This is a genomic window from Cupriavidus sp. 05L411, assembly GCF_056398045.1.
Genome location: NZ_JBFTOQ010000013.1, coordinates 172,805 through 228,836, shown reverse-complemented (window position 1 = coordinate 228,836; position 56,032 = coordinate 172,805). Strand labels below are relative to the sequence as shown.

The 56,032-nt window shown below is 66.9% G+C and carries 52 protein-coding genes (2 of these 52 cut by a window edge); 36 read left to right on the top strand and 16 right to left on the bottom strand.

Annotation, left to right across the window (positions count from 1 at the left end):
* The 6 genes from AC1DQR_RS18095 to AC1DQR_RS18070 form a co-directional block, all read left to right on the top strand.
* Positions 1-690, top strand: partial view of an ABC transporter permease gene (locus tag AC1DQR_RS18095; RefSeq protein ID WP_416050547.1) — the 3' portion only. 267 nt of this gene lie to the left of the window's left edge; 690 of the gene's 957 nt are visible here — the last part of the coding sequence; the start codon falls outside the window, past its left edge; its stop codon occupies positions 688-690.
* Positions 687-1,655, top strand: coding sequence for an ABC transporter permease (locus AC1DQR_RS18090; RefSeq protein ID WP_416050546.1), 969 nt, complete (start codon positions 687-689; stop codon positions 1,653-1,655). The genes AC1DQR_RS18095 and AC1DQR_RS18090 overlap by 4 nt, the downstream gene beginning before the upstream one ends.
* A 79-nt stretch (positions 1,656-1,734) precedes the next feature.
* A complete protein-coding gene (locus AC1DQR_RS18085) occupies positions 1,735-2,700 on the top strand; it encodes a sugar ABC transporter substrate-binding protein (protein ID WP_193692242.1) in 966 nt (321 codons plus the stop codon).
* A 64-nt stretch (positions 2,701-2,764) separates the two neighbouring features.
* On the top strand, positions 2,765-3,652 hold the full coding sequence (locus tag AC1DQR_RS18080; protein WP_416050544.1) for an intradiol ring-cleavage dioxygenase: 888 nt from the start codon (positions 2,765-2,767) through the stop codon (positions 3,650-3,652).
* A gap of 5 nt (positions 3,653-3,657) precedes the next feature.
* A complete protein-coding gene (locus AC1DQR_RS18075; protein WP_416050543.1) occupies positions 3,658-3,960 on the top strand; it encodes a YciI family protein in 303 nt (100 codons plus the stop codon).
* Between the two features lie 76 nt (positions 3,961-4,036).
* Positions 4,037-4,348, top strand: a complete 312-nt coding sequence (locus AC1DQR_RS18070; protein ID WP_416053292.1) for a Dabb family protein — start codon at positions 4,037-4,039, stop codon at positions 4,346-4,348.
* 54 nt (positions 4,349-4,402) lie between these two features.
* On the opposite strand, the gene AC1DQR_RS18065 is transcribed toward AC1DQR_RS18070, so the two are convergent.
* Positions 4,403-4,627, bottom strand: a complete 225-nt coding sequence (locus tag AC1DQR_RS18065; RefSeq protein WP_416050542.1) for a hypothetical protein — start codon at positions 4,625-4,627, stop codon at positions 4,403-4,405.
* A gap of 242 nt (positions 4,628-4,869) precedes the next feature.
* Positions 4,870-5,295, bottom strand: a complete 426-nt coding sequence (locus AC1DQR_RS18060; protein ID WP_416050541.1) for an ElaB/YgaM/YqjD family protein — start codon at positions 5,293-5,295, stop codon at positions 4,870-4,872.
* Positions 5,296-5,543: 248 nt separating this feature from the next.
* Between AC1DQR_RS18060 and AC1DQR_RS18055 the strand changes: the two genes are divergently transcribed.
* Entirely contained in the window at positions 5,544-5,987 is a 444-nt protein-coding gene (locus tag AC1DQR_RS18055) for a PRC-barrel domain-containing protein (RefSeq protein ID WP_416050540.1), read from the top strand.
* Positions 5,988-6,240: 253 nt separating this feature from the next.
* Complete coding sequence (locus tag AC1DQR_RS18050; protein ID WP_416050539.1) at positions 6,241-7,803, top strand: class I adenylate-forming enzyme family protein; 1,563 nt, start codon at positions 6,241-6,243, stop codon at positions 7,801-7,803.
* Positions 7,804-7,875: 72 nt separating this feature from the next.
* Here the strand turns inward: AC1DQR_RS18050 and AC1DQR_RS18045 are convergent, their stop codons facing one another.
* A complete protein-coding gene (locus AC1DQR_RS18045) occupies positions 7,876-8,823 on the bottom strand; it encodes a LysR family transcriptional regulator (protein WP_416050538.1) in 948 nt (315 codons plus the stop codon).
* 155 nt (positions 8,824-8,978) lie between these two features.
* Here AC1DQR_RS18045 and AC1DQR_RS18040 point away from each other — a divergent pair, with 155 nt between their 5' ends.
* A complete protein-coding gene (locus AC1DQR_RS18040; RefSeq protein ID WP_416050537.1) occupies positions 8,979-9,977 on the top strand; it encodes a tripartite tricarboxylate transporter substrate binding protein in 999 nt (332 codons plus the stop codon).
* Positions 9,978-10,019: 42 nt separating this feature from the next.
* A complete protein-coding gene (locus AC1DQR_RS18035) occupies positions 10,020-10,907 on the top strand; it encodes an isocitrate lyase/PEP mutase family protein (RefSeq protein ID WP_416050536.1) in 888 nt (295 codons plus the stop codon).
* Between the two features lie 54 nt (positions 10,908-10,961).
* Here AC1DQR_RS18035 and AC1DQR_RS18030 read toward each other — a convergent pair whose 3' ends face one another.
* Positions 10,962-12,212: a serine hydrolase domain-containing protein gene (locus AC1DQR_RS18030; RefSeq protein WP_416050535.1), complete on the bottom strand. Its 1,251-nt coding sequence runs from the start codon at positions 12,210-12,212 to the stop codon at positions 10,962-10,964.
* A 188-nt stretch (positions 12,213-12,400) separates the two neighbouring features.
* On the opposite strand from AC1DQR_RS18030, the gene imuA reads away from it, so the two are divergent.
* Genes imuA through AC1DQR_RS18015 form a run of 3 tightly spaced genes read left to right on the top strand, consistent with a single transcriptional unit; the run spans position 12,401 to position 18,311 of the window.
* Positions 12,401-13,309 carry a translesion DNA synthesis-associated protein ImuA gene (gene imuA / locus AC1DQR_RS18025; RefSeq protein ID WP_477133469.1) on the top strand — a complete coding sequence of 303 codons (909 nt, stop codon included), beginning with the start codon at positions 12,401-12,403 and terminating at the stop codon, positions 13,307-13,309.
* A complete protein-coding gene (locus tag AC1DQR_RS18020) occupies positions 13,242-14,807 on the top strand; it encodes a Y-family DNA polymerase (RefSeq protein WP_416050533.1) in 1,566 nt (521 codons plus the stop codon). Before imuA ends, AC1DQR_RS18020 begins: the two co-directional genes overlap by 68 nt.
* 21 nt (positions 14,808-14,828) lie before the next feature.
* The gene (locus AC1DQR_RS18015; RefSeq protein WP_477133468.1) at positions 14,829-18,311 is read left to right on the top strand and encodes an error-prone DNA polymerase; all 3,483 of its coding nucleotides are present in this window, start codon (positions 14,829-14,831) and stop codon (positions 18,309-18,311) included.
* Between the two features lie 50 nt (positions 18,312-18,361).
* On the opposite strand, the gene AC1DQR_RS18010 is transcribed toward AC1DQR_RS18015, so the two are convergent.
* On the bottom strand, positions 18,362-18,613 hold the full coding sequence (locus AC1DQR_RS18010; protein WP_416050531.1) for a hypothetical protein: 252 nt from the start codon (positions 18,611-18,613) through the stop codon (positions 18,362-18,364).
* Between the two features lie 356 nt (positions 18,614-18,969).
* Here AC1DQR_RS18010 and AC1DQR_RS18005 point away from each other — a divergent pair, with 356 nt between their 5' ends.
* On the top strand, positions 18,970-20,925 hold the full coding sequence (locus AC1DQR_RS18005) for a methyl-accepting chemotaxis protein (RefSeq protein ID WP_477133467.1): 1,956 nt from the start codon (positions 18,970-18,972) through the stop codon (positions 20,923-20,925).
* A gap of 19 nt (positions 20,926-20,944) precedes the next feature.
* Here AC1DQR_RS18005 and AC1DQR_RS18000 read toward each other — a convergent pair whose 3' ends face one another.
* Positions 20,945-21,853: a DMT family transporter gene (locus AC1DQR_RS18000; protein WP_174423969.1), complete on the bottom strand. Its 909-nt coding sequence runs from the start codon at positions 21,851-21,853 to the stop codon at positions 20,945-20,947.
* Positions 21,854-22,120: 267 nt separating this feature from the next.
* Here AC1DQR_RS18000 and AC1DQR_RS17995 point away from each other — a divergent pair, with 267 nt between their 5' ends.
* The 3 genes from AC1DQR_RS17995 (at position 22,121) to AC1DQR_RS17985 (ending at position 23,199) form a co-directional block, all read left to right on the top strand.
* Complete coding sequence (locus AC1DQR_RS17995) at positions 22,121-22,303, top strand: hypothetical protein (RefSeq protein ID WP_150993302.1); 183 nt, start codon at positions 22,121-22,123, stop codon at positions 22,301-22,303.
* A 60-nt stretch (positions 22,304-22,363) separates the two neighbouring features.
* On the top strand, positions 22,364-22,612 hold the full coding sequence (locus AC1DQR_RS17990) for a GlsB/YeaQ/YmgE family stress response membrane protein (RefSeq protein ID WP_017230370.1): 249 nt from the start codon (positions 22,364-22,366) through the stop codon (positions 22,610-22,612).
* Positions 22,613-22,704: 92 nt separating this feature from the next.
* The gene (locus AC1DQR_RS17985; protein ID WP_174423971.1) at positions 22,705-23,199 is read left to right on the top strand and encodes a hypothetical protein; all 495 of its coding nucleotides are present in this window, start codon (positions 22,705-22,707) and stop codon (positions 23,197-23,199) included.
* Positions 23,200-23,267: 68 nt separating this feature from the next.
* On the opposite strand, the gene AC1DQR_RS17980 is transcribed toward AC1DQR_RS17985, so the two are convergent.
* From AC1DQR_RS17980 to AC1DQR_RS17965, 4 genes are all read right to left on the bottom strand, one after another.
* On the bottom strand, positions 23,268-24,410 hold the full coding sequence (locus tag AC1DQR_RS17980; RefSeq protein WP_416050529.1) for a tetratricopeptide repeat protein: 1,143 nt from the start codon (positions 24,408-24,410) through the stop codon (positions 23,268-23,270).
* Between the two features lie 49 nt (positions 24,411-24,459).
* A complete protein-coding gene (locus AC1DQR_RS17975) occupies positions 24,460-25,194 on the bottom strand; it encodes a site-2 protease family protein (RefSeq protein WP_416050528.1) in 735 nt (244 codons plus the stop codon).
* 37 nt (positions 25,195-25,231) lie between these two features.
* Entirely contained in the window at positions 25,232-26,101 is an 870-nt protein-coding gene (locus AC1DQR_RS17970) for a DUF2167 domain-containing protein (RefSeq protein WP_416050527.1), read from the bottom strand.
* A 1,159-nt stretch (positions 26,102-27,260) separates the two neighbouring features.
* A complete protein-coding gene (locus AC1DQR_RS17965) occupies positions 27,261-28,046 on the bottom strand; it encodes an IclR family transcriptional regulator (protein WP_416050526.1) in 786 nt (261 codons plus the stop codon).
* A gap of 116 nt (positions 28,047-28,162) precedes the next feature.
* Between AC1DQR_RS17965 and AC1DQR_RS17960 the strand changes: the two genes are divergently transcribed.
* The 6 genes from AC1DQR_RS17960 to AC1DQR_RS17935 all read left to right on the top strand — a co-directional run bounded on the left by AC1DQR_RS17960 (position 28,163) and on the right by AC1DQR_RS17935 (position 36,876).
* On the top strand, positions 28,163-29,782 hold the full coding sequence (locus tag AC1DQR_RS17960; RefSeq protein WP_477133466.1) for an acyl-CoA carboxylase subunit beta: 1,620 nt from the start codon (positions 28,163-28,165) through the stop codon (positions 29,780-29,782).
* 46 nt (positions 29,783-29,828) lie between these two features.
* Positions 29,829-30,989 (top strand): acyl-CoA dehydrogenase family protein, encoded by a 1,161-nt coding sequence (locus AC1DQR_RS17955; RefSeq protein WP_477133465.1) that lies wholly within the window; start codon positions 29,829-29,831, stop codon positions 30,987-30,989.
* 46 nt (positions 30,990-31,035) lie between these two features.
* Entirely contained in the window at positions 31,036-31,929 is an 894-nt protein-coding gene (locus AC1DQR_RS17950; RefSeq protein ID WP_477133464.1) for an enoyl-CoA hydratase/isomerase family protein, read from the top strand.
* Positions 31,930-31,973: 44 nt separating this feature from the next.
* On the top strand, positions 31,974-33,992 hold the full coding sequence (locus AC1DQR_RS17945; RefSeq protein WP_477133463.1) for an acetyl/propionyl/methylcrotonyl-CoA carboxylase subunit alpha: 2,019 nt from the start codon (positions 31,974-31,976) through the stop codon (positions 33,990-33,992).
* Positions 33,989-35,791 carry an acyclic terpene utilization AtuA family protein gene (locus AC1DQR_RS17940; RefSeq protein ID WP_416050521.1) on the top strand — a complete coding sequence of 601 codons (1,803 nt, stop codon included), beginning with the start codon at positions 33,989-33,991 and terminating at the stop codon, positions 35,789-35,791. The genes AC1DQR_RS17945 and AC1DQR_RS17940 overlap by 4 nt, the downstream gene beginning before the upstream one ends.
* 80 nt (positions 35,792-35,871) lie before the next feature.
* Positions 35,872-36,876 (top strand): tripartite tricarboxylate transporter substrate binding protein, encoded by a 1,005-nt coding sequence (locus AC1DQR_RS17935; protein ID WP_416050520.1) that lies wholly within the window; start codon positions 35,872-35,874, stop codon positions 36,874-36,876.
* 44 nt (positions 36,877-36,920) lie between these two features.
* On the opposite strand, the gene AC1DQR_RS17930 is transcribed toward AC1DQR_RS17935, so the two are convergent.
* The 3 genes from AC1DQR_RS17930 to AC1DQR_RS17920 all read right to left on the bottom strand — a co-directional run bounded on the left by AC1DQR_RS17930 (position 36,921) and on the right by AC1DQR_RS17920 (position 40,283).
* Entirely contained in the window at positions 36,921-38,309 is a 1,389-nt protein-coding gene (locus tag AC1DQR_RS17930) for a tripartite tricarboxylate transporter permease (RefSeq protein WP_477133462.1), read from the bottom strand.
* Between the two features lie 39 nt (positions 38,310-38,348).
* A complete protein-coding gene (locus tag AC1DQR_RS17925) occupies positions 38,349-38,858 on the bottom strand; it encodes a hypothetical protein (protein ID WP_416050519.1) in 510 nt (169 codons plus the stop codon).
* 138 nt (positions 38,859-38,996) lie between these two features.
* Positions 38,997-40,283, bottom strand: a complete 1,287-nt coding sequence (locus AC1DQR_RS17920; RefSeq protein WP_416050518.1) for a hydroxymethylglutaryl-CoA reductase, degradative — start codon at positions 40,281-40,283, stop codon at positions 38,997-38,999.
* 111 nt (positions 40,284-40,394) lie between these two features.
* On the opposite strand from AC1DQR_RS17920, the gene AC1DQR_RS17915 reads away from it, so the two are divergent.
* The gene (locus AC1DQR_RS17915) at positions 40,395-41,786 is read left to right on the top strand and encodes an aminotransferase-like domain-containing protein (RefSeq protein WP_309403879.1); all 1,392 of its coding nucleotides are present in this window, start codon (positions 40,395-40,397) and stop codon (positions 41,784-41,786) included.
* A gap of 243 nt (positions 41,787-42,029) precedes the next feature.
* Complete coding sequence (locus tag AC1DQR_RS17910) at positions 42,030-42,683, top strand: peroxiredoxin (RefSeq protein WP_006158821.1); 654 nt, start codon at positions 42,030-42,032, stop codon at positions 42,681-42,683.
* 126 nt (positions 42,684-42,809) lie between these two features.
* Here the strand turns inward: AC1DQR_RS17910 and AC1DQR_RS17905 are convergent, their stop codons facing one another.
* From AC1DQR_RS17905 to AC1DQR_RS17895, 3 genes are all read right to left on the bottom strand, one after another.
* A complete protein-coding gene (locus tag AC1DQR_RS17905; RefSeq protein ID WP_416050517.1) occupies positions 42,810-43,094 on the bottom strand; it encodes a hypothetical protein in 285 nt (94 codons plus the stop codon).
* Positions 43,095-43,215: 121 nt separating this feature from the next.
* Positions 43,216-44,433: a CaiB/BaiF CoA transferase family protein gene (locus tag AC1DQR_RS17900; protein ID WP_416050516.1), complete on the bottom strand. Its 1,218-nt coding sequence runs from the start codon at positions 44,431-44,433 to the stop codon at positions 43,216-43,218.
* An 81-nt stretch (positions 44,434-44,514) separates the two neighbouring features.
* Positions 44,515-45,495, bottom strand: a complete 981-nt coding sequence (locus AC1DQR_RS17895; protein ID WP_416050515.1) for a patatin-like phospholipase family protein — start codon at positions 45,493-45,495, stop codon at positions 44,515-44,517.
* 174 nt (positions 45,496-45,669) lie between these two features.
* Here AC1DQR_RS17895 and poxR point away from each other — a divergent pair, with 174 nt between their 5' ends.
* From poxR to dmpE, 11 genes are all read left to right on the top strand, one after another.
* Positions 45,670-47,346, top strand: a complete 1,677-nt coding sequence (gene poxR, locus AC1DQR_RS17890) for a phenol degradation transcriptional regulator PoxR (protein WP_477133461.1) — start codon at positions 45,670-45,672, stop codon at positions 47,344-47,346.
* 1,079 nt (positions 47,347-48,425) lie between these two features.
* Positions 48,426-48,644, top strand: coding sequence for a phenol hydroxylase subunit (locus tag AC1DQR_RS17885; RefSeq protein WP_150987093.1), 219 nt, complete (start codon positions 48,426-48,428; stop codon positions 48,642-48,644).
* A gap of 88 nt (positions 48,645-48,732) precedes the next feature.
* Positions 48,733-49,728, top strand: coding sequence for an aromatic/alkene monooxygenase hydroxylase subunit beta (locus AC1DQR_RS17880; protein WP_309403875.1), 996 nt, complete (start codon positions 48,733-48,735; stop codon positions 49,726-49,728).
* Positions 49,729-49,738: 10 nt separating this feature from the next.
* A complete protein-coding gene (locus AC1DQR_RS17875; protein WP_006158557.1) occupies positions 49,739-50,011 on the top strand; it encodes an MmoB/DmpM family protein in 273 nt (90 codons plus the stop codon).
* Between the two features lie 40 nt (positions 50,012-50,051).
* Positions 50,052-51,566 (top strand): aromatic/alkene/methane monooxygenase hydroxylase/oxygenase subunit alpha, encoded by a 1,515-nt coding sequence (locus AC1DQR_RS17870; protein WP_150987097.1) that lies wholly within the window; start codon positions 50,052-50,054, stop codon positions 51,564-51,566.
* Between the two features lie 32 nt (positions 51,567-51,598).
* Positions 51,599-51,958, top strand: coding sequence for a phenol hydroxylase subunit P4 (locus tag AC1DQR_RS17865; protein ID WP_477133460.1), 360 nt, complete (start codon positions 51,599-51,601; stop codon positions 51,956-51,958).
* A 28-nt stretch (positions 51,959-51,986) separates the two neighbouring features.
* Entirely contained in the window at positions 51,987-53,054 is a 1,068-nt protein-coding gene (locus AC1DQR_RS17860; protein WP_477133459.1) for a 2Fe-2S iron-sulfur cluster-binding protein, read from the top strand.
* 13 nt (positions 53,055-53,067) lie between these two features.
* Positions 53,068-53,415 carry a 2Fe-2S iron-sulfur cluster binding domain-containing protein gene (locus AC1DQR_RS17855; protein ID WP_416053216.1) on the top strand — a complete coding sequence of 116 codons (348 nt, stop codon included), beginning with the start codon at positions 53,068-53,070 and terminating at the stop codon, positions 53,413-53,415.
* Positions 53,416-53,465: 50 nt separating this feature from the next.
* Positions 53,466-54,398 (top strand): catechol 2,3-dioxygenase, encoded by a 933-nt coding sequence (locus tag AC1DQR_RS17850; protein ID WP_174423991.1) that lies wholly within the window; start codon positions 53,466-53,468, stop codon positions 54,396-54,398.
* Between the two features lie 145 nt (positions 54,399-54,543).
* Positions 54,544-55,998, top strand: a complete 1,455-nt coding sequence (locus AC1DQR_RS17845; RefSeq protein WP_477133458.1) for a 2-hydroxymuconic semialdehyde dehydrogenase — start codon at positions 54,544-54,546, stop codon at positions 55,996-55,998.
* 8 nt (positions 55,999-56,006) lie between these two features.
* Positions 56,007-56,032: the start of a 2-oxopent-4-enoate hydratase gene (gene dmpE / locus AC1DQR_RS17840; protein WP_416053214.1), read on the top strand. Its footprint extends 757 nt past the window's final position; 26 of the gene's 783 nt are visible here — the first part of the coding sequence; it begins with the start codon at positions 56,007-56,009; its stop codon lies beyond the right edge, outside the window.

Genomic DNA, 56,032 nt, shown 5'->3' with positions numbered 1-56,032 from the left:
ATGGTGGCCACGGAATCGCTGCCCCTGGCCTTGGGCGCGGCGCTGCTTACCGGGCTGGCGTTCGGGCTGCTCAACGGCGCGCTGGTGTCGTGGCTGGAGATCCCGCCGTTCGTGGCCACGCTCGGCACGCTGGGCGCCGCGCAGGGGCTGGCGCTGGTGGCCACCGATGGCCAGAGCGTGACCGGCATCGGCGAGGCGATTCCGTTGATCTACGCCGGGCAACTGCTGGGCGTGCCGCTCCCGATCTGGATTGCGGTGGTGTTCTACGGCCTGTTCCACTGGCTGCTCTACCACACCCGCTTTGGCGCCTATGTGTTCGCGCTGGGCGGCAACCGCGAGGCGCTCAAGTTCTCCGGCGTGCGCATCAATGTCTATCTGATCGCCGTCTATGCGCTGGGCGGGCTGATGGCCGGCGTGGCCGCGCTGCTGCTCACGGCGCGCATGAATGCCGGGCACCCCACGGCGGCCATCGGGCTGGAGTTCGATGCCATCGCCGCGGTGGCGGTGGGCGGCACCACCTTCGAGCGCGGCAACGGCTGGCTGCCCGGCACGGTGCTGGGGGTGCTGGCGGTGGGCGTGCTGCGCAACGGGCTCAACCTGGTGGGCGTGCAGTCGTCGGTGCAGGTGGCGGCCATCGGGCTGCTGGTGCTGGTGGTGCTGCTGATCGAATCGTTCAAGGGGAAAGCATGAACACGGCGACTCTGTTCCCGCCACTCTCGGCGGATGCCCGCTCGTTTGCCTACCGGCTGTTTGCGCTGGGCCTGCTGTGCCTGCTGCTGGCGGTGGCGTCCGACGCGTTCCTGACGCTGGGCAACATCCTCAACGTGCTGCGCCAGGCCAGCCTGCTGTTCCTGCTGGCGTCGGGCGTGACGCTGGTGATCCTGACCGGCGGGCTGGACTTGTCGGTGGGCGCCAACGTGGCCATGTCGGCCTGCGTGGCGGCCACCGTGATGAAGGCGACCGGCTCCACCCTGCTCGGCGTGGGCGCGGGGCTGGGCACCGGCGCGCTGATCGGGCTGGCCAACGGCCTGCTGGTGGCCATGCTGCGCATCCCGCCATTCATTGCCACCTACGGCATGTTGTGGGTGCTGCACGGCGTCACCTACTGGTTCATGGCGGGCGAGACCATCCACGGCTTCCCGCCGGCGTTTCGGGCGATCGGCAGCGGCTACCTGTGGGGTGTGCCCATTCCGGTCTACCTGATGCTGGCGTTCCTGGTGGCGGGCACCGCCATGTCGCAGAAGACCACCTATGGCCAGGAGATCTACGCCATCGGCGCCAATCCCGTCGCGGCCCGGCTCTCCGGCGTGCCGGTCAAGCGGCGGCTGGTGCTGGTGTACCTGGTGAGCGGCGCCATGGCCGGCATCGCCAGCCTGGTGTTCCTGGCGCGGCTCAACTCGGCCGAAGGCGACATTGGCGAGGCGCTGACGCTGCCCGCCATCGCCGCGGTGCTGATCGGCGGCACCTCGCTGTTCGGCGGGGTGGGCCGGGTCTCCGGCACGCTGGTTGGCGCCATCATCCTCACGCTGGTGCTCAACGGCATGAACCTGCTCACCGTCAGCGCCAACTGGCAGCCGCTGGTGACGGGCGTGATCGTGGTGCTGGCGGTATTCCTGGATACGCTGTCGCGCAAGCGGCTGGGTGTGAAGTCTTAGCTCGACGTCGCCAATCAGGGTCGTCAAACAAGGTCGTCAATTGAGGTGGCAGCTTTTCATTAAAGACAAAGGAGACAACATGAACGTACGTAACCTGAAGCAACTGGCCGGCTTGCTGGCCCTCGGCATCCTGGCCGCGCCGGCCCACGCGGACGGCGAGCGCATCGCGGTGTTCACCAAGAACCAGACCAACCCGTTCTTCCAGGTCGTGCGCCAGGGCGCGGACGCCGCGGCCAAGAGCATGAACGCGCGCGTCACCCACTACATCCCCACCAAGCCGGACAGCATCCCGGAGCAGATGAGCCAGATCGAGGACGTGATCGTCAAGAAGGCCGATGCCATCGTCTTCGTCCCGGTGGACTACAAGGCCATGGGCCCTGGCGTGAAGAAGATCAACGCGGCCAACATCCCGGTGGTCAACGTGACCGACAAGAGTGACGTGGGCAATTTCGTCTCCTTCATCGGCGCCAGCGACTACGACCTGGGGCTGAAGACCGCCACGCACCTGTTCAAGGCCATGGGCGGCAAGGGCAATGTGGTGCTGCTGGAAGGCATCAAGGGCTCGTTGACCAATATCGACCGCGTCAAAGGCATGCACGACGCGCTCAAGGCCTTCCCCGGCATCAAGCTGGTAGCCTCGCAGCCGGCCAACTACCAACGCTTGCAGGCCCTGCAGGTGATGGAGAACCTGATGCAGTCGTACCCGCAGATCGACGGCATCTTTGCCACCAACGACGCCATGGCCATCGGCGCCATCGAGGCGCTGCAGGGCGCCAACCGCAAGGCGCTGGTGTCCGGCATCAACGGCACGCAGGAGGCCATCGACGCGATCAAGGCCGGCACCATGCTTGCCACGGGTGACTACAATGGATTTGCCCAGGGTTGCCTGGGCATGACCGCCGCCATCCGCAAGCTGCGCGGCATGCCGGTCACGCAGAGCATCGTGCTGCCGGCCACGGTGGTGGACAAGACCAACTACCAGTCGATCGACATCCCGGTGAGCAAGCGTGCCTGCCCGCGTTGGGAAGATGCCACCAAGGCTTGATCCTGATGTCCGCAAGACCGCCCGTAAGAACGCCCGCAAGAACAACCACAAGAGACCACGCATCATGCGCAACCTAGACGAAGAGACCATCACGCAGGCCGTGCTGGCGCGGCATGCCGACATGCCCAATGGGCGGATGAAGGAGATCATGACCAGCCTGGTCCAGCATCTCCACGCCTTTGCCCGCGAAGTGCATCTCACGGAGGCCGAATGGGCCGAAGGCATCAAGTTCCTGACCGAAGTCGGCCACACCTGCACCGGCAGCCGGCAGGAGTTCATCCTGTTGTCCGACACGCTTGGCCTGTCCACGCTGGTCACCGCGCAGAACCACAAGAAGCCGCGCGGCTGCACCGAGGCCACGGTGTTCGGGCCGTTCTACGTGGACGACGCGCCAGAGTACGAACTGGGCGCCGACGTAGCCAACGGCATGACCGGCGAGCCGTGCTACGTCAGCGGCAAGGTCAAGAGCGTGACGGGCGAGGTGGTGCCGAACGCGCGGCTGGAAGTCTGGCAGGCGGATTCGGAAGGCTTCTACGATGTGCAGCAGGCGGGGCTCGATGGCCACCAGGGCCGCGGCACGCTGACAGCCGACGAGAGCGGCGGCTTTCACTTCAAGTCGATCGTCGCCGAGTGCTACCCGATTCCGCACGACGGCCCGGTGGGCCGCATGCTCGATGCCATGGGCCGCCATCCGTGGCGTCCCGCGCACCTGCACTTCATGATCTCGGCGCCGGGGTTTGAGACGCTCATCACCCATGTGTTTCGCGAGGGCGGCGAATACCTGGATTCCGACGCGGTCTTCGGCGTGCGCAGCTCACTCATCGGGGACTGGGTGCGGCACGAGGCCGGCCCCGCCCCGGATGGCACGCCATCGGCCACGCCCTTTTACACGCTGGATTTTGATTTCATTCTCAACCCGGTACCGGCAGCGCCGGCGCCGTCCCGGAGGTAGGCCTCATGCTGTTCGTATTCCATCTTCTCGACAAGCCCGGCACCGGTGAACTGCGCACCCGCGTGCGCCCGGCGCACAAGGTCTATCTCGGCGCCAAGGCCGACAGCATCGCCTTTGCGGGCCCGCTGCTGGCCGAGGACGGCACCACCATGGCCGGCAGCCTGCTGGTGATCGATTTTCCGTCGCTTGCCGAGGCCAAGGCGTGGCTGGCCGGCGAGCCCTTCACGCAGGCCGGCGTCTATGGGCAGTCGACTGTGCATGGCTTTAGCAACCTGTGGCCGCAGAAGGTCGGTTTCCCGCCGGCCTGACGTGAAGAACATCAAGAACATCGAGAACATCAGGAAAATCAGCCAAGATCCGCCGGGATCGGCAAAGGGAGAAATCGTGTCCATCGTCAAACACATCGTGATGTGGAACCTGCGCGGAGAAACCGAAGTCGACAAGCAAGACGCCGTGGCGCGGCTCAAGCTTGCGTTCGAAGGGCTTCGCGGCCGGATCCCCGGAATGCGCCATCTGGAAGTCGGCGTGGACTCTAGCAAGGTCAACTACGCCTGCGACGTGGTCCTGTACTCCGAGTTCGAATCGCAGACGGCGCTGGAGGGGTACGCCACCCACCCGGAGCACCTGCGGGTGAAGGAGGAGCTGGGTGACTTGCGCATTGCACGGCACCAGGTGGACTACGAGCCTTCTGTGTGAATGGCATAAAGCGGGACGTAAAGCGGGAAACGGGAAACGGGAAACGGGAGGCGGTCAGGCGCTGCGCGCCGCCGTCCCCTGGTTAGCCGGCGGAAACACGCACCACGAGCCGTCGCCGTGGCGGAAGAAGAACAGCATGTCGGCCTCGCGTTCCACGCCGACATAAGGCACCCGGCCGGTACACATCCTGCCGAAGCGCGCAACGCGCACCGGCCGGCCCTTGGCAGGGCCAATCCATTTGGCCACGATCGCATGCAGGTTGGTGGTGTCTGATTGCATTTCCGCTCTCCCGGTTCCGTTAGCCGTTAGCCGTTAGCCGTTAGCTGCTTTCGGGGCTGGGCCCTTGATTCCATGCTAGGTGGGAGCGGGGCGCGGGGAAGTCGGGAAAGACGGTAAATGCGCATCGGCGGACGAGGAATCCGGCGTCAGCAATTGGCTTACAAACAGGGGCGCGGCGGCGGCACAGGGCTGCCCGGCCCCGCCAGGAAGCCGGTGCGCGCCCTTGTCCGCCTTGGTGTGCTTCAGTCTCGATCTCGGCCAGCGCTGCGTGACATCAGCAGGCCCAGGATGATGCCTACGCCAACCGCCATGCCCATGGACCGCAGCGGCTGCGCCTTGACATAAGCCGCGGTGTCCTCCGCGCGCTGCGTGATCTGCTGGCGCACGTTGTCCGAGATGCCCTTGGCCGCCTCCTTGGTTGTGGCCATCTTGTGCAGGAAGTCCTGTTTGGCCTCTTCCATCGCGGCGGCCGACAGGGAAGGCAGGCGGGCGATCAGCTCGTCCAGCTCCCGCTTGAGGCCGGAAGCTTCGTCCCGTGCGACAGCGCCGATCTGCCGGCCGGCGGATTTGGTGGCATCCAGCACGTTCGAAGTTGCCGTGCCAACCTTGCCGGCGATACGCGAGGCCTCGTCCTGCGCCGACGATTGTCCATTGCCAACGGTTTCCATGTGGGTTCTCCTGAAGTGTGTTTGGGGGGCAGAGTCCAGGCGCAGTTTTCGTGCCATGTGGCAACGGACGCTCGTTGCGGCAACAGTGCGGGTCAGCACGGGTCAGCACGGGCCGGAACGGAAAGAAAGTTACCGGGTTTTGTAATTCTTCCCGTGATGCCGAAGCCCATGCCGCGACGCCGCCTGCCCCAACGGCTTGGCATGTTCGTTGCGGGCTCTCTGGCACCACCCTTTTTCAGGAGACGAACATGGGACAACTCAATCCCGGCATGCCTGCCGGCAGCAGGGGTGCGGCCATTGTCGGCCGCGGTGTGGGCGATGGCCCGGGCCCCGATGTCATGGGCGCATCGACGCTCGACGGCAACAAAGTCTATTCCTCGGACGGCGAACATGTCGGCAAGATCTCCGAGATCATGCTCGATGTGCGCGGTGGCCGCATTGCGTACGCGGTGCTTACCAGCGGAGGCTTCCTCGGCATGGGCGACACGCTGCACGCCATTCCCTGGGGCGCGCTGACCCTGGACACCGACGAAAAGTGCTTCCGCATCGGCGTGACCGCGCAACGCATCAAGGATGCCCCGGGTTTCGACAAGGACAGCTGGCCGGCCATGGCGGATCCTCAATGGGGCACCACGCTGCATGAGTACTATGGCCGGAACCCCTACTGGATCGGGGAAGGCGGGCCGCTTTGAGCCAGGTTGCGGGCTGAAATGACCTGCGTAGTTACCACGTAGTTACCTCGTAGTTACCTGTTAGTGCGGGCTGTCCCACTGGTGTGGGGCAGCCTTGCCGTGTCCATGCGAAAATCTACCCCGGCCTGCGGCAATACCGGCAGGCCCACGGGATGAACGCCGCTGCCCCGGACGTTCAAGACGATAGATTCGCGCGCGAAGGCGGTCCCCCGGACCTGTCGATCGCGACGCCAGATGGAGACAGGACTTTCCTATGGGCATCACAGAACTTCTGACGCAGCCGATTGGCAACCTCGCGGACTGCGTCCGCCTGCACGCCGCAGAGCGGCCCGGGCATGTCGCGGTCGTCGACAGCCGCGGCTCGCTGACCTATGCCGAATTCGACGCGCTGGCCGACCGCGTCGCCGCCGCCTTGCAACGCGACGGCCTGCAGCCGGGCGCCTCGCTCGCCATCTGCGCGGCAGCGTCCATCGAATACGCCGCCATCCTGATCGGCGGCCTGCGCGCCGGCGTTGCCCTGGTGCCGCTCGCCCCGTCCTCCACGCCGGCAAGCCTGGCCGGCATGGTCGAAGACTCCGACGCCCGGGTGTTCTTTGTCGACGCGGACGTCCTGCGCGAGATCGCGCCGGTGAAGGATCGTATCCAGGCCCGCCTTATCGGGCTGGCCGACGCCCCCGCCGGCCTCGCGTTCGAAGCCTGGCTGGCCCCGCACGGCAGCCGCCCGCAGGCGCATGCCATTGCGCCGCAACAGGTGTTCAACATCATCTATTCCTCGGGCACGACCGGCACGCCCAAGGGCATCGTGCACGCCCACGCCCTGCGCTGGAACCAGATCCGCCGTGTCCAGGAATCCGGTGGCTACGGCCCCGACGCCGTCACGCTGATCTCCACGCCGCTGTACTCCAACACCACGCTCGTGAGCTTCATCCCCACGCTGGCGCTCGGCGGCACCGCCGTGCTGATGCCCAAGTTCGACGCGCAGCGCTATCTGCAACTGGCCGCGCAGCACCGCGTCACGCACAGCATGCTGGTGCCGGTGCAATACCAGCGCCTGATGGCGCGCGCGGACTTCGGTGACTACGACCTGTCGTCGTACCGGATGAAGTTCTCCACCAGCGCGCCGCTTTCCGCCGCGCTGAAGGCAGAAATCCTCAAGCGCTGGCCCGGCGGCCTGGTGGAGTACTACGGCATGACCGAAGGCGGCGGCAGCTGCGTGCTGGCCGCGCACGAGTTCCCCAGCAAGCTCCACACCGTGGGCAAGCCCATGGAAGGCCATGACATCCGCCTGATCGACGACAACGGCAATGAAGTGCCCGTGGGCGAGATCGGCGAAGTCGTCGGCCACTCCAACGCCATCATGGCCGGCTACCACAAGCAGCCGGAGAAGACGACCGCGGCCGAATGGCGCGACGCCACCGGCAAGCTCTTTATCCGCACCGGCGACGTTGGCCGCTTCGACGAAGACGGCTTTCTCACGCTGATGGACCGCAAGAAGGACATGATCATCAGCGGCGGATTCAACATCTATCCCAGCGATCTCGAAGGGATCCTGCAGCAGCATCCGGACGTGCTGGATTGCGCGGTGGTTGGCGTGCCCTCGCAGCGATGGGGCGAAACGCCGGTGGCATTCGTGGTTCGGCGCGATGGTGCCACGGTGTCTGATGATGCCTTGATGGCCTGGACCAACGAGCAGGTTGGCAAGACGCAGCGGCTTGCCGTGCTGGAACTGGTGGATGTGCTGCCGCGCAGTGCGATCGGGAAGGTGCTCAAGCGGGAACTGCGGGACGGGTTCCGGCCCGGACGGCCGCTGGACTGAGGCGGGGGCGGGGGCGGGGGCGGGGCGGGGCGCAGGCGCCTGGCTGGCGCGCCCCTGTCGCCAGCGATCGCGCTACTTTTGCCGTGCGCCCGGCCCTTGCTTTCTCGCTTTCCCAGCCTGCGGCCATAACGGCGAGCTCACGGAGAAATCCGCCTCGTCCATCGTGATCGCCTTCAGCGACCGGACCACGGCACGCGTGTCCCCCGTGCGCCACTGGAAATAGTAGGACAGGTTGTGCGGCGCCGGCGTGCTCGTCAGCTCCGCCAGCTTGCCGGCGCGCACAAACGGCTCCACATAGGACTGCGGGAACAAGCTGATCCCCACGCCCGCCATCACCATGGCAATCAGGGCCGACAGGCTGTTGCAAACCAGCGCCCTGGGAATCTCCAGCTTCTGCGCCGCCGCCCATTTCTCGAAGGCCTGCGTCAGGCCCGCTTCCGCGCTGAGCATGATCACCGGATGCTCGGTGAAGTGCCGGGGCGTGAGGACAGTGCCGCCAGCCAGCCGCTGTGGCGCCGCCATCCACTTGTACGCCAGCTCGCCGACCTTCTCCTGCGACAGGTTGGGCGAAGCGCAGGGGCCGGGAATGATCGCGAAATCCAGTTCGCCGCGCTCCAGCTTGCGTTCCAGGTTGAGCGTCAGGTCCACCTGTGGCTCCAGCACCAGGTTCGGGTGCAGCTCGCGCACCCGCGCGACCAGGCTCGGAAACCAGGTGGACGCCACCAGCTCGCTGATGCCGAAGCGGCAGCTCCCGCGCAGCGCGCTTGCCATGTCCAGGTCCGCGCGGATGCGGCTTTCGATGTCGAGGATCTGGGCGGCATGCTCAAGCAGGCGCTCGCCTGCGTCGGTGATCACCGAGCGTTGCCCGGTACGGTCGAACAAGGCTTTTCCCAGATCGTCTTCCAGCTCGGCGATGCGCTTTGACAGCGAAGACTGCGTGACATGCAGCCGCGCGGCGGCGACAGAAAAACTGCCGAGTTTTGCGGCCCAGTAAAACGCTTCCAGCTGCTTGAGTGTCATGGCGATGCCTTGGCCTGGCAATGCGTTTGCTGCCCGGCTCGCGTGCGGTCATTCCAAAATCTCACCGGGGGACGTGAGGATTTGTCGCTTTCTTCCCGCGCGGGAGGTACGTATCGTCTGGCCATTGTCAATATCGGCTGGGAGAGGGAAAGATCATGCGGCACGGGCTCAAGGCATGCAAGGCGCATCACGCAATCCACACGCTGGGCGCGTTGCTTCTGTTCGCAACGGGCGTGGCGGCGACGCCGGCCAGGGCGGAATGGCCCAGCGATCATCCCATCCAGGTCTATGTCGGGTTTGCCGCGGGCGGTGGCACCGATACCATGGCGCGCACGATGGCGCCGTTCATCCAGCGCTACCTTGGCGCAAACGCCAGCCTGGTGGTGCAGAACAAGCCCGGCGCCGCCGGCGAGATCTCCAGCCTCAGCCTGATGCGCGCGGCGCCGGACGGCTACACCATTGGCGTGGTCAACCTGCCGGCCATGGCGTTTTCGCCGCTGTACCGGAAGACCAGCTTCGATCCGGCCGCGCTGCGGCTGGTCGCCCGGGTGCTGAGCGACCCGACCATCCTGGTGACGCGCAAGGATAGCCCGTACAACAACCTGAAGGATGTGGTGGCGGCGTTGAAGAAGAAGCCGGCTTCGCTGTCTTTCGGGCACAACGGGATCGGGACGAACGGGCACCTGGCGCTACTGCAATTGCAGAACGTGGCGGGCGTCAAGGTCACCGACATCCCCTATAACGGGACGGCGCAATCCAAGACGGCTTTGTTTGGCGGGCATATCGATTTTGCGGCGGTCACCACGGGCGAGCTGCAGGATGCGGGCAAGGAGGCCGTGCCGCTGAAGATTATCGCGCAGATGGGGGAGACGCGAGCCGCTTCGCTGCCCGACGTGCCCACGGCCCGGGAGCAAGGCTTTGACGACGTGATGCCGGCCGAGCGGGGGATCGCGGTGCCCGCGGGCGTGCCGCCAGCCATCGTGGAGAAGCTGCGCGCGGCCATCCGGGCGACCCTCAAGGATCCGGAGTACCTGAAGAAGGCCGGCAACGATGCGCCGGTGCTGGCCTACCTGCCGGGAGACGACTGGGCCCGGGAAATCGCCGCGCGCAAGCCCATGATGCGCAAGCTGGCCGACGGCATGCCCAAGGAGTGACCATCCCCATGATTTCCCACCCATCCTCGCGATCCTAAGTCCATGCAACGCATTGCCCCGGTTCAAAAGACCGCATCCCTGCGCACGCTGCTGCAACGGGAATCGTTCGTCGTGGCGCCTGCCGTCCACGATATCTTCAGCCTGCGGCTGGTGGAGCAGGCGGGCTACCAGAGCGCCTGCATCAGCGGCGCCATGCTGTCGTACAGCCTGCTGGGCGTGCCGGACATCGGCCTGCTCACGTTGACGGAATGCGTGGAGCACTGCCGGCGGCTGACCCGCGCCTCATCCATTCCCATCACCGCCGATGCGGACGCCGGCTATGGCAACCCGCGCGGTGTCCACTACGCCGTGGAACTGTTCGAGGAAGCCGGCGCGGCCGGCCTGAACATCGAGGACCAGGTGGTGCCAAGGCGCTGGGGCTCGGCGGCGGCCAAGGACGTGGTGCCGCTTGGCGAGATGCTCGCCAAGATCGACGCCGCGCAGCGCGCCAGGCACGACAGCAACTTCATGATCATTGCCCGCACGGACGCATTTGCCTGCGAGACCACCGAGCAGGTCATCCTCCGGGCAAGGGCCTATCAGGCGGCTGGCGCCGATATGCTGCTGCCCATTGCGCCGCGCACCGAGGACGATATCGCCCGGCTGGTGCGCGCGCTGGATATCCCGGTGACGCTGAGCGCCGGGACCGGGCTGGCGCCAAGCCCGTCGGCCGCGAATGCTTCGCTGGAGCGGCTGCGCGAACTGGGGGTTCGCCGGGTTAGCCTGACCACGTTGTTGCCGGGCGCGGCGGTAGCCGGGATGCGGCGCAGCCTGGATGCCGTGCGGGGGGCAGGCAGCGATGACGGGATGGCGGCAGCGGGGACGGCGAGCCTTGGGACGCTGTTTGATGCGGCGGAGCAGATGGCTTTTGAGGATGCCCTGCTGCATTGACCGGGTCCGCGACGACGGTCGACCCAAGGCGCACACCCGGGGCAATCCACGTTTCTACCAGTCTCCATAGGCCGATACGATGCCACGCAGCAGCGCGTCGCGTTCGGCGCCAAGGTGGGCGCCGCTCGCGTCGCCCGCGGCATCCTTGCCGACCGCGGTATGCACCACCACCAGGTTCAATGCGGGATCTACGAAGATGGCCTGCCCGTAGACACCCAGAAGGGCAAAGCGGCGGTGACTGCCGGGCAGGATCCAGGTCTGCAGGCCATAACCGTAGTAGGTGCTGCCGTGGTACTGCATGTGCCCTGGCCGAAATGCTTCGGGCTGCCGTGTTGCATCCGTCATCGCGAGCAGGTGGTCACGTGATACCACGGCGGTGCCCCTCACCAGCCCATCGGTTGCCATCATCAAGCCCAGGCGGGCGTAGTCGTGCAGCGTGGCGTTGAAGGCGCCTTGCGCGAACACGTCCTGGTCGGCCGGGTTCACCAGCCAGGTCGCCTGCGCCTGGGCGCCGATCGGCTTCCATAGCTTCTCATCGACGTAGTCACAGAGCGTGCGGCGCGTGGCGCCGCGCAACACCAGCCCCAGGATCTGGGTCTGGGCCCCGGCATAGTTGAAGCGCTGCCCTTCGGGATCGCTGCGCGCCGTGATCAGCCGGGCGGCCTGAGCAACCCCAACCCGGCGCACGGCATCGTTGAACCTGGCCCGATCGTCGTGCTCCGAGTAGTCCTCGATAAACCGGGCGCCCGAGGACATGCGCATCAGATTCACGATTCGGGTCTGTCCGTACAGCGTGTCCTTGAGTTGGGGCGCGTAGGTCTCGGCGGTGTCATCCAGCGAGCGGATGAAGCCCTCTTCCTGCGCCTTGACGATCGCCAGCGCGGTAATGGTCTTGGCCATCGAGTTGGAGAGCATCCGCATGTCGGCGCTGCGCATGTAGTTGTAGCGTTCCGCGACAATCTCGCCGTCCTTCACGACCAGAAGTCCGGTGGCACGCTGTCGCTGCATGTAGTCGTCCAGTGTCAGCTTGCGGCCACGAAAGCGGTAACTGAACGGCGTCTCGATGGCGGCCTTCTTCAGCGCAAGCGGATCGTCTGCCGGAGCGAGCGCACAGGACGGATTGAAGCTGTCCATCGCGCTGAACGAACCGACGAGATAGGGCTCCGTGTAGGCTTGCTTCAGGCTGCGAGCCGGTGGATAGCCCTCGGCCCTGCCCAGGGATTCTTCGTCGGGAGCGGCAGCGCTTGCGCTGACGGCGAGCAAGGCAATCAGCGGGAAGCAGAGCAGGCGAGCGATTGTCATCATGGCGGGAAGTCATTGCGATGGCAGCATATTCTCATGCCACCGATACAGCACGGCGCCGCTAACCATGATCAATTTCCATCGCTCGGCGTCCCCATCGCTTCACCCTTGCGCGCATCCGTGGTACTGTATAAATATACAGTATTCGGAAACTTCCTGTCAGTCCCCTCGGACTGAGCCGCACGCATCACATGATCGCCGAACTCTTTCCCCTATCGCCCGATACATCGGGCGATTCGCCTTTGGCGCAGCCGCCCGTGGCCGACCGGCAGGGGGCGCTGGACGCACTGGAGCAACGCTATCCCGGCCTGTGGCGGGCGGGGCAGCTTGGCCATCTGGGCCGGGCGGGCAGCGTGCCGGCCTTGCCGACCGGCCATGACGCGCTCTCGGCCGAGTTGCCCGGCGGTGGCTGGCCGGTGGGCGCGCTCACAGAGCTGCTGCTGGCCGACCCCGGCGTGGGCGAGTTGCGGCTGCTGCGCCCGGCCTTGCTGGCGCTGGCCGCGGCGCAGCGCCGGGTGGCGCTGATCGGGCCGCCGCACCAGCCCAATGCAACGTGCCTGGCCGAATGGGGTTTGCCGGCGCGCCAGTTGTACTGGGTGCGCCCGCCCGCTGGCGCGGGCCGGGCCGCGGCGCAGGCGGATGTGCTGTGGGCGGCGGAGCAGGTGCTGCGCAGCCAGGCCTTTGGCGGGGTGATGGTGTGGCTGCCCACGGCGCGTCCCGAGGCGCTGCGGCGCTTGCAGGTGCTGGCGCAGGCAGGAGGCGCCGTGGTGTGGGCGTGCCGGCCGGCCAGCGTGCTGCGCGAGTCGTCGCCGGCGGTGCTGCGGCTGCTGTTGTCGCCGGCGCCGGGCAATGCCGTGTCGGTCACGTTCCACAAGCGGCGCGGCCCGGTGCGCGATACGCCGCTGGTGCTGCCGCTGGGCGAGATGATGGCGGTGCCGGCCATGGCCACGCCGCCTGCGGCGCCGCAGGCCCCGTCGATGCCGGTCCCCCTGAATGCCCCGGTTTCCCAAGCCGTTGCGGGAGAGCAAGCCCATGTCGTACTGGATCGCGGTGCATCTGCCGCGCCTGTCGCTGGACGCGCTGCAGCCGAACTGGCCTGAGCCCGCCGCGCCCCGCGCCTGCGCCGGCCTGCTGCACCACAGCGTGCCGGTGGCGGTGATGGAGCGCGAGCGGGTGGTGCTGGCCAACGGCCCGGCGGTGGCGCTGGGGGTGCAGGCGGGGATGCGGCGGGGCGGCGTGCAGGCGTTGTCGGCGCAGGTGGTGCAACTGCAGCGCGAGCCGGCGGCCGAGGCGCAGGTGATGACGGCGCTGGCGCTGGCGTTGCTGCATTTCACGCCGCATGTCACGGTGCATCCCGATGCCGGGGTGGCTACCGTGATGATCGATGCCGGGGCCAGCCTGCGGTTGTTTGGCGGCCATCTGGCGTTGTGCCGGGCGGTGTATGCGCGGGTGCGGCGGCTGGGGGTGTTCCTGCAACTGGGCTGTGGGCCGACGGCCTTCGGGGCGGCGTGGCTGGCGGCGCAGCCGCTGCGGCGCGATCGCCGGGGCGGGCTGGTGCGTCCGGCGCGGCGCGCGGTGGGGCCGCAGCGCATGGCGCGGCTGCTGGACCGGCTGCCGGTGGGCATGTTGCAAGGGCTGGCGGACGATGGCTGGCTCGATGGCATCGGCTGCCGGACCGTGGGCGAGGTGCGGGGCCTGCCGCGTGCCGGCCTGCGGCGCCGGCTGGGACCGGACCTGCTGGCGCGGCTGGATCAGGCCTATGGCGAGGTGCCGGTGCGCTTTACGTGGTTCAGCGCGCCCGCCACCTTCTCGCAGCGCATGGAGCTGCCAGGCCGGACCGAATCCGTGCAGGGCGTGATGGCGGGCGCGCAGCGTTTGCTGCTGGCGCTGGCCGGCTGGCTGGCCGTGCAGCAGGCGGGCGTGACGCATCTTGTGCTGCGGCTGGAGCATGAGCGCTACCGGCTGGGCGCCGAGACGCAGGCAACGCCGGTGACGATCAGCCTGGCGCAGCCCAGCCGCGATCCGGCGCATTTGTCCAAGCTGTTGCAGGAGCGGCTGGACAAGGTGCAGTTCCGCGTGCCGGCGGTGAGCCTGCTGCTGGTGGTGGAGTCGGTCCAGGCCTGCGTGCCGCAGAGCGATGCGCTGTTTCCCGAGCCGGGCGGCACGCCGGCGGAACTGGGCCGCGTGCTCGATACGCTGATGGCGCGCCTGGGCCGGGAGAACGTGCTGCAACCGCAGCCGCTGGCCGACCACCGGCCCGAGCGCGCCAACCGCTGGTGCCCGGTGGATGAGATGCCGGCGCGCGCGCCGCGCGAGCCGCAGCGTGCCCCGGCGGGCATGCCGGAGCGTCCGCTGTGGCTGATGGCGCAACCCGTGGCGCTGACTGTGCAGCGCCATCGGCCTTGTCACGGCGGGCCATTGACGTTGCTCTCGCGGCCGGAGCGCATCGAATCCGGCTGGTGGGACGGCGCGCTGGCCACGCGCGATTACTTCGTTGCGCAACGGGCGGACGGGCTGCGCTGCTGGGTCTATCGCCAGCGCCCCGGGCGTGAGGAAAGCGGTGAGTACCGCTGGTTCCTGCATGGCTTGTTTGCCTGAGTCTTTGCCTGAATCTTTGTCATGTCGAGCCAGCCAGCCAACCCTTCATTCTCCGCTTTGCCGCCGGCGCTTTCCGCGCTGCTGCCGGCGTTGCCCGACTATGTGGAGCTGCATTGCATCTCCAATTTCACCTTCCTGGACGGGGCGTCACATCCGGTCGAGCTGATCGAGCGCGCGTTTGCGCTCGGCTACCGCGGCCTGGCGCTGACCGACGAGTGCTCGGTGGCGGGCACGGCCCGCGCGCACCATGCGCTGAAGGACCTGCGCGAACGCACCCGCGATGCGGCCGAGCGCAGCGCGGCGCGGTTGGCCGCCGGGCTGCGGGAGGATGAGGACGAGGCAGCGGAGGAGCCGGAGGAGGGCGGCGACGAAGACGGCGAACATCAAGGGGATGGCGAATGCCCCGCCGCGCCGGACGCCACTGCCACCGGGAGCGCCGATGACGCCTTGCAGGCCCGCCTGCGCCGGCATGATCGCCTGCTTGACCTGGCCCGTGCCGCGCAGGATTTCCGCCTGCTGATCGGCAGCCGCTTCACGCTCACCGACCACGCGGGCCGGCCCGTGCTGCGGCTGGTGCTGCTGGCGCAAAATCGCGAAGGCTTTGGCAACCTGAGCGAGTTGATCACGCTGGGCCGCACGCGCGTGCAAAAGGGCGCCTACGCGCTGCATCCCGACGACATCGCCGCGCCGCAGCCGGACCAGGCCCACCTGCGCGGCATGCCCGATTGCCTGGCGCTGCTGCTGCCTACGTATTGCCCGGACCCCGGCGAGCTGCTGGGGCAAGCCCAATGGATGCGGCAGACGTTTGGCGAGCGCGGCTGGATCGCGCTCGAGCAATTGCAGGGCTATGCCGATGCCACGCACCGGCTGCGTCTGGAGCAAGCCGCCGCGCTGACCGGCGTGCCCCTGGCGGCATCCGGCGCGGTGACCATGCATGTGCGCTCGCGCAAGCCGCTGTCGGACGTGCTGAGCGCGATCCGCGTGGGCCAGCCCCTGGCCGAATGCGGCATGGCGCTGGCGCCCAATGCCGAGCAGCACCTGCGCATGCGCCAGCGCTTGTCGCGCCTGTACCCGCGCGAGGCGCTGGCGCAGACGTTGCGGGTTGCCGCCATGTGCGACTTCTCGCTGGCGTCGCTGCGCTACGAGTACCCGGAGGAACTGGTGCCCCCGGGCGAGACGCCATTCAGCTACCTGCGCCGCGAGACCATGAAAGGCGTGCTGCGGCGCTTCCCCAAAGGGCTCAAGCCCAAATGGCGCAAGCAGCTGAAGGAGGAGCTCGCGCTGATCCGCGAAAAGCAGTACGAGCCGTTCTTCCTCACCGTGCACGACATCGTGCGCTTTGCCCGCGGCCGCGGCATCCTGTGCCAGGGCCGCGGCTCGGCAGCCAATTCGCTGGTCTGCTATTGCCTGTTCATCACCGAGGTCGATCCCAAGGATGCCAACCTGCTGTTCGGCCGTTTTCTCTCGCGCGAGCGCGACGAGCCGCCGGACATCGATGTGGACTTCGAGCACCAGCGGCGCGAAGAAGTCATCCAGTACATCTACGAGAAATACGGCCGCCACCGCGCCGCGCTGGCGGCATCGCTGATCACCTATCGCTCGCGCAGCGCGCTGCGCGACGTGGGCCGGGCGCTGGGCATCGATGCCAGCGTGATCGAGCAGGTGGTCAAGGGGCAGGCATGGTGGGATGGCGGCAAGACCTTCCTGGAGCGCATTTCGCAGTACGGGCTGGACCCGGACGCGCCGGCGGTGCGGCAGTGGGCCAGCCTGACCACGCAACTGCGCGGCTTTCCGCGCCATTTGTCGCAGCACGTGGGCGGCTTTGTGATTGCGCGGCACAAGCTGTCGCGGCTGGTGCCGATAGAGAACGCGGCCATGGAAAACCGCAGCGTGATCCAGTGGGACAAGGACGACCTGGAATCGCTGGGCCTCTTGAAAGTGGACGTGCTGGCGCTTGGCATGCTCTCGGCCATCCGCCGCGCGCTGACGATGATCCCCACGCGCTCGGGCGCGCCGTACCGGATGGAAGACGTGCCCAAGGACGATCCGCAAACCTACGACATGATCTGCGCCGCCGACACCATTGGCGTGTTCCAGGTGGAGTCGCGTGCGCAGCAGTCGATGCTGCCGCGCCTCTTGCCGCGCAAGTATTACGACCTGGTGGTGGAAGTGGCCATCGTGCGGCCCGGCCCGATCCAGGGCGGCATGGTGCATCCCTACCTGAAGCGGCGCGAGCAGGTGCGGCGCACCGGCAAGCCGCCGGCGTACCACAACGACGTCATCGAGAAGGTGCTGGGCCGCACGCTGGGCGTGCCGATCTTCCAGGAGCAGGTGATGCAACTGGCCATCGACGCCGCCGGTTTTACGCCGGGGCAGGCCGACCAGCTGCGCCGCTCCATGGCGGCGTGGCGGCGCAAGGGCGACCTGAAACAGCACCAGGATGCGCTGGTCAGGGCGCTCACCCGCAACAAGTACCCGGAGGCTTTTGCGCTGGCCATCTGCAAGCAGATCGAAGGGTTTGGCGAATACGGCTTTCCGGAAAGCCATGCCGCCAGCTTCGCCAAGCTGGTCTATATCAGCGCGTGGATCAAGTGCCACCATCCGGCGGCCTTCCTGTGCGCGCTGCTCAACAGCCAGCCGATGGGGTTCTACTCGGCGTCGCAACTCGTGCAGGATGCGCACCGGCACCACGTGCGCACGTATCCGGTGGATGTGACGGTGAGCGGCTGGGCAAGCACGCTGGAGCATGCGGCCAGCGGTGCGCCAGCGCGCGCCCACCAGCGCGCTCAGCCGGCGGTGCGGCTTGGCCTGAACCGCGTGAACGGCATGCGCGAGGCGGCGGCCGGGCGGATCGAACTGGCCCGCGCCGAGGCGCCGTTCGCCAGCGTGGAAGACCTGGTGCTGCGCGCGCGGCTGGACCGGCACGACATCGACGCGCTGGCCGCCGCAGATGCGTTGGCCAGCCTCGCCGGGCATCGCCGCCAGGCGCGCTGGCAGGCGCGCGCCGCGGCGCTGCAGGCCGCGCATCACGACCTGCTCTATGAGGCGCCGCCGCCCGAGGGCGAGCTATCGCTCCCCGCGCCGCGCCTGGGCGAGGATGTGGCGGCCGATTACGCCAGCACGGGCCTGTCGCTCAAGTCGCATCCGCTGGCGCTGCTGCGGCCGCGGCTGGCCGCGATGCATTACGCCACGGCGCAGGATTTGTCCCGCTGCGGCAACAACCGGCAGGTGCGTGCCTGCGGCATCGTCACGGTGCGGCAGCGGCCATCCACGGCCGGCGGCACCATCTTTACCTCGATCGAGGACGAAACCGGCGCGATCAACGTGATCCTGTGGCCGGACCTGATCGAGCGCCAGCGCAAGGAAGTGCTGGGCGCGAAGCTGCTGGGGGTGATCGGCATGTGGCAGCGCCAGGGCGAGGTCAGGCATCTGGTGGCGCAGGAACTGGTGGACCTGAGCCCGCTGCTGGGCCGCCTGATGGTGTCCAGCCGCGATTTTCACTAGGGCGTGATTGGGGCGTGATCGGGGCGTAGCCGCATAACCGCATAACCGAGTTACTGCGCGGGCGCCTCGTGCCCACGCGCTTCGCCACGACGTGCCCGGTTCATCTCCCCCTGCCAGCCGACCGCGCGCAGCAGCGCGTAGCCGTGCTCGGTAATGCGTGGGCACCAGCGGTCGGCCGCGCATTCTTCCAGCGACACGAGGCCGCGTTCGAGCAGTGCTTCCAGGTCCACGGGATCGAGTTCCAGTCGATCCTGCACATCGTGGACTAGCAGCAAGGTGGCAAATTCGTGGGGGCTTAACATCGCCATCTCCTGGGGTTGAACATCCTGATCGCGCGGCCCGGCAGGGGCAGAACCGCCTACGGAAAGACAGCGCCAGGCGGCATTGGTTCAGGTGTTTCTTCTGATCTTTGCCCGCCCGCCGCGCTGCGTTCGCGATCCCTTCGTTGTACGTCGGTTTTGCGTCTGTTTTGTGTCAGCCTGATCTCCGTTCCTTGCCTGCGCGTGCTGATTTTTCGCCCGTTTAGCGTGCATTCTGCACCCGCCTTGTGCTTTTTCAGCCCCGCCTTTGTGCATGCGAAAAAAGCCGGGAAAGCGCGCTTCAGTCAGCGTTCAGCTAGCCGATACAAGACGCATGCAAGCGATTTCTTGGGATCTTCGTGGCTACTTTTCTCTCCCCCGCCGTGCGCCTGATGGCGCGCCTCACCATCACCCGCAAGCTGCTGTTGCTGGCCATCCTGTTCCTGATCCCGCTTGGCGGTTCGCTCTATGCGGTGCTGAGCCTGTCAGTGCAGACGATCCGCGCCTCGCAGGACGAACTGAGCGGCCTTGCCATTGTCGACCGCGCGCTCGATTTCATGCGCGAGACGCAGGTCCGTCGCGGCGCGGCCAATGCCGTGCTCGCTGGCAACGCGGCGTTTCGCGCGACGTTTGACGGTGCCGATGCGAAGGCCGCCGCACACCTTGGCGAGCTGGTGAAGCAAGCCGGCGAGGCCGCGCGCTTCGATGTCATGCCTGACGCACGCAAGCTGGAGCAGTCGTGGCAACGCATGCATGAAACGGGCCTGAACGTCACAGCCGGCGCGCTGTTCGACATGCACAGCGCGCTGGTCAAGCAGACGCGGCTGTTTATCGGCGATGTGGCCGACCGCTCTTCGCTCGCGCTCGATCCCGACAGCGGCTCGTACTACCTGGTGACGCTGATGGTGGGACAGATGCCCAAGCTGGCCGAGCTGAGCGCGCTGGCACGCGGCAGGGGCGCGGCCATCATCAGCCAGGGTGGATACTCTGACGCGGCGCAGCAAGCCGAGCTGGCCGCGCTGGGCGAGCAGATCCAGGACGGGCTGGAATCCGTGCGGCGTGACATCGACCGCGTGATGCGCGGCGCCCCGGCGTATCGCCCGCGGGTGGAAGGCGCGCTCGCGCAACTGGCCGCGATGGATACCTTCTACCGCACGCTGAAGGAAAAGATGCTCGGCAGCGGCGGCATCGCCATCGAGGCCAAGCCCTATTTCGACGAGGCGACGGCGGCCATCAACGCGGTCTCCTCGGTCAACAAGGCGTTTTCCGGGATTGCCCGCGACATGCTGGAGCAGCGCATCGCTGCCGATATGCTGCAGCTCGAGGTGCTGGCCGGGGTCGCTCTGCTGGCCGTGGGCGCGGCGTTCTACCTGTTCGCCGGCTTCAGCCACGGCATGCGCGCCGACGTGCAGCAAGTGGCCGGCATGGTGGACCGGATCAACGCCGGCGACCTGGCCATCACGCTGGAGGTGCGTGGCAGCGACGAACTGAGCCACGTCAAGCGGCACCTGCTGTCGCTGGTGGACACCTGGCGCGCGCTGATCGGCGATACCAAGGTCGGCGCGCAGAACGTGCTGGTGGCCGCCGGCGAGATCGCGCAAGGCAACCTGGACCTGTCGCAGCGCACGGAGGAGCAGGCCTCGTCGCTGCAGCAGACGGCCGCCAGCATGGAGCAGCTCACCGCGATCGTGCGGCAGAACGCCAGCAGCGCGGACCAGGCCAGCGCGCTGGCGGGCGAGGCCTGCGACATCGCCGTGGCCGGCGGGACCTCGGTGGGCCGCGTGCTGCGGACCATGGGCGAGATCGAGGACGATTCCAAGCGCATCGTCGACATCATCGCGGTGATCGACGGCATCGCGTTCCAGACCAACATCCTGGCGCTCAACGCCGCGGTGGAAGCGGCGCGCGCCGGCGAGTACGGGCGCGGCTTCGCCGTGGTGGCCACCGAGGTGCGCAGCCTGGCGCAGCGCGCCGGCAGCTCCGCCAAGGAGATCCGCACGCTGATCTCGCAGTCGGTGCAGCGGGTCGAGGCCGGCTCGGCGCTGGCAGGCGATGCCACCGCCACCATGGACAGCATCGTTGCCGCGGTCAAGCGCGTGACCGTCATGATGGACGAGATCAGCCGCGCGTCCCAGGAGCAGAGCAGCGGCATTGCCCAGGTCAACCAGGCCGTGACGCAGATGGATCAGGTCACGCAGCAGAACGCGGCGCTGGTCGAGCAGGCCGCCGCCGCAGCCGATGCGCTCAAGGAGCAAGCGCAGCGCATGGAGCGTTCGGTGGCGGTGTTCCGGCTGGATCCGGCGGTTGCCGCTTAGGAGGAGTGCGGCGGCGCGTTCAGCGCCGGTTGGCGATCCAGATGCCGGCCACGATGGCGCCCAGCCCGGCCGCGTGATACCAGCGCGGCCAGTCGCCCAGCAGCGCGGAAGACATCAGCGCGGCAAAGACAGGTGTGAGCGTGAAGAAGAACACCGGCAGCTGCGCCCCGGCGCGGGCAATGGCACGGTCCCAGGCAAAGTAGGCCAGCAGCGAGGGGATTGTTGCCACATACACCAGGATGCCGAGGGCCTTGCCGTTCCAGTGAATCGGCACGCTTCCCGACAGCAGCTCCCACGCGACGAACGGCACGCAGGCCGCCACGCCCGTCACGATCTGCGCAAACAGCAGCACGGCCAGCGGCAAGTCCGGGCGCTTCTTGCGCAGCAGCCAGGTGTAAGCGCTCCAGGTGATGGTGCCCGCCAGCATGAACAGATCGCCGGCCACGAAATCCAGCTGGGCCAGCCGCCCGGGATCCCCGCGCAGCATCACCACGCCCACGCCGGCCAGGCATAGCAGGGCACCCACCACATGCCAGCCGCGTACCCGCTCGCGGAAGAACAGCGCGCCGATGATCAGCAAGAAGATCGGGGCGGAAGCGCCGATCAGCGTCACGTTGATCGGCGACGACGTGGTCAACGCCAGGTACTGCATGGCGTTGTAGACCGAGACGGAGAGCATGCCCATGGCGGCAATCACCCCGGCATGCTGGCGCAGCGTGGCGGCATGCTCGCGCACGCCTCGCCAGACATAGGGCGCGAGCAGCAGCCCGGCCAGCGCCCACCGGGCAAAGTTCAGCGTGATCGGCGGGATGGCGCCGGCGGCGTAGTGGCCGACGATGGCGTTGCCGGCCCAGCTCAGCGGCGGGAATGTCAGCAGGCCAAGCGTGCCCCAGTCAAGCCGGGCGCGGCCGGCGGCGGAAGTGGTCATCGGAAGGTTGTCGTCCTGTTCGTATTCTTGTTGTTCTTCTTGTTGTTTTGTTTGTCTTGTTTTCTGCCGGCATTATGCCGCAGGCGTGAATTGCAAACGATTGTGACCGGCGTGCTGTTGGCGGATGCGTTGCGCTAGTCTTCCCACCATCCGCACCACCCGGATACGAACTGTTACATAGCGCTGTGTTTTCGCTGTCAACACGCGCTGCCATCGGGCCGTTTTTACAGGCAACGCGCAAGTTGCGCGCCTCACCTGGAGATAGACATGAAGAAGGTACTCGCCATCCTGACCCTCGGACTCTTCGCTGCTGGTGCTTTCGCCCAGGCACCGGCCGCCGACGCCCCCAAGGCGCCTGCCAAGGTCGAAAAGAGCGCGCACAAGAGCAAGACACACAGCAGCACCAAGCATACCAAGGCGGCAACGCCGGCCAAGTCCGCCGCGCAGTAATGCGCGGGTTCAGGGTGCGCTCCGCTGGGGGCGCACCCCTTTTTCTTTTCTCCTGACGCCATGCACCTGATCTGGACCATTCTTATCGGCTTTGTCGCCGGGCTCGTAGCGCGTGCCATTACCCCGGGCAACGGCCCCAGCGGGTTCTTCCTCACGGCCGCGCTTGGCATTGGCGGCGCGTTGGCGGCCACCTTTCTTGGGCAAGCCCTGCACTGGTATCGCCCGGGGCAGTCGGCAGGCTTTATCGGCGCCGTGGTAGGCGCGGTGATCCTGCTGCTGGCCTATCACCTGATCAGCAAGAAGAGCTAGCCCCGAGCCGCTGATGGCGATACGCCAACAGCAAGAACCAAGCACCAAGCACCAAGCAGCAGCACCCGCAACGCAGATCACGGAACCCGATCATGAGCCTGATGGACTTTTTGCAGAACGCAGCCTCCGCCCTGGGCGGCAATCCCGAGCAGCAGGTGGACCACATCGCGCAGAACGCCCCGGAGGGCGCGCTTGGCCAGTTGCTGGCCGGCGCTTTCCATTCGGATCAGACGCCGGCCTTCGGCAATATGGTGGGGGAGTTGTTCGGCCAGTCCAACGGTGCGCAGCAAGCTGGCATGCTTAACCAACTGCTGGCAACGCTCGGGCCGGCGGTGTTGTCCGGGGCGGCAGGCGGCGCACTGGGCAATCTGCTGCAGCCCGGCGCGACCCAGGTCACGCCCGAGCAGGCCAGCCAGCTGAGCCCGGCGCAGGTGCAGGAGATCGCCACTCACGCCGAGCAGGTCCATCCGGGCATCGTCGACCAGATCGCCGGCTTCTACGCGCAGCACCCCACGCTGGTCAAGACGATCGGGAGCGCCGCGCTGGCCATTGCGCTGGCCAAGTTCAAGGAACACCAGCAGGGCTGAGTATCTGGGCTGGCATGGCTTGAAGGCCTGGTCGTGGCGCCCCGCGACCTTAGCGCGGGGCGGTGTGCTTACGGCAGTTCCACCTGCAGGCGCGCCAGCGTGCTCAGCAGCGTTTCGTCATCGGGCGACAGGTGAGTCGCCATCGCAAACGCGGCGCGCGCCTCGTCCTTGCGATTCAGTTGCCACAGCGTTTCGCCCTTGTGCACCAGGCCTTCCACGCGTGCGCCGAGGTTGCTCTCGGTGCCCTCGCCAAAGGCGGCCAGCGATTGCTCCATGTAGCCGAGCGCCTGCTCCGGCTGGCCCAGGCGGAACAGTGCCCAGCCTTTGCTGTCGAGGATAAATGGGTCGTCCGGCGAGTGAACCAGCGCCTCGTCGATCATTGCCATGCCGCGCCCGACCATCCAGTTCGCATCGACCAGCGAATAGCCAACCTCGTTCAGGTTCTCCTTGGCAAGCGGCGCCAGGCCAAGCGCGATATCCAGCTGCCTGTCGTCCCGGCCGGCAATCGCCAGGTCGATCAGCTTGCGCCGCACGCGCACCTGGAAATCCGTACTGATTTCGTCTTTGCCGGCCTCGTAGCTGGCCAGCATCTGCCGGAACACGGCCGCCGGCCCGGCGCTGGCGGGCAGGGCGGCGATGGTCTCGGACTGGCGCTTGCACCAGGCATATTGGGCCGGTTCCATACTGCCAAATTCATAGTCCAGGCTGATCGTCTGGGCCTTGTGGCTTTGCGCATAGTAGGTATAGCCGCGGCTATCCGTCCTGTTGCAGAACAGGAAACCGTCCTTGAGGTCGAGCACATAGGGCAGGCCGCCCATGGGATGGTTGCTGGTCTCGCCGCGCAGCAAAAACGACTCCCCGAAATCCCCTTCGCCGATGATCGGGTTGAGGATCCACTTGCCCTTTGGATAGCGCTTGGGCAGCCGCACCGACACGGTATTGCCCTGCTTGTCGGTGACGCCGAAGATCACACTGTCCTGCTCGTTCGGCTTCGGCGTGACGCCTGCGATCCGATGGCCCGGCAGGAACAAGCGGTAGCGGGCCTCGGGCAGGGGCCGGTCGGTAGCCGGATCGCGCAGCACGAACCGGTGCACCTGCGCGCCTTCGCCGAGCGTGCCCGGCTGGCGGTAGTCACGCGCCAGGGTCATGGCGGGAATGGTTGCCACAGCCAACAGGACTGCGCCCTTCAGGTAAAGTGTTTTGCTTCTCATTGTCTTGGTATTCAAGTTGAATTGGATTCGGGCGATTGGATTCGGGCGCTCAGGCGCCCATGCCGCCGGCGCGCAGGCTGCCCAGCATGCCGTGCAGGTCATGGCTCATGACCGCCAGGAACGCCACCAGCCCGAGGTAGTACAGCGTATAGGTCAGGCGCATTTCCGCGCTGATGGTGTAGTAGGCGCGGTTCTCCGGGGCCTGCGGATCGTAGCGCCAGGCCTTGAGCAGCTGCGGGGCCGCCAGCAGCGCCACCAGGATCAGGATCGGGCTGGGGCGCCACAGGAACATCGCCACCAGCACCGGCACGCCAAGGAACCAGATGCGCGGCGACAGCACCGCGGTGACGCGCCCGCCATCGAACGGCGAGAGCGGGATCAGGTTGAACAGGTTGATAAAGAAGCCCGCATAGGCCAGCGCCAGCATCAGGCCGCTGCCGGTGCCGCGGCCGATGTAATAGCAGGCCAGCGCGCCCAGGGTGCCAACCACCGGCCCCGCCAGCCCGATATAGGCCTCGGTCTCGACGTCGACCGGCTGGTCCTTGAGTTCGACCCAGGCCCCGACGAACGGAATGAAGGTGGGCGCGCCCACGGCCAGCCCGCGGCGGCGCGCGGCCAGGAAATGGCCCATCTCGTGGACAAAGATCAGCAGCACGAAGCCGACGGCATAGCGCCAGCCGAAGATCAGCGCATAAGCGCCGATCGACAGCAGCATGGTGCCGCCCGTGGTCAGCAGCTTGCCCATCTTCAGCCCGCCCATGAGCAGGAGCAGCAGTTTGGTCATGGGTACCACTCCGTCGCCAACGGGCAGGAATGCGGCTTCACTTCGGCTCTGCGGGACCGGACGGCTTGCGCTTGAACCACTTGGTGGCGGAATAGCCGATGCCCGCCACTGCCAGCATGATCACCTTGGCGAACTTGGCGAAGAACGCCGCCAGGATGGCCAGCAGCCCCAGCTTCTTCGCCGCTACCCCGCCGATCAGCGCGGCCAGCCCGTATTCCGCCACCTTGTCGGTGCCGGAATTGAAATCCGCATAGGCCTTGCCCTCGGAGAAGTCGAGGTTGGACAGCAACGTGCGCACCACGGGCTTGTTGGCGTCGACCTGGTCGCGCGCGGTGATCAGGTTCAGGCTGACGTAGCCTTCCCGCCCGAGCGCATAGGTGTTGTAGTTGACGGATTGCGGGGCATCGGCCGGCTGGCCCTTCTCGCGTGCCGACATCGACCAGATCAGCCGATGGCTGGCCGCCTCATAGTGGGGCCGCTCCACCCAGCCGACGATCTCAAGCCCGCTGATGCCGCGCTTCTCCCGCTCCTCGTTGGCGGCTTCCGTGCCTTCCTTGAGCGATTTGAAGAGATCGTCGACATTCCAGTCCTTGGCGTCGTCGTCACGGATGTAGCCCGAGGGCTCGTACTTGGCTACCACCATCCAGTCGTCGTCGCCAGTGGGCAGCACCAGGCCGAGCAGCCGCTCATCGGTGAGATTGCCCATGGCGTGCATGAGCTTGCCGGCGGCCGGCTGGGGGATGAAGACTTCCTTGGCCGGCAGCTTCAGTGTGGCCTGCTCGCCCAGCTTCACCGTGGCCGGACCCGCCTGGGCGCTGGACTGCGCTGCCTGCCAGGCTGCCTCCATCTCCTTTTCCTTGCTCTCGCTGCCTTGCGCCAGCAGGCTGCCGGAAGCAAGGAGGCTCATCCCGCATGCCAGGCCGGCCAGCATGCCACGCAATTCATGACCCATCATTCCCACAATGACTTCTCCCTTCACTTGATTATTTGTTTGTTTTTTGCAGCACTGCCTGGGATGGCTGGGGGAAGGGGGGCTTCCAGTGGCCTCGCATGCAGTGCAATTGCCTGATATTCCGGTGGGTGGTGATTTTAGCGTTTTTTTTATTTGCGGCAGGGAAAGGGGATATTGCTCTGCTGGGTTGGTTGCTTTTTCTTTGTACGGCGATGGTTTTTGCACCCAAGGGCCATACGACATCCCCCTGCGGGGGCTGCCGGTCACTCTTCTTTGCGTCGGCAAAGAAGACTAACGAGAAGAAAGCCGACCCTGCCGGGCGCAGAGCAATCGGGCTTGTGGGCGTAGGTGGTTGCGTCGTACGGCCCGTAGTGTTGGCTGGCCTTTGCCATACCGGCTTGGAGGTCATCACTACGGAATGACCCAATGGTCACGTGGTGGTGCCCCTGATCGCTTTGCGCGGTGCGCGTTCGGGCATCTGCCGTTCGCGGTGCGCAGCGCCACGATCCTGCCTGCCTTGGTGGTTTCGTGGTTTTGTCTCTGACGGCGGGCGCCCGGGTATTTGATGCCCTGCCGTACCGGGACTACCGGCGCCTTACTCTCGGCCCCCCTGGTTTCGTGGTGGGCACCGTGGCCCGTGCGCGAGGGCCGCGCTCGCACCCACGGCGCTCGTCCTCCGAGACAAAACCACGAAACCAGCCACACCCGAAACGGCGCAGCCCCTCGCCCCGCGAACGGCAGATGTGTGAATGGTCACCGCGTACGAGGTCAAGGGCCGCACCACGTAACCCATGGGTCATGCAGAAATGATGCCCTTGGGGCCGGTAGGATTCGCTAGCCAACACTCCGGGCCGCACGACGCAACCACCGAGGCAGGACAGCCTGATTGCTCTGCTCCCGGCAGGGTCGGCTTTCTTCTCGTTAGTCTTCTTTGCCGACGCAAAGAAGAGTGACCGGCAGCCCCCGCAGGGGGATGTCGTATGGCTTTTGGGTGCAAGATGCCACCGCCGACGAAATAAGCCGCAACGCCCCCCGCAGGGGGATGTCGTATGGCACTTGGGTCCAAAAACCAACGCCGCCCAAACAAACAGCGACCAACCCAAAAAACCAAAACTCACCCAAACACTCCCCTAATCATCCCCCCAATCTCATGCCGCCGAGCCACCGGCATCCGCGAAGCCGTAGACACAATACTGATCGCCGCTTCCCCGGCAAAAGGCAAGGCAAACGCATACCCCACCCCCGCCACACCCCCCGCGCCAGCCAGCGCATACCCCAGCTTGCGACTGCGCTCCACACCGCGCTGCAGCTTGAGCAAGCTAAGCCCGCTGCCCTCGTACTCAGCCCGATGCCGTTCATAGTGCGCGACGATCTCCTCATCCTCGAGCTTGGCCAGCAGCGCCATGCTGGCAGTCCCCTGGCCCAGCAGCCGGGTGCTCCCGTTGAGCAGATGGAAATGCTGCACGCGGTGGCTGCCTTCCTCGGCGTGCATGCAGTAGCCATGGTCGCCGATGCGCACGATCAGGAACACCGTATCGCCGGTCTTGCGCGCCAGCGCCTTCATGCGCGTGGCGCAGGCGCTGGCCAGTGGCGAGCGGTTCATGGTGCGCAGGCCCAGCGCCATGGCCGCCATGCCCAGCCGGAAGCGCTTGCCTGGCTCGTCCTGCACGGCGAATCCCGCGTGGGTGAGGTAGCGCAGCATGCGGTGGGCCGTGGTGCGGTCGATGCCGGCTTGTGCCACCAGTTGCGGCAGGGTCAGGCCCGACTCGTGGTGTTCGGCCAGCAGGCAGAGCAGGGTAAACGCGCGGTCCAGGCTCTGGACGCCGGGGATGGCTGGAGACGGCCGGGGCGGCGGTGGCGGCGGGGACGAGGGCGTAGGCAGGGCGGGCACAGGCAGCATCCGGAGGTGCATCAAAGACGAGTTTGTGCACATTATGCACAAATCACCATGTTGCGCTTGTCGTGCCACCGCGGGTGGTTTGGAATCGATGCATTCCTTGTCCAATGCCCAGCGCCATGCTTCCCATCGAGTCCCGGATCGATCCCGCCAGTCCCGCCTTTGCCAGCCAGCGCGCTGGCATGCAAGCCCTGATCGAGCGGCTGCGCGCGCTGGAGCAGCGCGCCGTTGCTGCTTCCGAACGTGCCCGCCCGTCCTTCGCCAGGCGCGGTGCGTTGCTGCCGCGCGAGCGCCTGGCGCGCTTGCTGGATCCCGCTACCGCCTTCTTGCCGATCGCCAACCTGGCGGGCTACGGCATGGATGATCCCGATCACGACACCTCCATCCCCGGCGGCTCGCTGGTGGCCGGCATCGGCTTTGTCCACGGCGTGCGCGCGATGGTGGTAGCGACCGATTCCGGCATCGATGCCGGCGCCATGACCGAGGGCGGCAACCTCAAGCTGATGCGCTGCCAGGAGATCGCCCTGGAAAACCGCCTGCCGTTCATCCACCTGGTGGAGTCGGCCGGCGCCAACCTGCGCAAGTACCGCGTGGACAAGTTCGTGCGCGGCGGCGGCATCTTCTACAACCTGGCGCGCTTGTCCGCTGCTGGGCTGCCGGTGATCACAGTGGTGCACGGCTCGTCCACCGCAGGTGGGGCTTATATGCCGGGCTTGTCCGACTACGTGGTGATGGTGCGCGGCCGCGCCCGTGCCTTCCTGGCCGGGCCGCCGCTGCTCAAGGCCGCCACCGGTGAGATCGCCACCGATGAGGAGCTTGGCGGTGCCGACCTGCACGCCACCGTCAGCGGCCTGGCGGAATTCCTGGCCGAGGACGACGAGCATGCCATCGCGCTGGCGCGCGACGTGGTGGCCAGCCTGGACTGGCCGGTCGTGGCGCCGCGGCTGCCCCAGCCGGCGCAGCCGCCGCGGCTGGACGCGGGCGAGCTCGATGGCGTGATGACGCTGGATGTGAAGAAGCCCGTGGACATGCTGGAGATCATCGGCCGCCTCACCGACGATTCCGCGTGGCTTGCGTTCAAGCCGGACTATGGCACGGCCACCGTCTGCGGCCGTGGCCGCATCGAGGGCCATGCCGTGGGCTTTATCAGCAATAACGGCCCGATCGACCCGTCGGGCGCGACCAAGGCCGCGCAGTTTATCCAGGCCTGCAACCAGAGCGGCACGCCCATCGTGTTCCTGCAGAACACCACCGGCTTTATCGTTGGCCGCGCTTCGGAAGAAGCCGGCATGATCAAGCATGGCGCCAAGATGATCCAGGCACTGTCGAACTCCACGGTGCCGCAGGTGACGATCTACTGCGGCGCATCGTTTGGCGCGGGCAACTTTGGCATGTGCGGCCGGGGCTTTCGCCCGCGCTTTTGCTTCTCGTGGCCCAACGCGCGCACCGCGGTGATGGGCGGCGAGCAGGCCGCCATGACGCTGGAGATCGTGGCGCGCCAGCAGGCTGAGCGCAAGGGCGTGGCGGTGGACGAAGCGCGCCTGGCGCAGCAGACCGGCGAGATCGTCGCCAACTTCGAGCGCCAGGCCAGCGCCTTCGTCACCAGCGGGCTGTTGCTGGACGACGGCGTGATCGACCCGCGCGACACCCGCGCCGTGCTGGCCTTCGTGCTGGCTACCGCCCGCGAGGCCGAAGCGCGCACGCCGCGCGCCATGCAATTTGGCGTGGCGCGGTTCTGATCGCCGCGCCGCGAACACACGGACAAGAAAACCGGAGACCCCCCACATGCTATACACCGAAGACCATCGCAACATCATGGACAGCATCCGCCGCTTTGTGTCGGCCGAGATCGATCCGCATGTCGACGAGTGGGAAGCCGCGGAGATCTTCCCCGCGCACGCGTTGTTCAAGCAGATGGGCGAGCTCGGCTTCCTTGGCATCACCAAGCCGGTGGAGTACGGCGGCCTTGGCCTCGACTTCTCCTACGCGGTGGCGGCTGCCGAGGCCCTGGGCTATGTGCATGCGCAAGGCATCGGCATGGCGGTGGGCGTGCAGACCGACATGGCTACGCCGGCGCTGACGGCCTTCGGCTCCGATGCGCTCAAGCGCGAGTTCCTGGCGCCGGCCATCGCCGGCGAGGCGGTGGCGGCGATCGGCGTGTCGGAGGCCGGTGCCGGCTCCGATGTGGCATCGCTCAAGACCCGCGCGCGCCGCGATGGCGACGACTACGTGATCAGCGGCTCCAAGATGTGGATCACCAACGGCACCCAGGCCGACTGGATCTGCCTGTTGTGCAATACCTCCGATGGCCCGGTGCACAAGAACAAGTCGCTGATCATCGTGCCGCTCAAGCAAGGCGGCAAGCGTACCCCCGGCGTCGAGGTGCAGAAGATCAAGAAGTTCGGCATGTGGTGCTCGGACACCGCGCAGATCTTCTTTGACGAAGTGCGGGTGCCGGCGCGCAACCGCATCGGCGAAGAGGGCATGGGCTTTATCTACCAGATGAAGCAGTTCCAGGAAGAACGCCTGAACGGCGCGGCGCGCCGGCTTGCCTGCAACGCGCTGATCGAGGAAACCGCCGACTACCTGCGCCAGCGCATCGCCTTTGGCAAGCCCTTGCTGGACAACCAGTTCATCCAGTTCAAGCTGGCCGAACTCAAGACCGAGATGGAAGCCCTGCGCGCGCTGGTCTACATGGCGACCAGGACCTACATCGACGGCGGCGACGTGGTGGAGCTGGCGTCCATGGCCAAGCTCAAGGCCGGGCGGCTGTCGCGCGAGGTGGCCGACTGGTGCATGCAGTTCCAGGGCGGCATGGGCTACACGTGGGACAACCATGCCTCGCGCGCGTACCGCGATTTCCGGCTCGGCTCCATCGGCGGCGGCGCCGACGAGGTGATGCTGACCGTGATCGCCAAGCAGATGGGGCTGATGGCAAAAGGCTGACCGCCCGCCATCGCCTGCTGTTCCAAGTCTTCTCATCTCTCCAGCCATGACCAACGCAGCCTATACCGATGCCGGCAATTTCGCCAATCGCGCCAATTTCGCCAATGACGCCCACGCCGTGATCGTGCGTGACGCCCAGGGCGTGCTGTTCGTCACCCTCAACGTGCCCGCCACGCGCAACGCGCTCGCGCCTGAAATGGTCGCCGCGCTGGCGCGCGCCGTGGCGCGCGCCGAGACCGACACCACGGTGCGCGCGCTGGTGTTGCGCGGCGCCGGCGGCGTCTTCTGCGCGGGCGGCAACGTCGGTAATTTCAAGGCGAGGCTGGACGCGGGCGATGCGCCGCAGGATCCGGTGGCGAGCCGCAACCGCGAGTTCGGCTACTTCATGCAGCGCCTGGCCGCGCTCCCCGTGCCCGTGGTGGCGGCGGTGGAGGGCGCGGCCATGGGCGGCGGCATGGGACTGAGCTGCGCCGCCGATATCGTGCTGGCCACGCGCGACGCGCGCTTTGCCTTGTCGGAAACATCGCTGGGCATCATTGCCGCGCAGATCGCGCCCTTCGTGGTGGCGCGCATTGGCGCGGCGGCCACGCGGCGACTCGGCTTGTCTGGCGAGCGCGTCAACGGCGACACGGCGGTGGCGCTGGGGCTGGCCGATGCGCTGGCCGAGGACAGCGCCGCCCTCGATGCATTGCTGGCCGAGTGGCTCACGCGCATCTGCCGCTGCGGGCCGCAAGCCAACCGCGCCTTCAAGCCGCTGGTGGCGCGCACCGGACAGGTTGCGCAGGGCGCCTTGCTGGACGAAGCCTCGCACCTGTTCGCCCAATGCATGCGCAGCGAAGGCGCCGAGGGCATCCAGGCTTTCCGCGACAAGCGCGATGCCGCGTGGGTGGTGCGCTTTGACGCCGCCGCCGTGCGCGCGGCGCAGGCCACGCAGGGCTGAACGCACCCAAACCAATCCAGATACTCCGCATCCCGAGGCGCCTCATGTCCGCTACCAGCCGACCCTTTCACACCTTGCTCGTCGCCAATCGCGGCGAGATCGCCATGCGCATCATGCGCACGGCGCGCCGCCTTGGCCTTGCCACCGTGGCGGTCTACTCCGAGGCCGATCGCCATGGCCCGCACGTGGCGTACGCCGACCGGGCGGTGCGCATCGGCGACGCCGCGCCGCGCGCGTCCTACCTGAACATCGCCGCCATCATCGAGGCGGCGCGCCGCAGCGGCGCGGATGCGGTGCATCCCGGCTACGGCTTCCTGGCGGAGAACGCGGAGTTCGCCGACGCGGTGGCGCAGGCGGGCCTGGTCTTCGTCGGCCCGCCCGCCACCGCCATCCGCGCCATGGGCAACAAGGCCGAGGCCAAGCGCCTGATGCTGGCCGCGGACATGCCTTGCATTCCCGGCTACCAGGGCGAGGCGCAGGATGATGCCGCGCTGCTGCAGGCCGCCGCGCCCATCGGCTTTCCGCTGATGGTGAAGGCCGCGGCCGGCGGCGGCGGACGTGGCATGCGCCTGGTGCACGACGCGCATGCCTTGCCCGGCGCGCTGGCAAGCGCGCGTTCCGAGGCCATGGCCGCCTTCGGCTCCGGCCAGTTGATCCTGGAGCGCGCGGTGATCGCGCCGCGCCACGTGGAGATCCAGGTCTTTGCCGATACGCAGGGCCATGTGATCCACCTGGGCGAGCGCGACTGCTCGGTGCAGCGCCGCCATCAGAAGGTGGTCGAGGAGGCGCCGTCCCCGGCGGTATCGCCCGCGCTGCGCGCCCGCATGGGCGGCGCGGCGGTGCGCGCCGCGCAGGCCATTGGCTACGTGGGCGCGGGCACCATGGAGTTCCTGCTCGATGGCGACGGCAATTTCTACTTCATGGAGATGAACACGCGCCTGCAGGTGGAGCACGCCGTGACCGAAGCCATCACCGGTTTTGACCTGGTCGAATGGCAGCTGCGTGTGGCAGCGGGCGAGCCGCTGCCGGTCACGCAGGAGCAGGTCGCGCTGCGCGGCCACGCCATCGAGGTGCGGCTGACCGCCGAGGACGTGGCCGCCGGCTTCCTGCCGCAAGGCGGCCCGGTGCTGCGCTGGCGCGCGCCGGGCGCGGGGCACGATGTGCGGGTGGATCATGCGCTGCAGGAGGGCGGGGAGATTCCGGTTCACTACGATTCGATGGTGGCCAAGCTGGTGGCCCATGGCGCCACCCGCGAGGAAGCACGCCGCAAGCTGCTGCGCGCGGTGGAGCAGACGGTGCTGCTGGGCGTGGCCAGCAACCAGGGCTTTCTTGCCAATTGCCTGGCGCACGAGGCCTTTGCGGGCAACCAGGTGCATACGGGATTCGTCGACACGCATATGCAGGCGGCACTGCGCGCAACGCGGCCAGCGGTGGCGCAGGTGGCCTGCGCGGCGCTGGCAGCAGCCGGGCTGCTGGCGGCATCGGCGCGCCCCGCACTGGTGGCGCCGGGTTGCAGCCTTGGCTTGCAGGCGGGAGAGCAGCAGTGGCGCGTGGATCTGCGTGCCGTCGCGCAAGGCTGGGAGGTGGCGGTGCGCGAGGGCGAGGGCGAGGGTGAGGGTGAGGGCGATGGCACGTCCGCCGAGATCGTCCGCGCCCGCGTGCTGCGCGCCGACGAGGAGCAAGGCAGCGCGCTGGTGGAGTGCAACGGCATGGCGTTGCCGCTGGTGTTCGCCACCGAGGGCGATGCCGTGCATCTGTTCAGCGCGGGCCGCGCATGGCGCTTCGCACGCCTGGACCCGCGCCAGAAAAAGCGCAAGCCCGGCGACGCCGAGCGCGCTGGCGAGCTGCTGGCGCCGCTGACTGCGCGCATCGTGGCCGTGAAGGCGGCGGCGGGCGAGGCGGTGCAGGCGGGCCAGGTGCTGGTGGTGCTGGAGGCCATGAAGATGGAGCACGCCATCGTCGCGCCGTTCGACGGCGTGATCGCGCAGCTGCATGCCCGGGAGGGCGGGCAGGCGCGCGCGGGTAGTTTGCTGGTGAAGGTGGACGCAGGTGCGCAAGCATGAACACCACAAACGGCACACCCAATACGGCACGCACCGTGCGCATAGGCGGCGCTTCCGGCTTCTGGGGCGATTCCGCCATCGCCACGCCGCAACTGCTGGCCGTTCCGGGCCTGCAATACCTGGTCTACGACTACCTGGCCGAGACCACCATGTCGATCCTGGCGCGCGCCCGCGCCAAGGACCCCGCGCTGGGCTACGCCACGGACTTCGTGCAGGCCGCGATGGCACCGCACCTCGGCCAGATCCTGGCGCGCGGCATCCGCGTGATTGCCAATGCCGGCGGCCTCAACCCCCAGGCCTGCCGCGACGCGGTGATGGCCGCCGCCGCGCGGCAAGGGCTGGCGCCCAAGGTGGCGGTGGTCAGCGGCGACGATGTATTGCCCGCCTTCGAGGGCTGGCGCGCCGCGGGCCTGACCGATCTCCATACCGGCGCCACGCCGCCTGCCGAGCTGATGTCCGCCAACGCCTACACCGGCGCGCAAGGCATCGCCCGCGCGCTGGCGATGGGCGCCGATATCGTCATCACGGGCCGCTGCGTGGACAGCGCGGTGGTGGTCGGCGCGCTCGCGCACGAGTTCGGCTGGCAATGGCACGACTGGGACCGGCTCGCCGCCGGCACGCTGGCTGGTCACGTGATCGAGTGCGGCGCGCAGGCCACCGGCGGGTTGTTCACCGACTGGCAGCGTGTGCCCGACTGGGACCGCATCGGCTACCCGGTGATCGACTGCGCGCAGGACGGCAGCTTCGTGCTCTCCAAGCCCGAGGGCACCGGCGGCCTGGTCGATCCCGCGGCCGTGGCGGAGCAGGTCTTGTACGAGGTGGGCGACCCCGGCAACTACCTGATGCCTGACGTCACTTGCGACTTCCGCATGGTGCGCACGGCGTTGCTGGCCCCCGGGCAGGTGCGCGTGCACGGCGCCCGTGGCCGCGCCCCTGGCGCGAGCTACAAGGCCAACGGCACCTGGCAGGACGGCTACCAGCTCAGCCTGATGATGGCGATCCGCGGCATCGACGCACCCGCCAGGGCCCGCCGCACCGCCGACGCGCTGCTGGCGCGCACCCGCGCCATGCTGGCCGCCGACGGCTTGGCGGACTACAGCGGCACCGTGGTGGAACTGCTCGGTTGCGAGTCGCAATATGGCCCGCATGCCCGCGTGCTGCCCACTCGCGAGGTGGTGCTGCGCATCGGCGCGCGCCATGCGCAGGCCAAGGCGCTGCGCTTCCTGCAGCGTGAAGGCTCGTCGGCGGGCACCTCGATGGCCGCCGGTACCCGCTCATCCTTTGCCGGCCGCGTCGATATCCAGCCGGTGGTCAAGGTGTTCTCTTTCCTGGTGCCGAAGGCGGAAGTACGGATGCAGGTCGCGCTGGACGGCCAGACGCAGGCGCTTGCCTGCGCCGCCGTCGTGGGCGAGCTGACGGCGCCGGCCTCGCTGGCGGCTGCGCCAGCGCCCGCCATTCCCGGCGGGCCGCGCGTCACCGTGCCGCTGGTCACGCTGGCCTATGCGCGCAGCGGCGACAAGGGCGACGACGAGAACATCGGCGTGATCGCCCGCCAGCCAGCGTACCTGCCGCTGCTGCGCGAGCAGCTCACCCCGGCCGCGGTGCGCGGGTATTTTTCGCATCTGGTCGAAGGCGAGGTGGAATGCTTCGAGGTGCCGGGCTTGCACGCCCTTAACTTCCTGCTGCACCGCGCGCTGGGCGGCGGGGGCGTGGCCAGCCTGCGCTCTGACCCGCTCGGCAAGAGCTACGCGCAAATGCTGCTCGATTTTCCGCTCACGGTGCCGCAAGGCTGGGCGTAGACCCGGCGGCTGCCATTCCATGGCATCGGCCGCCAGGCAAGCACGGCGGACCGAAGCCATCCCGACCTGATGGAGCAGACATGAACATAACCAAGCAACCGATGCGCCCCCGTGGCCCGTGGATGAACGCATGCCTGCTGGCCGCCGCGCTGGCTTGCGGCCTGAGCGCCACGGCGCGCGCCGAGGCGCCGTATCCGTCAAAGCCCGTGCGCGTGGTGGTGCCCTACACCCCGGGCGGCGTGTCAGACGCCGTGACGCGGCTGGTCATGCAAAAGCTGGCCGAGCGCCTGGGCCAGCCCGTGGTGGTGGAGAACCGCCCTGGCGCCAACGGCATGATCGGCTCTGACAATGTGGCCAAGTCCGCGCCCGACGGCTACTCGCTGCTGGTGGTGGTGGCCGCGCATGCCATCAACCCCAGCCTCTACCCCAAAATGAGCTACGACCCGGTCAAGGACCTCACGGGCGTCAGCCAGATCGGGCGCATCCCGCTGCTGCTGGTGTCCAGCGCCCAGTTGCCGCCCGGCAGCGTGAAGGCGCTGGTGGCCTGGGGCAAGGCCAATCCCGACAAGATGACCTACGCCTCCAGCGGCAACGGCTCCGGCGCGCATCTGGCCGGCGAGCTGTTCTCGCAAGCGGTCGGCATCAAGATGACCCACGTGCCCTACAAGGGCGTGTCGCCGGCGCTGCCGGACCTGTTCTCCGGGCAGGTGGCGATGATCTTCGATTCCGTGCAGACCATGATGCCGCAGGTGAAAGCCGGCAAGCTCAAGGCGCTGGCGATCACCAGCGCCACGCGCTGGCCGGCCGCGCCCGACGTGCCGACCATGGCCGAGGCGGGCTATCCGGCGGTGACGGCCAGCAGCTGGATCGGCCTGATCGCGCCCGCCAGGACGCCAAGGCCGGTGCTGGCAAAGCTCTCGGTCGAGATGGATGCGGTGCTGCACCAGCCGGAGGTGAAGGCGCGCCTGATCGAGTACGGGATCGACCCGGTGGGCGGGACGCCCGACCAGTTCCAGGCATTCATCAAGGAAGAGGCCGGGCGGTGGGGCGAGGTGGTGAAGAAGGGCGGCATCCACGTCGAATGAAGGGGCGGCAGAGGCCGCCGCCTTGGCCCTTTGGTCCTTCAGGGCTAGCCGATCAGCTTGAGCAGCGCGGGCACTGTCAGCACGGCGGTGTAGTAGCCCATGAACTGCACGCCGGTATTGAAGCCGATCGCCCTGGAGAGCAGCCCGCCCAGCAAGCCCATGGTCAGGATGACCAGCAGGCCAAGGAGCTGGCCTTCCCAGACGCTGATGACCAGGATCAGGCCGACGAAGGTGGCGATGATGGCTTCATGCGACACCTTGCGCGACACGAACAGGGCGGCGCTGCGCGCGTAGTTCATGGCAAACGGGTAGGACACCAGCGCGGCTAGCAGCACGGCCAGCAGCCCGTAGCCGAGAAACTCCCAGTGGTTCAGCAGGTTGTGCAGGTTGTGGGTCTGGCCGGCGCCGGCGTCCACGGTGTAGACGGGCGGCGCGTTGAACAGCGGCGCGGCGGGGCCGGCGGCAACCGGGCTGAGCGGCAAGCCGAAGGCGATGAGCGGGATCAGGGCCTCGGCAATATAGGTGGCTTCCGTGATGCCATTGCGTGCGCTGAGCACGGTGGTGAGGCGGTGATAAGCGTGCTTGACCCGTGCCCCCACGATCTCGCCGAGGACCACGGTCATGGCGACCGGGCTGAACACGAACGTCGCGCTCGACACGGTGGCGGTGGCCACGGTCCATTTCACCTGGCTGCGATCTAGCACCTTGAACGGATTGGGGAAGTACCCCGACCAGCCTTTGACGTCAGGCGCCAGCGCGAACGTGCGCACGCGGTCCCGCTGCATGCGTGGGCGATCCACAGGGGAGATGGCGGAGAAGAGATCCGCAATGAGCGGGCCGATGGCAATGCCCAGGAAGTAGCTGATGCTCAGCTTGACGCCGAACTTCGCCGTCAGCGTCTGCAACGCCACGATGACCACGACAAAGGGCACCAGCGTGGCCACCGAAGCCCACCTGCCGGCAGAGCTGTAGGCGATGATCACGGCGGCCACCACGAAGATCCACGGCGCGGCCTTGGTGATCGCCGAGCCGAATGGCGCGAGCAGGATGGCGAAGAGTACCGCCAGCGGCACGGCGATAAATGCCGCGATGAGGGCGCCCGAGATCATCTTGCGCAGCGCGATATGCGGCACGCCCAGGTTGCGCAGGTGGTTGGCGTCCTGCAGCAGCGGCGTGGCCATCGTGTCGCCGGGGATGCCGAGCAGCGCGGTCGGGATGGCGTGGGTCATGTGCTTGGCGACGGCGCCGGCGAGGAAGAACGTGAAGACCCCCTCGGGCGGCACGCCCAGCAACACCACCAGCAGCGTCAGCGGCGCCAGCGTGGTGGTTTCATCGGTGCCGGAGATCAGGCCGATCGCCGCAAAGACGACGGCGCCGGCCAGCCCCATGCCGGCGGCAATGAGGATGTGGGTAAGCAGTGCAGATTCGATCATGATGAGCCTTCGATATCCTGGATATCCGTGGGCCGGCGTTCAAGCCAGGTTGGACCGGGGACTGACGGGCGTGGAGGGCGTGACGGGCGTGGAGAGCGCCACGTCCTGCGCCGGCTGCGGCGCGCCGTTGCGGCGCTCGCGCGCTGCGAAGAGCTCGAAGAGTTGCAGTTCCTTGAGCTCCTGCACCACGGATGCGGGAAGGTCCGCGATGGCGCCGAGCCCGCCGCCTTCCTCCGCGAGCTTGTCCAGCACTTGCTCGCGCCAGGTCGGATCGGCGGCCTCGCCTTCGATCACTTCACGCTTGGGCCGGAACAGGCAGGCGCAGATGAGGCCCGCGAGCAGGCAGCCTGCCAGGCCGGCCAGCATGGCGTAGGCACGCGCCAGCTCCGGTGTCTTGACCAGCCCGTTGAGCACGCGGCTGGCGAGCAGGAATCCCGTCAGGCTGACCACGGCCCCGATGGTGATGGACCACGCCAGGTGCCGGGTATCCGCGGTGTCTCCCCAAACCTCGACGAGACGCCGCGCCGAGGGCGCTTGCTGTGTGTTCATTTACATGTCTCCGGATGTGGCTGGCATCCCGGTGCGCACTTGCGTGCTTGCGCGCGTCGATGCCAGCTCTGGTTCTTGTCGTTCGCCGCGGCTGTGCCGCATGTTCCTGCTTACCTGCTTACCTGCTTACCTGCCTGCCTACCTGCTCCTGAGCGCTGCCAGCAACGCTACCGCCCGGTCGGTGCGCACGTCTTTCTCCTCGGCCATGCGCTTTGCAATGCGGTCGACCTCGTCGCCGGTGGCGCCGGCCACCAGCGCGATATTGCGCGCATGCAGCGCCATGTGGCCGCGCTGGATGCCTTCGGTAGCCAGCGCCCGCAGCGCGCCAAGATTCTGCGCCAGGCCCACCGCGACCGCGGTCTCGCCGAGTTCCTGGGCGGATTTGACGTCGAGGATCTTCAGCGCCAGGCGTGCCAGCGGATGCGTCTTGGTGGCGCCCCCGACGAGACCCACCGGCATCGGCATTTCGATGGTGCCGACCAGGGCGCCGCTGGTGTCTTTCTCCCAGTGCGTCAGGGACGTATAGCGGCCGCCGCGGCAGGCGTAGGCATGGGCGCCGGCCTCGACCGCACGCCAGTCATTGCCGGTCGCCACGATCACGGGGTCGATGCCATTCATGATTCCCTTGTTGTGCGTGGCGGCCCGGTAGGGATCGATGGCGGCAAAGGTATACGCGTCGATCACGCCCTCGATGATCTCGGCGCCGCTGCGCTCCTGGGTGGCGAGCACCGCCGGCGTCAGCCGCACGCGGGCACGTGCCAGCCGCAGGTCGGCCAGGTTGGAGAGGATGCGCAGCCGCACGGAGCCGCCGGTGATGTTCTCCACAAGCGGCGAAACGGCTTCGGCCATGGTGTTTACCGTGTTGGCGCCCATGGCATCGCGCACATCCACGATCAGGTGGATCACGACCATGGCGCCGCGCGGCGTATCGGGGAAGACGTGGACCTCGATGTCCTTGCAGCCGCCGCCAAGGCCAATCAGCACCTTGTCGCGGCTGTTTGCCACGTCCAGGATCGCCGCTCGCTGCTTCAGCAAGGCCTGCCGGGCGCCGTAAGGGTCCGTGACGCCCAGGACCTGCACCTGCGCGCGCATCAGCGGGCCTGTGCTGGAAGTCTCGAAGCCGCCGCATTCGCGCGCCAGCTTGGCCATGAACGAGGCCGCGGCCACCACCGACGGCTCTTCCACCACCATCGGCACCAGCACATCCCGGCCATTGACCTGGAAATTGCCCGCGACGCCAAACGGCAGCTCAAACGTGCCGATCACATTCTCGATCATGCCGTTGGCGAGTTCGACACTCAGGGCGCCGGGCTCGGCCAGGAGACGGATGTCGTCCGCCGACAAGGCGGCGGCATCGCCTACGTAGGCCAGGCGCTGGGCAGGCGTCATGGCGCGAAAATTGGGCAGGCGGGAATCGGTCACCATCGGTGTCTCCGTGAGTGGGTTTGGAATGGAGACAGTTTAGGTACACTGTACCAGCATAAAAAGGTACAGTTGGGCAGGACAGTTTGATCCAGCCTTCCGGAGCACAAGCCGATGACGAACCCCAGATCCCCCTCGATTGCCACCGTGCTGGCCGATGCCATCGAGCGGCAGATTGTCGAAGGCGCTTACCGCACCGGCGACAAGCTGCCCTCGCTCAGGGAGCTGGCGCAACTGCACGGGTACAGCAAGAACACGGTCGTCGCCGCGTTCGAGATCCTGGTGGGGCGCGCGCTGGTGGAACCCCGGCGCGGCGCGGGCTACTTCGTGCTCGCGCGGCCGGCCAAAGCGCCGCGGGACGAAGATGCCGGCTCGCTGCGGCGCGCGATGGACATCGTCTGGCTGATGCGCGAGCAGTTGAAGAGCAGCCCGGACGTACTGGCGGTGGGCGATGGGTTTCCGCCGGTGGCGTGGCTAGCGGAAGCGCGCCTGGACAAGTACCACCACAAGGTGGTGCGCACCGGCCTGGGCGCCTTGTTCCGCTACGGCAACCGCTTCGGCTACGGGCCTCTGCGCGATCACCTGGTGCGCAAGCTGGGCGACCTTGGCATCGGCGCCGATCCCCGGCAGATCGTGCTGACGCATGGCGCCAACGATGCCATCGACCTGGTGATACGGTATTTCCTGCCGGCCGGCGCGACGGTCCTGGTCGACGATCCCGGCTATTACCCGCTGTTCGGCAAGCTCAAGCTGGCTGGCGTCAGGATTGTCGGCGTGCCGCGCCTTGCCGATGGGCCTGACCTGGAGGCGCTGGAGCAGTTGCTGATCCAGGAACGGCCGCGCTTGTTCTTCACCCAGTCCGTCGCGCACAATCCCACCGGCTCGGACCTCTCCGCCGCCAAGGCCTACCGCGTGCTGCAGCTGGCGCAGAAGTTCGACCTGCTGCTGGTGGAAAACGATGCGCTGGCGGATTTCAAGCCCACCACGCTGCCCAGGCTCGCGGCGCTGGATCAGCTGGAGCGGACCATCTATATCGGCAGCTTCTCCAAGTCCGTCTCCGCCGCGTTGCGGGTGGGATTCATTGCCTGCGGCGCGGATCTGGCAAGCGATCTCGCCGATCTCAAGGCGCTGATCCACGTGAGCAGCTCGGAGTATTGCGAGCGCACCGTCGACGTGATCCTGAGCGAAGGGCACTACCAGCGCTACATCACCAAGCTGCGCTCCCGCCTGGCGGAGGCCACCGACAAGGCGCTGGCGCTGTTCGACCGGCTGGATGCGCGCATCTTCGCGCGGACCGGGCAGAGCTTGTACCTGTGGGGGGCGCTGCCGAACGTGGACGACTCGCTGGTGCTGGCGCAGAGGCTGCTGCCGCAGAAGGTCGTGATCGCCCCGGGCCGCGTCTTCCGCGTGGACTCCGAGGCGACATCGCCGTGGTCGCGCTTCAATGTGGGCGCGGTGCTGGATCCCAGGTTCGAGGCGGCTGTGCGCGGCGCGCTGGATCGTTAGCGCAATGCCGCAACGGAATATCCAGCTGGCGCAGGTGATTCACGAAGTACGCGAGATCGCTTGCCGCGCGTGCGGCGCACGGTACCGGAGGCGCGCTTGCATTACCTCCCGTATCCACCTTTGCGCAGCGTCACAGCCCACTATACTGAGCCTAGCGCGCCGAAAGTCACGGCAGCGTCAGGACGACAGCCGCTACCATGCCGGTCATTGTCTCGTCCCCACTTAAACCCATGGAGGTTGAACATGTCGATTCGCATCGGTGACGAAGCGCCCGATTTCACTGCTGATACCACGGAAGGGAAAATCAGTTTCCACGAATGGATTGGGGACAAATGGGCCATCCTGTTCTCCCATCCGAAGGACTTCACCCCGGTCTGTACCACGGAACTGGGCTATATGGCCCGGCTCAAGCCGGAATTCGACCGGCGCAACACCAAGATCATCGGCCTGAGCGTGGACCCGGTCGCGGACCACCAGAAGTGGGTCAAGGACATCGAGGAGACGCAGGGCCATGCCGTCAACTATCCCATGATCGGCGACGTCGACCTCACGGTCGCAAAGCTCTATGACATGATCCATCCGAACGCGAGTGGCGGGCCGCGCACTGCCGTTGACAATGCCACCGTGCGCTCGGTGTTCCTGATCGGGCCGGACAAGAAAGTCAAGGCGATGCTGGTCTATCCGATGAGCGCCGGCCGCAATTTTGACGAAGTGCTGCGGCTGCTGGATTCGCTGCAGCTGAATGCAAAACATACGGTAGCCACGCCGGTGAACTGGAAGCCGGGCGAAGACGTGATCATCCCCACCTCGGTCTCCGACGACGACGCCAAGAAGAAGTACCCGCAGGGTTTCAAGACGCTCAAGCCGTATTTGCGGGTGGTGTCGCAGCCGAAGTAAGGCATGCGTCGGATGGGCTCGCAGTGCGATGGTGGCGCCGGTCCTCCGGCTGGAGGACGGTGCGTATTGTCGTAAGCCCGGTTGTAAGCCCGGTCGCGAGCCCGGTCGCGAGCGCGCATGCGCTCGTCAGCCCGCGCCTGCCAGCGAAGCCCTCAGTTCATCGCGCTGCGTGAAACTCGGCGTGGCCAGCCAGCCGACGAAGTCGTCGTGCCAGTTCTCCCAGGCGTTTTCGTCGAAGTCGAAGGCCTCGTCCAGGTGCCCGCCGTCGCGCAGGTAGGTGCCGACGATCCGCGTGCCATCCCAGTACGCCGCCACCGCCACGTCGGCGAGGTCCGCCGTGGTCCCGACCGGGAGGTCGCGCAGCAACATGGACAAGTGTGCCTTGAACGATGTGAATTCGTTTGAGGTCATGGCTTGCTCCGCTGAGGGGAAGAGTATGTCCAGAGGATGTACCCGTTCCCGGGGCGCGTCAATTCCGGGCGTTGCGCGCCGCACGCAAGGCAGCCAGCCGAGCGGCCAACCGAATGGCCAACTACAGAATTCCCCGCTCCCTCAAGCCCGCGACGTCCTCGTCGCTCAAGCCCAGTTCCGCCCGCAGGGCCGCATCCGTGTGCTCGCCCAGCATCGGCGGGCAGCGCATCGCCACGGGCGTGGCCGAGAACCGCATCGGGCTGCGCAGGCTCGGCGCATTCACGCCGCGCCCGTGCGGCAGTTGCACCAGCAGGCCCCGATGCTTCACCTGCGCATCCTCGAACACTTCGTCGAGCTCGTTGATCGGGCCGCCCGGCACGCCGGCGCGTTCCAGCGACGCCAGCAGGTCCGCCGCGTTCCAGGTGGCCACTTGCTCGGCAATCGTCTCGCGCAGCGTATCGCGGTTGGCAACCCGATTGGCGTTCTGCACGTAACGCGGATCGGCGGCGAGCTCGGGCATGCCGAGCAGCTTGCACAGCGCGGCGAACTGGCCGTTGTTGCCGGAGGCAATGATCAGGTGGCCGTCGCGGCAGGCAAAGACCTCGGAGGGCGCCGCCACGGGGTTGCTGTTGCCGGCGCGCCGGGGCAGCTTGCCGGTCATCTGGTAGCCCAGCGCCAGGTGGCCATTGACGGCGACCGAGGCATCGAGCATGGCGGCGTCGATGTACTGGCCTTCGCCGGTGGCCTGGCGGTGGTAGAGCGCGCCCAGCAGGGAGACGGTGGCGTACAGGCCGGTGAGGATGTCGGTGATGGGGATGGCGGTGCGCATCGGCTCGCCGCCGGGGCTGCCGTCCGGCTGGCCGCAGGTGCTCATCAGGCCGGCCATGCCTTGCAGGATAAAGTCGTAGGCCGGGCGCGCTGCGTAGGGGCCATCGGGGCCGAAGCCGGTGACCGAGCAATAGATCACATCGGGGCGCACCGCGCGGATGGACTCGTAGTCCAGGCCGTATTTCTTCAGGCTGCCAGCCTTGTAGTTTTCCACCACCACGTCGCAGCGGGCGGCCAGCTGGCGTACCAGCTCGGCGCCCTCGGGCTGGGAGATATCGATGGTGAGCGACTGCTTGCCGCGGTTGCACGCCAGGTAGAAGGCGGAGTCGTTGGTGGCCGCGCCCTGCGCATCGTTCAGGAACGGGCCCATCTTGCGGGTGTCGTCGCCGTCGCCGGGCTTCTCGATCTTGTAGACGGTGGCACCCATGTCGGCCAGGTTTTGCGTGGCCCATGGGCCGGCTACCACCCGCGTCAGGTCGAGTACCTTGATGCCGTCGAGAATTGCGCTCATGTGCTTGCCACCCGGAGGATTGAGATCCCGCATCATTCGCCGGATCGGCCGGCCTTGCAATTCGCCAATGCCAAAGCCGGCTTACTGCGGGGCGGAAGCGTGCGTATGGCCGACGTGGGGGTGATGTGTAGGGTCGGACCCTTGTGCCGGTTGTGCCGGTTGTGCCGGGTGCGCCTGGTGCGGATCGAAGTCGCAGCTCGGATTGGCTTCATCATGCGAATGCGGGGACAGCGCGCCGGGGATGTGCCGGCTGCTGAGCCCGTCGGCGTTCAGCCAGGCCAGCGTGGCCGCGGCGGCGCGGTCGATCAGCGTGCCGCACTGGGTGTAGTCGTAGGGGGAGACGTCGAGCGGGCACAGTGGCGGGACGACCGAGATGTGCGCATGATCGGCCCAGCGCTCCAGGTCCTGCACCAACTGGCGCGCCACCAGCAGCGACAGCGCGTTGAAGGCATGGTCGATGGGGCCGCGCGGCTCGCGCCGCCGCGCGCAGGCAAAACCTGCCGGCAGCACGACCACGCGCGTGGCGCCCAGGCGGATGGCGGTGGATACCGGCGTGTTGTTGGCCACGCCGCCATCGATCAGTTGCCGCCCGCCCAGCGACACCGGCGGAAACACGCCGGGGATGGCCGCGCTTGCCAGCACCGACTGGACCAGGTTGCCGGAGGACAGCACCACCTCCGCGCCGGTGGCCATGTCGGTGGCCACCACGTACAGCGGCACCTCGGCACGCTCCATTGCCATATCGCCAAAGTGGCGCGACAGCAGGCGCTGCAGCGCGGCGGAGTCGACCAGGTGGGCGCGCTGCCCGCGCAGCATGCCAAACAGGCTGCGCCACGACCACGGCATCACCTCGGCCCGGCGCAAGCCGCGCCAGAGCGTCTCGAGCTGGCTGGTGCCGGCCACATGCGGGTTGCAGGCGTAGTAGGCGCCGTTGATGGCGCCGGCCGAGGCGCCGATCACCATGTCGGGCTTGACGCCCCACGCCACCAGCTCGCGCAGCATGCCGGCCTCGATGGCGCCGAGGCTGCCGCCGCCTGCAAAGACAAATGCGGTTTTTTCCATGGGCTGTGGTGCAGTGCATTAAAGCGGGGATCGCTGTCAAGGAAAGGATAGGCGACATTGCGGCGGCATGACAGGCGCACGTGGGGCCGGCGGGCGCGGATGGCACATAATGTGCATGCAGTGCTAGGAAAAGCACGCGCGCCGAGGGTGTCCTGGCCGCCAAGAGAGGAGACAATGAGCAGTTCAACCGACAAGTTTTCGGCCACCATGCGCGACGGCCTGGCCCATCTCGCACGGCGCCTGCGCTTTGCCATGGAGGAGGGCTCCATCTGGCTGGACGAGCAGCGCATGATCCTGATTCATACAGCGGCGCTGGGCGCCTTGCGCAAGGAGTTGGTAGATACCCTAGGCATGGAGCGCGCGCGCGGCTTGTTCATGCGCATGGGCTTTCATTCCGGCATGCGCGACGCGGAGCTGGCCAAGAAGCTGCGCCCGGGCGACAGCGACTTTGGCCTGCTCGAGATCGGGCCCTGCCTGCACACCATCGAAGGCGTGGTGCGGGTGACGCCGGTCAAGGTGGACATCGACATCGCCGCAGGCATCTACGACGGCGAATTCCTGTGGGAGGACTCCTTCGAAGGCGACGTGCACCGGCAGTTGTTCGGCATCGTCGACGCGCCTGCCTGCTGGATGCAGATCGGCTACGCCACCGGCTACACCTCGGCCCTGATGGGCCGCACCATCCTCTACCGCGAGGTCGAGTGCATTGCCTGCGGCTTTGATCACTGCCGCATCGTCGGCAAGCCGCTGGAGGCGTGGGAGGACGGCGCCGAAGTGCTGGCGCTTTACCAGCCCGACCCGGTGATCGAGACCATCCTGGAATTGCAAAGCGAGGTCGAGCACCTGCGCGCCTTGCAGCGCAGCACCGACAAGCCAGCCGACCTGGTGGGCAGCTCGCCCGAGTTCCGCGCTGCATGGGGCCTGCTGCAGCGCGCTGCCGGGAGCAGTGTCACCGTGCTGCTGCTGGGCGAGACCGGTGTTGGCAAGGAGCGCTTTGCGCAAGCGTTGCACGGCGTGAGCGCCCGGGCCGACAAGCCCTTCATCGCGGTCAATTGCGCCGCGATTCCCGATGAGCTGATCGAGGCCGAACTGTTCGGCGTGGAGAAGGGCGCCTTCACGGGCGCGCACCAGTCGCGCCCGGGCCGCTTCGAGCGGGCGCATGGGGGCACCCTGTTCCTGGATGAGCTGGGCGAGCTGTCGGCGTCGGCGCAGTCCAAGCTGCTGCGCGTGCTGCAGGAGGGCGAGGTAGAGCGCGTGGGCGGCACCGAGCCGCGCAAGGTCGACGTGCGGCTGGTGGCGGCCACCAACGTGGACCTGGCCGAGGCCGTGAAGCAGGGCACCTTCCGCAAGGACTTGTATTACCGGCTCAACGTCTACCCCGTCACCATTCCGCCGCTGCGCGAGCGGCTCGACGATATCCGCCTGCTGGTGGAGCGCTTCGTGGCCCGCTACGGCGCGCGCCACAGCAAGAAGATCGTCGGCATCACCGACCGCGCGCTGGCCGAGCTGCGCCGCTACGACTGGCCTGGCAATGTGCGTGAACTGGAGAACGTGATCGAGCGCGGCGTGATCCTGGCCAGCAATGGCGGGCAGATATCAGCGGACCACCTGTTCCTGCCGACGAGCGCGCCGCCCGGCATGGACACCGCGCCGCGCCTTGGCGTCAAGGGCACCTTGCCCGAACTGCGGGAGGCCGCAGTGCATGGCTTGCTCGATCATATGGCCGAGCAGCAGCTCGCGCTGGGCGATGTGGAGACGGTGCTGATGGAGGCGGCCATGCACCAAAAGCCATACGACATCCCCCTGCGGGGGCTGCCGGTCACTCTTCTTTGCGTCGGCAAAGAAGACTAACGAGAAGAAAGCCGACCCTGCCGGGGGCAGAGCAATCAGGCTTATGTGGGGCGGTGGTTTCGTCGTACGGCCCGGAGTGCTGGCTGGCGGATCCTACCGGCTCAAAGGTCATCGTAACTGCATGACCCAATGGTCACGTGGTGGAGCCCCTGATCGCTTTGCCCGGTGAGCGTTCGACCATCTGCCGTTACCGGCACGAAGCGCCGCGACACATCGCCCGTCAATGGTTTCGTGGTGGGGCGGGCGCGGTGGTGAAGGTCTCGGGCTAATCAAGGCGGCCACCGCGCCCACGACGGAACCGGTGCGCTCGCAACTTCGTGGCCGGTCACTGCGCGAGCGACAGACGGCTAGAAGCAAGCGATGTCCGCTACCGGGGGGCTCACCACGTATCCCGGAGGCTGGCAGATTCGTGGCCGGTCAAACCGGTACCGGCAGATGCGAGCAGAACCGCTGGCCCTACGACGAAACCAGCACCCCTAGCACCCGCGATTGCTCTGCTCCCGGCAGGGTCGGCTTTCTTCTCGTTAGTCTTCTTTGCCGACGCAAAGAAGAGTGACCGGCAGCCCCCGCAGGGGGATGTCGTATGGCTTTTGGGTGCAAGAGCCATCGCCACTCAAAGAAACAGCGACCAACCCCAAAGGCCGATGTCGTACGCACTTGGGTGCAATAACCAACGCCGCCTAAACAACAAGCGCCACCCACCCCCAATGACCCATTTAATCATTTGATCCATCCACCAATCCCCACCCCAATCAAGTAACCACCCCGCTTGTTGCGCCGCATGCGCCCGCAATCCCTTCCCCCTCCTACCTCTAACCTCCTTCCTTGTTGCGACGCCGCAGCCTTGCGAAGTCACACCTGCCTCCCCGCAAACCGCCACCCAGCGCGGCTTTTCATCATTTGATCAAATTCCACCATCCACTTGATCAATTGATTGAGCCTCGGCGCACGCGCAGTTCCGGGTAAACGCGAAACCCAGCGCGGCCCGAATCCCGACGCGCCTTGTGGCGCCGTCGTTTGCGCCAGCTGGCACGCTCTTCGCAATAGAGGCCATACAGCCCACGTGAAGGAGCAGCGCCATGATCAACCAGTCGGTCCCCTTGTTTGAAGCCTCGCCCCGGTTTGTCCGCGTTGATGGCCGCACGCCCGAGGGCTTTGTGCAGTTCGCGTTCAGCGTGGCGGACCCCGAGCTCAATGTCGAGCTGATCATGCCCGAGCCGATGTTCGAGGCCTTCTGCAGCGTCAACCACGTGCGCTTCCTGCCGCCGGAGATCCCCGCGCCCGATCAGGACGACTGAGCACGGCCAGCCCCCACGCACCGGACCACCCACCGAACCACGCACAGAACCACCCACATAAAAACAGCAAGACCCAGGAGACCAAGCGATGCAAGTCGATATCAAGACCCAGCAGATCCAGCCGCTGCGCCAGACCTACGGCCATGTGGCGCGCCGCTTCGGCGACAAGCCCGCCTCGCGCTACCAGGAGGCCACCTACGATGTGCAGTCGGAAGTGAATTTTCACTACCGCCCGACCTGGGACTCGCAACACGAGATCTACGACAAGCGCCGCACCGCGATCGTGATGGCGGACTGGTACGCGCTCAAGGACCCGCGCCAGTACTTCTACGGCGCCTACGTGACGGCGCGCGGCCGCCAGCAGGACGCCACCGAGAAGAGCTTCGCCTTCGTGGAAAAGCGCGGCTTGCTGCAGGCGTTGCCCGCCGAATGGCAGGACCGCCTGGCCGACGGCCTGCTGCCGCTGCGCCATGTGGAGTGGGGCGCCAACATGAACAACTTCTATTGCGCCGACTATGGCTGGGGCACGGCCATCACCCAGGCCTGCACCTACTGCGCGATGGATCGCCTGGGCATTGCCCAGTACCTGTCGCGCATCGGCATGCTGCTCGACGGCAACACCGGTGTGGCGCTGGAGCGCGCCAAGGTGGCCTGGATGGAGAGCGCCGCGTGGCAGCCGATGCGCCGGCTGGTCGAGCGCAGCTTTGTGATCGAGGACTGGTTCGAGACCTTCGTCACCCAGAACCTTGTGCTCGACGGGCTGCTGTATCCGCTGGTGTACCAGCACGCCGACGCGGCCATCGTGCGCGCCTGCGGCACCGGGCTGGCGGTGCTGACCGAGTTCATGAACGACTGGCGCGAGGAGCACGCACGCTGGGTCGACGCGGTGATCCAGACCGCCGCGGCAGAGTCCGATGCCAATCGCATGCTGCTGTCCGGCTGGGCTCGCGCCGCACGCGCGCAGGTGGCTGAGGCGCTGGTGCCGGTGGCCGACACCTTGCTGGGCGAGGGCGGCGAGCAGGTGGTGGCGCTGTGCGTGGAGCAGTTCGACGTGCGTCTTAACAAGCTTGGCCTTGCCGCCTGAGGAAACCGCCATGACCGCCAACGTCTATATCGCGCTGCAGAGCAACGACGACACCCGTCCCATCATCGAGGCCATCACCGAGGCCAACCCGCACGCGGTGGTGTCGCAGTTTCCCGCCATGGTGAAGATCGACGCGCCGGGACACCTGACCATCCTGCGCGAACTGGTCTCCGACAAGCTCGGGCGCGACTGGGACCTGCAGGAGATTCACCTGAACCTGATTTCGCTGTCGGGAAACATCGACGAAGACGACGACGCCTTCACCCTGCACTGGAACGCCTGAATCGGCCCGCCCACCGCAAAGAAAAACGGAGACAGACAACATGGACGCACGCAAGAAGCTCAACCTGCGCGAGAAGTACGCCACGATGACGCGCGACCTCGGCTGGGAAACCACCTACGAGCCGATGGACAAGGTTTTTCCCTACGACAAGTACGAAGGCATCAAGATCCACGACTGGGATAAATGGGAAGACCCGTTCCGCATGACCATGGACGCCTACTGGAAATACCAGTCGGAAAAGGAGCGCAAGCTGTACGCGATCATCGATTCGTTCGTGCAGAACAACGGCCACCTCAACGTCTCGGACCCGCGCTACCTGAACGCGCTGCGCCTGTTCCTGACCGGCGTGACGCCGCTGGAGTACGCGGCGCACCGCGGCTACGCCCACCTCGGGCGGCACTTTCGCGGCGCCGGCGCGCGGGTGGCGGCGCAGATGCAGTCGATCGACGAGCTGCGCCACGCCCAGACCCAGATGCACACGCTGTCGGTCTACAACAAGTACTTCAACGGCTTCGGCGAATGGCAGCACATGCATGACCGGGTCTGGTACCTGTCCGTGCCCAAGTCCTATTTCGAAGACGCCATGAGCGCGGGCCCGTTCGAGTTCATCACCGCGATCTCGTTCTCCTTCGAGTATGTGCTGACCAACCTGCTGTTCATGCCCTTCATGTCGGGTGCGGCCTACAACGGCGACATGGCCACGGTGACCTTCGGCTTCTCGGCACAGTCCGACGAATCGCGCCATATGACGCTGGGCCTGGAAGTGGTGAAGTTCCTGTGCCAGCAGGACCCGGACAATATCCCCATCCTGCAGAAGTGGCTGGACAAATGGTTCTGGCGCGGCTTTCGCCTGCTCACGCTGGTCGGCATGATGATGGACTACATGCTGCCCAAGCGCGTGATGTCGTGGGCGGAAGCCTGGGAGATGTACTTCGAGCAGGCCGGCGGCGCGCTGTTCAAGGACCTGGAGCGCTACGGCCTGCGCATGCCCAAGTACCACGAGGTGGCCACCAAGACCAAGGACCGCATCACCCACGAGGCCTGGGGCACCTTCTACAACTACGCTGCCGCGGCCGGCTTCCATACCTGGGTGCCCAAGCAGGACGAAATGGCGTGGCTGACGGAGAAATATCCCGACACCTTCGCGCGCTACTACAAGCCGCGCCTCGATTACTGGCAGGAGCGCCAGCAGCAAGGGGAGCGCTTCTACAACGCCACGCTGCCGATGCTGTGCCAGACCTGCCAGATCCCGATGGTGTTCTCGGAGCCGGACGACCCCACCCAGACCTGCTACCGGGAGAGCAGCTACCACGGCATGCGGTTCCACTTCTGCTCGGACGGCTGCAAGGACATCTTCGATGGCGAGCCGCAGAAGTACGCGCAGGCCTGGTTGCCCGTGCACCAGATCTACCAGGGCAACTGCGGCGGTGGATCGCTGGACGACGTGCTCAAGTGGTACCGCATCAACCCTGGCGCGGACAACCTGGATTTCGAAGGTTCGCAGGATCAGAAGAACTGGAACGCCTGGAAAGGCGTGCCGGGCACGGCTGCCTGAGCAGCCGGCATACAAGAGATAAGGAGACCACCATGTCCGTCGTATCCATTGGCCCCTACGCGTTCGAGCCCGCCGACCGCGAAGCGGTGTTCCACGGCAACCGCCTGCTCTATATCGGCTGGGACCGCCATCTGCTGTTCTGTGCGCCGCATTGCCTTCCCTTGCCGCCGTCGATGCGCCTGCGCGATGTCGTGGAGAACGTGCTGCCGGGCGTCTACGGCTATCACCCCGACTTTGCCTGCATCGACTGGAGCCGCGTGGAGTGGCTGCGCGGCAGCGAGCCCTGGCAGCCAGACCTTGACCGCACGCTGGAAGAGAACGGCCTGGGCCACAAGGCGGTGATCCGGTTCCGCACACCGGGGCTGGATGGCATTGGCGGCAGTGGCAGCTAACAGTGGCAGCTAAGGTAGGAGACACAAGATGTATTCCCTGACCATTGAACCGATCGGGCAGACCATCCCCATCGCGCCGGGCCAGACCGTGCTGGATGCTTGCCTGCGCAACGGTGTGTGGCTGCCGCACGCTTGCTGCCACGGACTGTGCGCCACCTGCAAGGTGCAGGTGGTGGAGGGCGAGTTCGAGCATGGAGAGGCCTCCAGCTTCGCGCTGATGGACTTCGAGCGCGACAGCGGGCAGTGCCTGGCCTGCTGCGCCACCGCGCAGTCCGACATGGTGATCGAGGCCGATATCGAGGAAGACGCCGACTCGCTCGGACTGCCGCTGGCTGACTATCGTGCCGAGGTGGTGGAGGCCCGCGCGCTGACCCCCACCATCCGCGGTATCTGGCTGCGCGTGAAGGGGGGCGCTGCGGCTGCCTTCCAGGCCGGCCAGTACCTCAACCTGCGCGTGCCGGGCTGCGACCAGCCGCGCGCGTTCTCGCTGGCCAACCGTCCGGGCGACGACCTGGTGGAGCTGCATGTGCGGCGGGTGGAGGGCGGGCAGGCCACCGGCTACCTGCATGATCGGTTGTCGGTGGGCGACGAACTCGGTTTCTCCGCGCCTTACGGCCGCTTCTTCGTGCGCAAGTCAGCACAAAAGCCGATGCTGTTCCTGGCGGGCGGCTCGGGCTTGTCCAGCCCGCGGGCCATGATCCTGGACATGCTCGCCGCCGGCGAGACCCTGCCGATCACGCTGGTGCAGGGCGCGCGCAACCGCACGGAGCTGTACTACGACGAGGCGTTCCGTGCTCTGGCCGGCGCGCACCCCAACTTCCGCTATGTGCCCGCGCTCTCCGACGAACCGGCGGACAGTGGCTGGGATGGCGCGCGCGGCTATGTGCATGATGTCCTGCACGGCCTTTACGCCAATGGCGCTACCGCCGACTTCCGTGGCCACAAGGCCTATCTGTGCGGCCCGCCGCCGATGATCGAAGCTTGCATCCGCACGTTGATGCAGGGCCGGCTGTTCGAGGAGGACATCCACACCGAGAAGTTCGTCTCGGCCGGCGACGCACAGAACAGCGCGCGCAGCCCGCTGTTCAAGATCTGATGGAGGGCGGGGCATGCATACCGTCGAGATCGCGGGAAGCGGCCAGTGCTACCCCTGCGCGCCGGAGCAGAACCTGCTGCGCGCCATGGAAGCCCTGGGCAAGCGTGGCATTCCCGCAGGCTGCCGGGGCGGTGGCTGCGGGGTGTGCAAGGTGCGCATCGAGGCTGGCCGCTACCGCACCGGCAAGATGAGCCGCGCCTGCCTGTCGGAGGCGGAGGAGGTGAGTGGGTTTGTGCTTGCCTGCAAGGCCTTCCCCGACAGCGATATCCGCCTGCAGCCGGTGGCGTTGCTGCAGCGCTGCCTGGACAAGCAGCGGGCGCGGCAGGAGGCAGCGCAAGAATCGTTGAACAAGCAGCAATAAAAAGCAGCAATACAAGATGGACCAATAACCCCATCATCAAGGAGACAGTCATGGCATTGACAGGCGTATTGCGCCCGGGGCACGTGGCACTGCGCGTGCTGGAACTCGAACCGGCGCTAAAGCACTACACCGAGGTTCTCGGGCTGATCGAAACCGCGCGCGACGACAAGGGCCGCGTCTACCTGAAGGCCTGGGACGAGCACGATCACCACAGTGTGGTCCTGCGAGAGGCCGACAGCCCGGGCATGGACTACATGGGCTTTCGCGTGGATAGCGGCCGCACGCTGGAGCGGCTGGCGCAGGAGGTGGAGCAGTCCGGACTCGCTTCGGACTTCCAGTGGATTCCCGCCGGCGAGCATCCGCGCACCGGCGTGCGTTTTCGCTTCACCATTCCCACGGGACATGCCATCGAACTCTTTGCCGACAAGGACAAGCTGGGCTGCCTGACCGGCGACAGCAACCCCGACCCGTGGCCGGACGACCTGCGCGGCATGGCGCCCAGCCGCTTCGATCATTGCCTGCTGTACGGCGACGACCTGGATGGCACGGTCAAGCTGTTTCGCGACGTGCTTGGCTTCACGCTGGCCGAGGAGGTGGTCGCCGGCCCTGACAAGATGATGATCGGCGCCTTCCTGACGTGCTCCAACAAGGCGCATGACATCGCCTTCATCCGGCATGCGGAGAAGAACAAGTTCCATCACGCCTCGTTCAACCTGGACAACTGGGGCGAGGTGCTGAAGGCCGCCGACATTATTTCCAAGAAGGACGTGTCGCTCGATATCGGGCCGACGCGCCATGGCATTACACGCGGCGCGACGATCTATTTCTTCGATCCTTCGGGCAACCGGAACGAGGTCTTTTCTGGCGGCTATATCCACTATCCGGACAAGCCGACCATCACATGGACCGACAACGAACTGGGCAGGGCGATCTTCTATCACGACCGCAAGCTGAACGACGCGTTCCTGAATGTACTGACCTGATTCCCGGCGCGACGACACCTCCGATGCCCAACGTTTGCTCCCCTCTCCCACTGCGTGGGAGAGGGGAGCAAAGCGAAAGACGAAAGACGAAAGGCGAAAGACAGCAAGGCAAAGCGGCGCACCCTGCCGCACCAAGCGAGACAACATGAAAGAGTTCAAGAACTTCATCAACGGCGAATGGGTGGCCACCAACCGCCAGTTCGACGACCGCAACCCGGTCGACAACAGTCTGATCGCCCGTGTGCACGAAGCCGGGCAGGCCGAGGTCGATGCCGCCGTCGCAGCGGCAAAACAAGCGCTGAGGGGCCCGTGGGGCAAGATGACCGTGGCGCGGCGCGTCGAGATATTGCACGCGGTGGCCGACGGCATCAACCGTCGCTTCGACGACTTCCTGCAAGCCGAGATCGCCGATACCGGCAAGCCGCACTCCCTTGCCAGCCACATCGATATCCCGCGCGGCGCCGCCAACTTCAAGGTGTTCGCCGACCTGATCAAGAACGTGCCGGCAGAGAGCTTTGCCATGGCCACGCCGGATGGCGGCGAGGCCATCAATTACGCGGTGCGCACGCCGCGCGGCGTGATCGGTGTGGTGTGCCCGTGGAACCTGCCGCTGCTGCTGATGACCTGGAAGGTTGGCCCCGCGCTGGCGTGCGGCAACACCGTGGTGGTCAAGCCTTCCGAGGAAACGCCGGCGACCGCCACGCTGCTCGGGGAGGTCATGAACGAGGCCGGCGTGCCGCCAGGCGTCTACAACGTGGTCCATGGTTTCGGCCCGGATTCCGCCGGCGCCTTCCTGACCGCGCATCCGGATGTGAACGGCATCACCTTCACTGGCGAGACGCGTACTGGCGAGGCCATCATGAAGGCGGCTGCCAATGGCGTGCGCCCGGTTTCGTTCGAGCTGGGCGGCAAGAACGCCGGCATCGTCTTCGCTGACGCGGATTTCGACAAGGCTGTGGCCGGCATCACCCGCTCGGCCTTCGAGAACAGCGGCCAGGTCTGCCTGGGCACCGAGCGCGTCTATGTGCAGCGGCCCATCTTCGCGCGCTTCGTCGCGGCGCTCAAGGCCAGGGCCGAGGCCCTGCGCATTGGCAGGCCGAATGACGAGGGCGTCAACATGGGCCCGCTGGTGTCGCTGGAGCACCGCGACAAGGTGCTGTCCTACTACCGCAAGGCGGCGGATGCGGGCGCTACCGTGGTTACCGGCGGGGGTGTGCCCGATATGCCCGGCGCGCTGGCCGAAGGCGCCTGGGTGCAGCCCACCATCTGGACCGGCCTGCCGGAGGACTCGGCGGTGATCCGCGAGGAGATCTTCGGCCCTTGCTGCCATATCGCGCCGTTCGATACCGAGGAAGAGGCCATCCGCCTCGCCAACGCCACGCCTTACGGGCTGGCCGCCACCGTGTGGACGTCCGACCTGGGCACCGCGCACCGCATGGGCAGCGCGCTGGAGGTGGGCATCTGCTGGATCAACGCATGGTTCCTGCGCGATCTGCGCACCGCCTTCGGCGGCGCCAAGCAATCCGGCATCGGCCGCGAGGGTGGGGTGCATTCGCTGGAGTTCTATACCGAGCTGCGCAATGTGTGCGTGAAACTTTGAGGCAGGCCATGAGACCCGAAGATATTCTTGAGAT

What these genes read in the sequence shown, in the direction of transcription:
- AC1DQR_RS18015 (WP_477133468.1), top strand. Translation starts at nt 14,829, where the DNA reads ATGTCGAGCCAGCCAGCCAACCCTTCATTCTCCGCTTTGCCGCCGGCG.
- AC1DQR_RS17920 (WP_416050518.1), bottom strand. Translation starts at nt 40,283, where the DNA reads ATGGTGACCGATTCCCGCCTGCCCAATTTTCGCGCCATGACGCCTGCC.
- AC1DQR_RS18045 (WP_416050538.1), bottom strand. Translation starts at nt 8,823, where the DNA reads ATGACACTCAAGCAGCTGGAAGCGTTTTACTGGGCCGCAAAACTCGGC.
- AC1DQR_RS18065 (WP_416050542.1), bottom strand. Translation starts at nt 4,627, where the DNA reads ATGCAATCAGACACCACCAACCTGCATGCGATCGTGGCCAAATGGATT.
- AC1DQR_RS18040 (WP_416050537.1), top strand. Translation starts at nt 8,979, where the DNA reads ATGCGGCACGGGCTCAAGGCATGCAAGGCGCATCACGCAATCCACACG.
- AC1DQR_RS18050 (WP_416050539.1), top strand. Translation starts at nt 6,241, where the DNA reads ATGGGCATCACAGAACTTCTGACGCAGCCGATTGGCAACCTCGCGGAC.
- AC1DQR_RS17975 (WP_416050528.1), bottom strand. Translation starts at nt 25,194, where the DNA reads ATGACCAAACTGCTGCTCCTGCTCATGGGCGGGCTGAAGATGGGCAAG.
- AC1DQR_RS17865 (WP_477133460.1), top strand. Translation starts at nt 51,599, where the DNA reads ATGTCCGTCGTATCCATTGGCCCCTACGCGTTCGAGCCCGCCGACCGC.
- AC1DQR_RS17925 (WP_416050519.1), bottom strand. Translation starts at nt 38,858, where the DNA reads ATGAACACACAGCAAGCGCCCTCGGCGCGGCGTCTCGTCGAGGTTTGG.
- AC1DQR_RS18090 (WP_416050546.1), top strand. Translation starts at nt 687, where the DNA reads ATGAACACGGCGACTCTGTTCCCGCCACTCTCGGCGGATGCCCGCTCG.
- AC1DQR_RS17880 (WP_309403875.1), top strand. Translation starts at nt 48,733, where the DNA reads ATGCAAGTCGATATCAAGACCCAGCAGATCCAGCCGCTGCGCCAGACC.
- AC1DQR_RS17970 (WP_416050527.1), bottom strand. Translation starts at nt 26,101, where the DNA reads ATGAGCCTCCTTGCTTCCGGCAGCCTGCTGGCGCAAGGCAGCGAGAGC.
- imuA (WP_477133469.1), top strand. Translation starts at nt 12,401, where the DNA reads ATGATCGCCGAACTCTTTCCCCTATCGCCCGATACATCGGGCGATTCG.
- AC1DQR_RS17885 (WP_150987093.1), top strand. Translation starts at nt 48,426, where the DNA reads ATGATCAACCAGTCGGTCCCCTTGTTTGAAGCCTCGCCCCGGTTTGTC.
- AC1DQR_RS17940 (WP_416050521.1), top strand. Translation starts at nt 33,989, where the DNA reads ATGAACACCACAAACGGCACACCCAATACGGCACGCACCGTGCGCATA.
- poxR (WP_477133461.1), top strand. Translation starts at nt 45,670, where the DNA reads ATGAGCAGTTCAACCGACAAGTTTTCGGCCACCATGCGCGACGGCCTG.
- AC1DQR_RS17870 (WP_150987097.1), top strand. Translation starts at nt 50,052, where the DNA reads ATGGACGCACGCAAGAAGCTCAACCTGCGCGAGAAGTACGCCACGATG.
- AC1DQR_RS17965 (WP_416050526.1), bottom strand. Translation starts at nt 28,046, where the DNA reads ATGCTGCCTGTGCCCGCCCTGCCTACGCCCTCGTCCCCGCCGCCACCG.
- AC1DQR_RS17955 (WP_477133465.1), top strand. Translation starts at nt 29,829, where the DNA reads ATGCTATACACCGAAGACCATCGCAACATCATGGACAGCATCCGCCGC.
- AC1DQR_RS17990 (WP_017230370.1), top strand. Translation starts at nt 22,364, where the DNA reads ATGCACCTGATCTGGACCATTCTTATCGGCTTTGTCGCCGGGCTCGTA.
- AC1DQR_RS17850 (WP_174423991.1), top strand. Translation starts at nt 53,466, where the DNA reads ATGGCATTGACAGGCGTATTGCGCCCGGGGCACGTGGCACTGCGCGTG.
- AC1DQR_RS18035 (WP_416050536.1), top strand. Translation starts at nt 10,020, where the DNA reads ATGCAACGCATTGCCCCGGTTCAAAAGACCGCATCCCTGCGCACGCTG.
- AC1DQR_RS17930 (WP_477133462.1), bottom strand. Translation starts at nt 38,309, where the DNA reads ATGATCGAATCTGCACTGCTTACCCACATCCTCATTGCCGCCGGCATG.
- AC1DQR_RS18000 (WP_174423969.1), bottom strand. Translation starts at nt 21,853, where the DNA reads ATGACCACTTCCGCCGCCGGCCGCGCCCGGCTTGACTGGGGCACGCTT.
- AC1DQR_RS17935 (WP_416050520.1), top strand. Translation starts at nt 35,872, where the DNA reads ATGAACATAACCAAGCAACCGATGCGCCCCCGTGGCCCGTGGATGAAC.
- AC1DQR_RS17860 (WP_477133459.1), top strand. Translation starts at nt 51,987, where the DNA reads ATGTATTCCCTGACCATTGAACCGATCGGGCAGACCATCCCCATCGCG.
- AC1DQR_RS17960 (WP_477133466.1), top strand. Translation starts at nt 28,163, where the DNA reads ATGCTTCCCATCGAGTCCCGGATCGATCCCGCCAGTCCCGCCTTTGCC.
- AC1DQR_RS17895 (WP_416050515.1), bottom strand. Translation starts at nt 45,495, where the DNA reads ATGGAAAAAACCGCATTTGTCTTTGCAGGCGGCGGCAGCCTCGGCGCC.
- AC1DQR_RS17980 (WP_416050529.1), bottom strand. Translation starts at nt 24,410, where the DNA reads ATGAGAAGCAAAACACTTTACCTGAAGGGCGCAGTCCTGTTGGCTGTG.
- AC1DQR_RS18010 (WP_416050531.1), bottom strand. Translation starts at nt 18,613, where the DNA reads ATGTTAAGCCCCCACGAATTTGCCACCTTGCTGCTAGTCCACGATGTG.
- AC1DQR_RS17905 (WP_416050517.1), bottom strand. Translation starts at nt 43,094, where the DNA reads ATGACCTCAAACGAATTCACATCGTTCAAGGCACACTTGTCCATGTTG.
- AC1DQR_RS17945 (WP_477133463.1), top strand. Translation starts at nt 31,974, where the DNA reads ATGTCCGCTACCAGCCGACCCTTTCACACCTTGCTCGTCGCCAATCGC.
- AC1DQR_RS18060 (WP_416050541.1), bottom strand. Translation starts at nt 5,295, where the DNA reads ATGGAAACCGTTGGCAATGGACAATCGTCGGCGCAGGACGAGGCCTCG.
- AC1DQR_RS17855 (WP_416053216.1), top strand. Translation starts at nt 53,068, where the DNA reads ATGCATACCGTCGAGATCGCGGGAAGCGGCCAGTGCTACCCCTGCGCG.
- AC1DQR_RS17995 (WP_150993302.1), top strand. Translation starts at nt 22,121, where the DNA reads ATGAAGAAGGTACTCGCCATCCTGACCCTCGGACTCTTCGCTGCTGGT.
- AC1DQR_RS17900 (WP_416050516.1), bottom strand. Translation starts at nt 44,433, where the DNA reads ATGAGCGCAATTCTCGACGGCATCAAGGTACTCGACCTGACGCGGGTG.
- AC1DQR_RS18030 (WP_416050535.1), bottom strand. Translation starts at nt 12,212, where the DNA reads ATGATGACAATCGCTCGCCTGCTCTGCTTCCCGCTGATTGCCTTGCTC.
- AC1DQR_RS18075 (WP_416050543.1), top strand. Translation starts at nt 3,658, where the DNA reads ATGCTGTTCGTATTCCATCTTCTCGACAAGCCCGGCACCGGTGAACTG.
- AC1DQR_RS17910 (WP_006158821.1), top strand. Translation starts at nt 42,030, where the DNA reads ATGTCGATTCGCATCGGTGACGAAGCGCCCGATTTCACTGCTGATACC.
- AC1DQR_RS18080 (WP_416050544.1), top strand. Translation starts at nt 2,765, where the DNA reads ATGCGCAACCTAGACGAAGAGACCATCACGCAGGCCGTGCTGGCGCGG.
- AC1DQR_RS17915 (WP_309403879.1), top strand. Translation starts at nt 40,395, where the DNA reads ATGACGAACCCCAGATCCCCCTCGATTGCCACCGTGCTGGCCGATGCC.
- AC1DQR_RS17950 (WP_477133464.1), top strand. Translation starts at nt 31,036, where the DNA reads ATGACCAACGCAGCCTATACCGATGCCGGCAATTTCGCCAATCGCGCC.
- AC1DQR_RS17845 (WP_477133458.1), top strand. Translation starts at nt 54,544, where the DNA reads ATGAAAGAGTTCAAGAACTTCATCAACGGCGAATGGGTGGCCACCAAC.
- AC1DQR_RS17875 (WP_006158557.1), top strand. Translation starts at nt 49,739, where the DNA reads ATGACCGCCAACGTCTATATCGCGCTGCAGAGCAACGACGACACCCGT.
- AC1DQR_RS18020 (WP_416050533.1), top strand. Translation starts at nt 13,242, where the DNA reads ATGTCGTACTGGATCGCGGTGCATCTGCCGCGCCTGTCGCTGGACGCG.
- AC1DQR_RS18055 (WP_416050540.1), top strand. Translation starts at nt 5,544, where the DNA reads ATGGGACAACTCAATCCCGGCATGCCTGCCGGCAGCAGGGGTGCGGCC.
- AC1DQR_RS18085 (WP_193692242.1), top strand. Translation starts at nt 1,735, where the DNA reads ATGAACGTACGTAACCTGAAGCAACTGGCCGGCTTGCTGGCCCTCGGC.
- AC1DQR_RS17985 (WP_174423971.1), top strand. Translation starts at nt 22,705, where the DNA reads ATGAGCCTGATGGACTTTTTGCAGAACGCAGCCTCCGCCCTGGGCGGC.